This is a genomic window from Kitasatospora sp. NPDC058218 (genome assembly GCF_042882445.1).
Lineage (GTDB): Bacteria > Actinomycetota > Actinomycetes > Streptomycetales > Streptomycetaceae > Kitasatospora.
In genome coordinates, this window is the sequence record NZ_JBHVWC010000006.1 from 12,309 (window position 1) to 69,646 (window position 57,338).

Annotated in this window: 45 protein-coding genes, 4 pseudogenes and 3 riboswitches (1 of these 52 only partly in view); of the genes and pseudogenes, 19 read left to right on the forward strand and 30 right to left on the reverse strand. The window is 73.0% G+C overall.

Features of this window, described 5'->3' with window-relative positions:
• The first annotated feature begins 116 nt into the window (after positions 1–116).
• The 4 genes from ACFVYI_RS05090 (at position 117) to ACFVYI_RS05105 (ending at position 6,408) form a co-directional block, all read left to right on the forward strand.
• Positions 117–731 carry a GNAT family N-acetyltransferase gene (locus ACFVYI_RS05090; RefSeq protein ID WP_387881702.1) on the forward strand — a complete coding sequence of 205 codons (615 nt, stop codon included), beginning with the start codon at positions 117–119 and terminating at the stop codon, positions 729–731.
• Positions 732–801: 70 nt separating this feature from the next.
• A complete protein-coding gene (locus ACFVYI_RS05095) occupies positions 802–1,560 on the forward strand; it encodes an SOS response-associated peptidase (RefSeq protein WP_387881704.1) in 759 nt (252 codons plus the stop codon).
• 53 nt (positions 1,561–1,613) lie between these two features.
• Positions 1,614–2,309 (forward strand): phosphotransferase family protein, encoded by a 696-nt coding sequence (locus ACFVYI_RS05100; RefSeq protein WP_387881706.1) that lies wholly within the window; start codon positions 1,614–1,616, stop codon positions 2,307–2,309.
• 217 nt (positions 2,310–2,526) lie between these two features.
• Positions 2,527–6,408 carry an amino acid adenylation domain-containing protein gene (locus ACFVYI_RS05105; RefSeq protein ID WP_387881708.1) on the forward strand — a complete coding sequence of 1,294 codons (3,882 nt, stop codon included), beginning with the start codon at positions 2,527–2,529 and terminating at the stop codon, positions 6,406–6,408.
• Positions 6,409–6,417: 9 nt separating this feature from the next.
• Here the strand turns inward: ACFVYI_RS05105 and ACFVYI_RS05110 are convergent, their stop codons facing one another.
• Positions 6,418–7,182 (reverse strand): MBL fold metallo-hydrolase, encoded by a 765-nt coding sequence (locus tag ACFVYI_RS05110; protein WP_387881710.1) that lies wholly within the window; start codon positions 7,180–7,182, stop codon positions 6,418–6,420.
• 154 nt (positions 7,183–7,336) lie between these two features.
• On the opposite strand from ACFVYI_RS05110, the gene ACFVYI_RS05115 reads away from it, so the two are divergent.
• Together ACFVYI_RS05115 and ACFVYI_RS05120 are read left to right on the forward strand one after the other, a co-directional pair.
• On the forward strand, positions 7,337–8,209 hold the full coding sequence (locus tag ACFVYI_RS05115; protein WP_387881712.1) for a pirin family protein: 873 nt from the start codon (positions 7,337–7,339) through the stop codon (positions 8,207–8,209).
• A gap of 111 nt (positions 8,210–8,320) precedes the next feature.
• Complete coding sequence (locus tag ACFVYI_RS05120) at positions 8,321–9,001, forward strand: TetR/AcrR family transcriptional regulator (RefSeq protein ID WP_387881714.1); 681 nt, start codon at positions 8,321–8,323, stop codon at positions 8,999–9,001.
• 16 nt (positions 9,002–9,017) lie between these two features.
• Here the strand turns inward: ACFVYI_RS05120 and ACFVYI_RS05125 are convergent, their stop codons facing one another.
• The gene (locus ACFVYI_RS05125) at positions 9,018–10,274 is read right to left on the reverse strand and encodes a styrene monooxygenase/indole monooxygenase family protein (RefSeq protein WP_387881715.1); all 1,257 of its coding nucleotides are present in this window, start codon (positions 10,272–10,274) and stop codon (positions 9,018–9,020) included.
• A 139-nt stretch (positions 10,275–10,413) separates the two neighbouring features.
• Here ACFVYI_RS05125 and ACFVYI_RS05130 point away from each other — a divergent pair, with 139 nt between their 5' ends.
• Together ACFVYI_RS05130 and ACFVYI_RS05135 are read left to right on the forward strand one after the other, a co-directional pair.
• On the forward strand, positions 10,414–10,971 hold the full coding sequence (locus ACFVYI_RS05130; RefSeq protein WP_387881717.1) for a GNAT family N-acetyltransferase: 558 nt from the start codon (positions 10,414–10,416) through the stop codon (positions 10,969–10,971).
• A gap of 134 nt (positions 10,972–11,105) precedes the next feature.
• Complete coding sequence (locus tag ACFVYI_RS05135; protein WP_387881719.1) at positions 11,106–11,894, forward strand: SDR family oxidoreductase; 789 nt, start codon at positions 11,106–11,108, stop codon at positions 11,892–11,894.
• Positions 11,895–11,932: 38 nt separating this feature from the next.
• On the opposite strand, the gene ACFVYI_RS05140 is transcribed toward ACFVYI_RS05135, so the two are convergent.
• The 8 genes and pseudogenes from ACFVYI_RS05140 to ACFVYI_RS05175 form a co-directional block, all read right to left on the reverse strand.
• Positions 11,933–12,790: an ECF transporter S component gene (locus tag ACFVYI_RS05140; protein ID WP_387881721.1), complete on the reverse strand. Its 858-nt coding sequence runs from the start codon at positions 12,788–12,790 to the stop codon at positions 11,933–11,935.
• Positions 12,787–14,430: an ABC transporter ATP-binding protein gene (locus ACFVYI_RS05145; RefSeq protein WP_387881723.1), complete on the reverse strand. Its 1,644-nt coding sequence runs from the start codon at positions 14,428–14,430 to the stop codon at positions 12,787–12,789. The genes ACFVYI_RS05140 and ACFVYI_RS05145 overlap by 4 nt, the downstream gene beginning before the upstream one ends.
• Positions 14,427–15,659, reverse strand: a complete 1,233-nt coding sequence (locus ACFVYI_RS05150) for a CbiQ family ECF transporter T component (protein ID WP_387881892.1) — start codon at positions 15,657–15,659, stop codon at positions 14,427–14,429. The genes ACFVYI_RS05145 and ACFVYI_RS05150 overlap by 4 nt, the downstream gene beginning before the upstream one ends.
• A gap of 10 nt (positions 15,660–15,669) precedes the next feature.
• Positions 15,670–16,002: a hypothetical protein gene (locus tag ACFVYI_RS05155; protein WP_387881725.1), complete on the reverse strand. Its 333-nt coding sequence runs from the start codon at positions 16,000–16,002 to the stop codon at positions 15,670–15,672.
• A gap of 113 nt (positions 16,003–16,115) precedes the next feature.
• Positions 16,116–16,854, reverse strand: a pseudogene (locus tag ACFVYI_RS05160) (hypothetical protein); the annotation flags it as partial.
• 17 nt (positions 16,855–16,871) lie between these two features.
• A complete protein-coding gene (locus tag ACFVYI_RS05165; protein ID WP_387881727.1) occupies positions 16,872–18,989 on the reverse strand; it encodes a prenyltransferase/squalene oxidase repeat-containing protein in 2,118 nt (705 codons plus the stop codon).
• A 103-nt stretch (positions 18,990–19,092) separates the two neighbouring features.
• Positions 19,093–19,243: riboswitch (cobalamin riboswitch) on the reverse strand.
• Positions 19,244–19,373: 130 nt separating this feature from the next.
• Positions 19,374–21,683, reverse strand: a complete 2,310-nt coding sequence (gene metE, locus ACFVYI_RS05170) for a 5-methyltetrahydropteroyltriglutamate--homocysteine S-methyltransferase (protein ID WP_387881729.1) — start codon at positions 21,681–21,683, stop codon at positions 19,374–19,376.
• A gap of 137 nt (positions 21,684–21,820) precedes the next feature.
• Positions 21,821–22,043: riboswitch (cobalamin riboswitch) on the reverse strand.
• 106 nt (positions 22,044–22,149) lie between these two features.
• Complete coding sequence (locus ACFVYI_RS05175) at positions 22,150–23,568, reverse strand: short-chain fatty acyl-CoA regulator family protein (protein WP_387881730.1); 1,419 nt, start codon at positions 23,566–23,568, stop codon at positions 22,150–22,152.
• Positions 23,569–23,914: 346 nt separating this feature from the next.
• Here ACFVYI_RS05175 and aceA point away from each other — a divergent pair, with 346 nt between their 5' ends.
• The 3 genes from aceA (at position 23,915) to ACFVYI_RS05190 (ending at position 27,861) form a co-directional block, all read left to right on the forward strand.
• Positions 23,915–25,207: an isocitrate lyase gene (gene aceA, locus ACFVYI_RS05180; protein WP_387881732.1), complete on the forward strand. Its 1,293-nt coding sequence runs from the start codon at positions 23,915–23,917 to the stop codon at positions 25,205–25,207.
• Positions 25,208–25,354: 147 nt separating this feature from the next.
• Positions 25,355–26,965 carry a malate synthase A gene (gene aceB / locus ACFVYI_RS05185; protein ID WP_387881734.1) on the forward strand — a complete coding sequence of 537 codons (1,611 nt, stop codon included), beginning with the start codon at positions 25,355–25,357 and terminating at the stop codon, positions 26,963–26,965.
• 26 nt (positions 26,966–26,991) lie between these two features.
• Positions 26,992–27,861, forward strand: a complete 870-nt coding sequence (locus ACFVYI_RS05190) for a 3-hydroxybutyryl-CoA dehydrogenase (protein ID WP_387881737.1) — start codon at positions 26,992–26,994, stop codon at positions 27,859–27,861.
• Positions 27,862–27,979: 118 nt separating this feature from the next.
• Here the strand turns inward: ACFVYI_RS05190 and ACFVYI_RS05195 are convergent, their stop codons facing one another.
• Positions 27,980–28,459 carry a flagellar hook-length control protein FliK gene (locus ACFVYI_RS05195; protein WP_387881739.1) on the reverse strand — a complete coding sequence of 160 codons (480 nt, stop codon included), beginning with the start codon at positions 28,457–28,459 and terminating at the stop codon, positions 27,980–27,982.
• A 28-nt stretch (positions 28,460–28,487) separates the two neighbouring features.
• Complete coding sequence (locus ACFVYI_RS05200) at positions 28,488–29,573, reverse strand: prenyltransferase/squalene oxidase repeat-containing protein (RefSeq protein ID WP_387881741.1); 1,086 nt, start codon at positions 29,571–29,573, stop codon at positions 28,488–28,490.
• Between the two features lie 96 nt (positions 29,574–29,669).
• A riboswitch (cobalamin riboswitch) is annotated at positions 29,670–29,809 on the reverse strand.
• Positions 29,810–30,112: 303 nt separating this feature from the next.
• On the opposite strand from ACFVYI_RS05200, the gene cobF reads away from it, so the two are divergent.
• Entirely contained in the window at positions 30,113–30,871 is a 759-nt protein-coding gene (gene cobF / locus ACFVYI_RS05205) for a precorrin-6A synthase (deacetylating) (protein WP_387881743.1), read from the forward strand.
• 102 nt (positions 30,872–30,973) lie between these two features.
• On the opposite strand, the gene ACFVYI_RS05210 is transcribed toward cobF, so the two are convergent.
• The 7 genes from ACFVYI_RS05210 to ACFVYI_RS05240 form a co-directional block, all read right to left on the reverse strand.
• The gene (locus tag ACFVYI_RS05210) at positions 30,974–31,579 is read right to left on the reverse strand and encodes a MarR family winged helix-turn-helix transcriptional regulator (RefSeq protein ID WP_387881745.1); all 606 of its coding nucleotides are present in this window, start codon (positions 31,577–31,579) and stop codon (positions 30,974–30,976) included.
• Positions 31,580–31,841: 262 nt separating this feature from the next.
• Positions 31,842–32,786: a M56 family metallopeptidase gene (locus ACFVYI_RS05215; protein WP_387881747.1), complete on the reverse strand. Its 945-nt coding sequence runs from the start codon at positions 32,784–32,786 to the stop codon at positions 31,842–31,844.
• A complete protein-coding gene (locus tag ACFVYI_RS05220) occupies positions 32,783–33,223 on the reverse strand; it encodes a BlaI/MecI/CopY family transcriptional regulator (protein ID WP_387881749.1) in 441 nt (146 codons plus the stop codon). The genes ACFVYI_RS05215 and ACFVYI_RS05220 overlap by 4 nt, the downstream gene beginning before the upstream one ends.
• A 516-nt stretch (positions 33,224–33,739) precedes the next feature.
• Positions 33,740–35,314, reverse strand: a complete 1,575-nt coding sequence (locus ACFVYI_RS05225) for a carbohydrate binding domain-containing protein (protein ID WP_387881751.1) — start codon at positions 35,312–35,314, stop codon at positions 33,740–33,742.
• A 586-nt stretch (positions 35,315–35,900) separates the two neighbouring features.
• Positions 35,901–36,869 (reverse strand): Gfo/Idh/MocA family protein, encoded by a 969-nt coding sequence (locus tag ACFVYI_RS05230; protein ID WP_387881753.1) that lies wholly within the window; start codon positions 36,867–36,869, stop codon positions 35,901–35,903.
• Positions 36,870–36,921: 52 nt separating this feature from the next.
• Positions 36,922–39,558 (reverse strand): tetratricopeptide repeat protein, encoded by a 2,637-nt coding sequence (locus ACFVYI_RS05235; protein WP_387881755.1) that lies wholly within the window; start codon positions 39,556–39,558, stop codon positions 36,922–36,924.
• A 147-nt stretch (positions 39,559–39,705) separates the two neighbouring features.
• The gene (locus ACFVYI_RS05240) at positions 39,706–41,154 is read right to left on the reverse strand and encodes a DUF5710 domain-containing protein (RefSeq protein ID WP_387881757.1); all 1,449 of its coding nucleotides are present in this window, start codon (positions 41,152–41,154) and stop codon (positions 39,706–39,708) included.
• Between the two features lie 13 nt (positions 41,155–41,167).
• On the opposite strand from ACFVYI_RS05240, the pseudogene ACFVYI_RS05245 reads away from it, so the two are divergent.
• Positions 41,168–41,362: pseudogene (locus tag ACFVYI_RS05245) on the forward strand (transposase); the annotation flags it as partial.
• 440 nt (positions 41,363–41,802) lie between these two features.
• Here ACFVYI_RS05245 and ACFVYI_RS05250 read toward each other — a convergent pair.
• Together ACFVYI_RS05250 and ACFVYI_RS05255 are read right to left on the reverse strand one after the other, a co-directional pair.
• The gene (locus ACFVYI_RS05250) at positions 41,803–42,741 is read right to left on the reverse strand and encodes an NADP-dependent oxidoreductase (protein WP_387881759.1); all 939 of its coding nucleotides are present in this window, start codon (positions 42,739–42,741) and stop codon (positions 41,803–41,805) included.
• Positions 42,742–43,365: 624 nt separating this feature from the next.
• A pseudogene (locus ACFVYI_RS05255) lies at positions 43,366–43,530 on the reverse strand (pirin family protein); the annotation flags it as partial.
• A gap of 92 nt (positions 43,531–43,622) precedes the next feature.
• On the opposite strand from ACFVYI_RS05255, the gene ACFVYI_RS05260 reads away from it, so the two are divergent.
• A complete protein-coding gene (locus tag ACFVYI_RS05260) occupies positions 43,623–44,828 on the forward strand; it encodes a tyrosine-type recombinase/integrase (RefSeq protein WP_387881761.1) in 1,206 nt (401 codons plus the stop codon).
• 297 nt (positions 44,829–45,125) lie between these two features.
• Here ACFVYI_RS05260 and ACFVYI_RS05265 read toward each other — a convergent pair.
• Positions 45,126–45,286, reverse strand: a pseudogene (locus ACFVYI_RS05265) (transposase); the annotation flags it as partial.
• A gap of 158 nt (positions 45,287–45,444) precedes the next feature.
• Between ACFVYI_RS05265 and ACFVYI_RS05270 the strand changes: the two are divergent.
• The gene (locus tag ACFVYI_RS05270; RefSeq protein WP_387881763.1) at positions 45,445–45,990 is read left to right on the forward strand and encodes an IS5 family transposase; all 546 of its coding nucleotides are present in this window, start codon (positions 45,445–45,447) and stop codon (positions 45,988–45,990) included.
• Between the two features lie 107 nt (positions 45,991–46,097).
• Here ACFVYI_RS05270 and ACFVYI_RS05275 read toward each other — a convergent pair whose 3' ends face one another.
• From ACFVYI_RS05275 to ACFVYI_RS05285, 3 genes are read right to left on the reverse strand one after another with little or no spacing between them, the layout of a single operon-like run.
• Entirely contained in the window at positions 46,098–47,039 is a 942-nt protein-coding gene (locus ACFVYI_RS05275) for an MBL fold metallo-hydrolase (RefSeq protein ID WP_387881765.1), read from the reverse strand.
• The gene (locus tag ACFVYI_RS05280) at positions 47,036–47,593 is read right to left on the reverse strand and encodes a flavin reductase family protein (protein WP_387881768.1); all 558 of its coding nucleotides are present in this window, start codon (positions 47,591–47,593) and stop codon (positions 47,036–47,038) included. Before ACFVYI_RS05280 ends, ACFVYI_RS05275 begins: the two co-directional genes overlap by 4 nt.
• Positions 47,593–48,060: an SRPBCC family protein gene (locus ACFVYI_RS05285; RefSeq protein WP_387881770.1), complete on the reverse strand. Its 468-nt coding sequence runs from the start codon at positions 48,058–48,060 to the stop codon at positions 47,593–47,595. Before ACFVYI_RS05285 ends, ACFVYI_RS05280 begins: the two co-directional genes overlap by 1 nt.
• 221 nt (positions 48,061–48,281) lie before the next feature.
• On the opposite strand from ACFVYI_RS05285, the gene ACFVYI_RS05290 reads away from it, so the two are divergent.
• The 4 genes from ACFVYI_RS05290 to ACFVYI_RS05305 are packed head-to-tail and all read left to right on the forward strand — an operon-like array spanning position 48,282 to position 52,739.
• A complete protein-coding gene (locus tag ACFVYI_RS05290; protein ID WP_387881772.1) occupies positions 48,282–49,409 on the forward strand; it encodes an acyl-CoA dehydrogenase family protein in 1,128 nt (375 codons plus the stop codon).
• A gap of 2 nt (positions 49,410–49,411) precedes the next feature.
• Positions 49,412–50,260, forward strand: coding sequence for an LLM class flavin-dependent oxidoreductase (locus ACFVYI_RS05295; RefSeq protein WP_387881774.1), 849 nt, complete (start codon positions 49,412–49,414; stop codon positions 50,258–50,260).
• Positions 50,257–51,522, forward strand: a complete 1,266-nt coding sequence (locus ACFVYI_RS05300; RefSeq protein ID WP_387881776.1) for a beta-ketoacyl-[acyl-carrier-protein] synthase family protein — start codon at positions 50,257–50,259, stop codon at positions 51,520–51,522. The genes ACFVYI_RS05295 and ACFVYI_RS05300 overlap by 4 nt, the downstream gene beginning before the upstream one ends.
• Entirely contained in the window at positions 51,522–52,739 is a 1,218-nt protein-coding gene (locus ACFVYI_RS05305; protein WP_387881778.1) for a ketosynthase chain-length factor, read from the forward strand. Before ACFVYI_RS05300 ends, ACFVYI_RS05305 begins: the two co-directional genes overlap by 1 nt.
• Positions 52,740–53,070: 331 nt before the next feature.
• Here the strand turns inward: ACFVYI_RS05305 and ACFVYI_RS05310 are convergent, their stop codons facing one another.
• The 5 genes from ACFVYI_RS05310 to ACFVYI_RS05330 form a co-directional block, all read right to left on the reverse strand.
• Positions 53,071–53,811, reverse strand: coding sequence for a LuxR C-terminal-related transcriptional regulator (locus ACFVYI_RS05310; RefSeq protein ID WP_387881780.1), 741 nt, complete (start codon positions 53,809–53,811; stop codon positions 53,071–53,073).
• A gap of 431 nt (positions 53,812–54,242) precedes the next feature.
• Complete coding sequence (locus ACFVYI_RS05315; protein ID WP_387881782.1) at positions 54,243–55,400, reverse strand: acyl-CoA dehydrogenase family protein; 1,158 nt, start codon at positions 55,398–55,400, stop codon at positions 54,243–54,245.
• 34 nt (positions 55,401–55,434) lie between these two features.
• The gene (locus ACFVYI_RS05320; protein ID WP_387881784.1) at positions 55,435–56,622 is read right to left on the reverse strand and encodes a 3-hydroxyacyl-CoA dehydrogenase NAD-binding domain-containing protein; all 1,188 of its coding nucleotides are present in this window, start codon (positions 56,620–56,622) and stop codon (positions 55,435–55,437) included.
• A 24-nt stretch (positions 56,623–56,646) separates the two neighbouring features.
• The gene (locus ACFVYI_RS05325; RefSeq protein WP_387881786.1) at positions 56,647–56,904 is read right to left on the reverse strand and encodes an acyl carrier protein; all 258 of its coding nucleotides are present in this window, start codon (positions 56,902–56,904) and stop codon (positions 56,647–56,649) included.
• Between the two features lie 67 nt (positions 56,905–56,971).
• Positions 56,972–57,338: the final stretch of an aromatase/cyclase gene (locus ACFVYI_RS05330; protein WP_387881788.1), read on the reverse strand. 569 nt of this gene lie beyond the right edge of the window; only the last 367 of its 936 coding nucleotides appear in the window; its start codon lies beyond the right edge, outside the window; the stop codon is at positions 56,972–56,974.

A 57,338-nucleotide genomic window follows, 5' to 3' on the forward strand; every position in this document is an offset into this window, starting at 1 on the left:
GTCCCCCCGCACCGCGCGGGGGGACGGCGCCCGTCCGTGTCCCCTGTCCCGCCCCGCGCACCCGGCACCGTCGTACGCTGACGTTCACCCTCTCCCGGCCTTCCGAAGGTGGCGCAGTGAACCGATCGACCCCACCCGTGACCGTCCGCACCGCGACGTCCGCCGACGTCGACGCGATCGTCGCCACCCTGACGACCGCCTTCTTCGACGACCCGCTCTGGGGGCCGGCGTTCCCCGACCGCGAACGGCGGGCGGCCCAGGCCTCCGCGATGTGGCGCCTGTTCGCCACCTCGGCGCTGCGCTACCCCTGGACGCTGGTGACGGCGAACGTCGAGTCCGCCGCGCTCTGGATCCCGCCCGGCGGCACCGACCTCAGCCCCGAGGAGCAGGAGACCTTCGAGGAGTTCCTGCTCGGCATCACCGACCGGGCCACCGCCGACGGCCTGCTCGACATCCTCGCCATCCTCGAAGCGGCCCACCCGCGGACCGAACCGCACTTCTTCCTGAGCCTGCTCGCCACTCACGGCGACCATCGCGGCCACGGCTACGGCATGGGCCTGCTCGCCGAGAACCTCGCCCGGATCGACGCCCTCGGCGCCGCCGCCTACCTGGAGTCCTGCAACCCCGCCAACAACGAGCGCTACGAACGGGCGGGTTTCCGCGAGCTCGACCGGGTCACCGTCCCCTCCGGCCACGTCGTCTCGACCATGTGGCGCCCGGCCCGCCGCTGAGCGGCCCCCGGCACCGCCCGCCGGCCCGGGTCTGTGGCCCCACCGGCCCGGTGGTGGCAGAGTGGCGCCCATGTGCGGCCGCTTCGTCTCCACCACCACGCCCCAGGACCTGCTCGGCCTGCTCGGGGTGACCGGCTGGACCCCGGCCGAGACCCTCGCGCCGAGCTGGAACGTGGCCCCCACGGACCCGGTGTGGACGGTGCTGGAGCGGGTCGACCGCGAGACGGGCGAACTCGCCCGCCGGCTCCGCCCGGTGCGGTGGGGGCTCGTCCCCTCCTGGTCGAAGGACCCGGCCACCGGCGCGAAGCTGATCAACGCCCGGGCCGAGACGGTGCACGAGAAGCCCGCCTTCCGCTCCGCCTTCGCCAAGCGCCGCTGCGTCCTGCCCGCCGACGGCTACTACGAGTGGGTGCGGGTGGCCGCCGCCGAGGGCCGCAAGGCCTACAAGCAGCCGTACTACCTCCACCCCCGGGCCGGCGGCCCGCTGGTGATGGCCGGGCTGTACGAGTTCTGGCGCGACCGCTCGCTGCCCGAGGACGACCCGGCGGCCTGGCTCACCACCGCCACGATCATCACCACCGACGCCACCGACGCGGCCGGCCGGGTCCACGACCGGATGCCGCTCACCATCGGCCCGGACGACCTCGACGCCTGGCTCGACCCCGAACACACCGACCCGGCGGAACTGCGGCGGCTCCTGCACACCCCGGCCGGCGACGAACTCGCGGTCCGGCCGGTCTCCACCGCCGTCAACAGCGTCCGCAACAACGGCGCCGCCCTGCTGGAGCCCGTACCGGACCCGGTGGGCCACGGCGACGGACCGGGCTAGGAGCGAGCGAGCGCGGGCGCGGTCCGGAATCCGGGTGGCCGCAGCGCGGCGCCGTGACCGATGATCTCCGGATGCGCCCGTTGAAGCACGGCTACACCAACCGCACCGTCGGCGACGGGGCGGTGGTGGAGAAGACCTACCGGGGCCCCGACGCGGATCTCCGGCGTGCACGGGAGTACGCCTGGCTGACCCGGCTGCGGGGGACGCTGCCCGTGCCCCCGGTGCACGGCCTGGCCGACGGGACCCTCACCCTCGGGTTCGTGGCCGGCACGCACGGCCAGGAGCTGATGGCGTCGGGTCGTGCGGCGCAGGTCCTGGCGGCCTGCGGGACGCTGCTGCGCCGCCTCCAGGAGACCGCCCCGAGCCTGCTGGGAGCGGATGCGCAGGAGGGCGGCAAGGTGCTGTGCCACGGTGACTTCGGGCCCAACAACCTGCTCCTGGACCCGGAGACCTGCCAGGTCACCGCCCTGGTCGACTGGGAGTTCGCGCACCTCGGCGACCCGGTCGAGGACCTGGCCTGGTGCGAGTGGATCGTGCGGACGCACCACGCCGAGCACCGCGGCGAACTCGTCCACCTCTTCGAGGCCTACGGCCGGCCGGTGCCGGCGTGGCCGGTCCGCCGGGCCGCCATGGTGGCCCGGTGCGCCGCCCTCGAACGGTTCTGCCGCCGCCACGAGCCGGACGGCCCCGGGGTGAGGCAGTGGCAGGAGCGCGGCGCCGCGACCGCGGGCTGGCAGGAAGGCACCTGACGGGTGCGCGAACGGGAGCCCGGCCGCGCCGCCGGGACCAGCGGCCCGGCTCCGGGCGCGGCGCCCGGGACATGACCCGGGCGTCACCGGACCGCGACCGGGTGGAAGAGACGGCCCGTGCCCCAGGCGGCCGGGACAGCGGGCGGCGGAGCTTGGGTGACAGGCCCGGTACGCCGGGCGACGTCAGCCGCCTTCGCCACCCGATGGGGATCCCACCATGTCCGCACAGTCCGTGCAGCTCACCGTCCACGACACCCGCCGCGCCCGAAACCTGCCCGACCTGCTCGACCTGCAGGTCACCGCCCGGCCGGACGCCGTCGCCGTGACCGGCGGCGGCACACGGCTCAGCTACCGGGAACTCGCGGCCGCCGCCGCCGCACTGGGCGCCCGCCTGCACCACCTCGGAGTGGGGGCCGACGACTGCGTCGGCCTCTACGTCGACCCCTCGCCGGAGCTGATGGTGGGGGCCTGGGGAATCCTCCACGCCGGGGCCGCCTACCTGCCGCTCTCCCCGGAGTACCCGGAGGACCGGATCCGCTACATGATCGAGGACAGCCGGACCGGGGTGATCGTCACCCAGGAGCACCTGCGCAGCCGGCTGGCCGAGCTCGCGCCGCCGGGCACCCGGATCGTCACCTGCGCCGACCCGCACGACATCCACGAGGTGCACGAGGCCGGGGCCGACGGCGCCGCCCACCCGTTCCCGCACCAGAGCCAGGGCCCGGGCGACCCGCCGCCGAGCCCCCGGCCGGAGTCGCTCGCGTACGTCATCTACACCTCCGGCAGCACCGGCCGGCCCAAGGGCGTGATGATCGAGCACCACAGCATCGTGTCCCAGCTGCGCTGGCTGGTCGCCCGCGGGCACCTCGGGACGGACGCCACCGTGCTGCAGAAGACGCCGATGAGCTTCGACGCGGCGCAGTGGGAGATCCTGGCGCCCGCCGGCGGCGCGCACGTGATCATGGGCGCGCCGGGCGTCTACCGGGACCCGGAGGCCCTGATCGACACCGTCCGGGAGCACGGGGTGACCACGCTGCAGTGCGTGCCCACCCTGCTCCAGGCGCTGCTGGACACCGAACGCCTCGGCAGCTGCGACACGCTCCGGCGGCTGTACTCGGGCGGCGAGGCGCTCTCGCGCCGGCTCGCCCGCGCCCTGGCCGCCGAGCTGCCGCGGGCCACGCTGGTCAACCTGTACGGGCCGACCGAGTGCACGATCAACGCGACCGCCCACCTCGTCGACGCCGCCGCCGTGGGCGAGGACGCCGGGTCGGTGCCGATCGGGGTGCCGGTCGACCGCACCCACTGCTTCGTCCTCGACGGGGAGCTGGCACCGGTGGAGCCGGGCGCGACCGGCGAGCTCTACATCGGCGGCGTCCAACTCGCCCGCGGCTACCTGAACCGGCCCGATCTGACGGCGGAGCGCTTCGTCGCCTCGCCCCACCTCCCGGGCGAACGCCTGTACCGCACCGGGGACCTCGCCCACTGGAACCCGGACGGCACGCTCCAGTGCGCCGGCCGGGTGGACAACCAGGTCAAACTGCGGGGCTACCGGGTCGAGCTGGACGAGATCGCGCTCGCCATCGAGGAGCACACCTGGGTCCGCCGGGCGGCGGCGATCGTCACCGACGACCCGCGGACGGGCCACCGGAACCTGGTGGCGTGCGTCGAGCTGAACCCCAAGGAGGCGGCCCTGATGGACCAGGGGAACCACGGCGGCCACCACCAGTCCAAGGCGAGCCGGCTCCAGGTCCGGGCGCAGTTGTCCGACCCGGGCGTGCGGGACGCCGACGAGCTGGCCGGCCGGCCGGTGGTGGCGCTGCCCGGCAAGCGGGAGAGCGCGCGGCAGCGGCGCGAGACCTTCGCCCGCAAGACCTACCGCTTCTACGAGGGCGGACCGGTCACCCGGGACGACCTGCTGGCGCTGCTCGCCCCGCCCGCCGTGCCGGGCCCCGGCGCCCCGGGCCCCGCGCCAGGCCTCGCCGAACTGGGCGGGACACTGCGGTGGTTCGGGCAGTTCCACAGCGCCGAGCGGCTGCTGCCGAAGTACGCCTACGCCTCCCCCGGCGCGCTGTACGCCACCCAGCTGTACCTGGAGACGGGCGGCGGCGACGGGCTCGACGCCGGCGTGTACTACTACCACCCGGTCGAGCACACCCTGGTGCGGGTCGGCGACGGCGCCGGGGGCCCGGGCCTCACCGTCCACTTCCTCGGCAAGCGGCGTGCGATCGCGCCGGTGTACCGGAACAACATCCTGGAGGTGCTGGAGTTCGAGGCCGGCCACATGGTGGGCGTGTTCGAGGAGGTGCTGCCCGACCACGGGCTGGACATCCGGCCGCTCGGCATCCTGCCGTCCGTCCGGGCCGGGCTGGACGTGGCCGAGGAGGACCACTACCTCGGCTCCTTCGGGATCGGCCCCGCCGACGGCCGGCCGCGGCCGGACCGCACCGAGTTCTACGTCCAGGCCCACCCCGGGGGCGTCGAGGGCCTGCCCGCCGGCCAGTACCGCTACGCGGACGGCGCGTTGACGCGGATCTCGGACGAGCTCGTGCGGTCGAGGCACGTGATCGCGATCAACCAGCAGGTGTACGAGCGGGCCGGCTTCGGCATCACCGCCGTCAGCCGGGCCGACGAGCCGTGGCTGGAGTACCTCGGCCTGGGCACGGCCCTGCACCGGTTGCAGCGCCGCGGCGTCGACCTCGGCCTCGGGTTCATGTCCGCCGGCTACAGCTCGAAGTCCGGGCACCCGCTGCCGGCCGCGCGGCGGATCGACGCCGTGCTGGCCTCCTGCGGGATCGAGCCGGGCCCGTCGTACTTCTTCCTCGGCGGGAGGGTGAGCGGGGAGCAGATCCACAGCGAGGGCATGATCGAGGACGCCGTCCACATGAAGGGCCCGGCCGAGATCGTCCGGGACGAACTGGCCGCCGTCCTGCCCCACTACATGCTCCCCAACAAGGTCCTCGTCCTGGACGAGCTGCCGCTGACCGCCAACGGCAAGGTCGACGCGAAGGCCCTCGCCGCGAGCGCGGCGGTCCGCGGCACGGACGCGGGCGGCCCGCACGTCCCGCCGTCGACGCCGACCGAGCACCGGCTCGCCGCGGCCTGGGGCGGTGCGCTGCGGTACGAGGACGTCTCGGTGGAGGACGACTTCTTCTCCGCCGGCGGCAACTCGCTGATCGCCGTGGCGCTGATCAACCGGCTCAACCGGGAGTTCGGCACCCGGCTGCCGCTGCAGGTCCTCTTCGAGAGCCCGAAACTGGCCGACCTGGCCGCCCGGATCGACGACGACGCGGGCGAGCCCGGGTCGCGGCTGGTGCCGCTGCACCGCGGGGGCGCCGGCGGCCCGGTGTTCTGCTGGCCGGGGCTCGGCGGCTACCCGATGAACCTGCGCCTGCTCGGGCGCACCGTGGGCCGGCCGTTCTACGGCATCCAGGCGCACGGCATCAACGCCGGTGAGACGCCGTACCCGACGATCCGGGAGATGGCCGCGGCCGACCTCGCGGAGATCCGCCGGGTGCAGCCCGAGGGCACCTACACCCTGTGGGGCTACTCCTTCGGCGCCCGGGTCGCCTTCGAGACGGCCTGGCAGCTGGAGCAGGCCGGCGACCGGGTGGCGGACCTGCTGCTGATCTGCCCCGGCAACCCCGAGCTGCGCCGGGGCGACGGCGAGCGGCACGGGCGCGAGGCCTCGTACCGCAACCCCGCCTACGTGGCCATCCTCTACTCGGTCTTCGCCGGCTCGGTCGCCGGGCCCGACCTGGACGCGTGCCTGGCCGAGGCGCACGACGAGGACGGCTTCACGGCCTTCGTCCACCGGATCCTGCCGGAGCTCGGCGAGGAGTTGATCCGCCGGATCGCCCGGATCGTCGGGGAGACCTACGAGTTCGACTACAGCTTCGGCGAACTCGCGCGGCGGCGGCTGGACGCCCCGGTGACCATCGTCAAGGCCGCCGGCGACGACTACTCCTTCATCGAGGGGAGTTCCGGCTACTCGGCCGCGCCGCCGACCGTGCTCGAACTGGCCGGCGACCACTACGGCGTGTTGCGGGAGCGGGGCATCACCGAGTTGGTCACCGCGATCCTGTCCCGGCCGGTCGGCTGAGGCCGACGGTCAGAGCGCCTCGGGCGAGCCGGGTGGCAGCCTCCGCAGCCGCCCGGCCAGGTCGGGGGCGGCGAACGCCTCGGCGATGCGGTCCGGGTCCTCGACGAAGTGCTCCCAGGACTCGAAGTGCAGCGGGACCACCTGGCGGGCACCGAGCGTCCGGGCCAGTTCGGCGCCCTCGGCCGCACTGAGCGAGAAGGCGAGGTCCCCGGTGGCGGGGAAGTGCGCGTCACCGAGGTGCAGGAAGGCCGTGTCGACGGTGAAGCGCTCGCCGATCTCGTCCAGGGCGTCGTGGCGGGTGGTGTCGCCGGAGATGTAGAGCGTGCCGCCCTCGTACTCCACCACGAAGCCGGTGACCGGGCCGGTGACCGGCTCGGTGCCGGCCGGTCCGTGCCGCGCCGGGGTCGCGGTGACGGTGACGGTGGTCGCACCGGCGGTGCACCGCACGCTCTCCCAGGTGGCGAGGCCGGTCGCCGCGCCGCCCAGCCGCTCGGCGGCCTCGGGGGTGGTGAGCACCCTCCCGGCCCGGCCGAGCACCTCCCGGCCCGCGCGGTCGAGGTTGTCGGCGTGCTGGTCGTGGGAGAGCAGGACGAGGTCGATGGGCGGTAGGTCCTCGGCGCCGAGCGCGGCACCGGCGGTGCGGCGCAGCGGGCGGGCGGCCGGGTAGTCGGCGGGGGCCCGGTCCAGCGCGGGATCGGTGAGGACGGTCAGGTCGCCGATCCGCAGCAGGACGGTGGCGGTGCCGAGGTAGGTGGCGGTGACCGGGACGGCCATGTCGGACGCTCCTTCGACGGTGCTGGACGGGAGGGGAGGTGACGGCCGCTCGGTGAAGCGGCGCGACACCGAGAAACTAAACCGATCAGTTCATTGAGTCAACCAAACGGTTCAGTCTTGACAGTGAACTGAATCGTGTAGTTCATTTGAGCCCATGACCACCACCACCGCCACGCGGTCCACCGTCCGAGTCGCCCGCCCCGTCCACACCCACGAGGGCGCGGGCTTCCCGGTCCGCCGCCCCTTCCCCACCGCCGACCTGCCCTTCCTCGACCCGTTCCTGATGGTCGACCAGGTCGGCCCGGTGGAACTCGCACCGGGCGAGGCCAAGGGCGCCCCGCCGCACCCGCACCGCGGCTTCGAGACCATCCAGTACGTGATCGCCGGCGACATCGCGAACGCCGACTCGCGGGGCCACCACGCCGTCGTCCGCGCCGGCGGCGTGCAGTGGCTCACCGCCGGCTCCGGGATCGTCCACGAGGCCCTGCCCACCGAGGAGTTCCTCGCCGCGGGCGGGCTGCAGCACATGCTGCAGATCTGGGTCAACCTGCCGGCCCGCCTCAAGACGCTCCCGCCGCAGAGCCAGAACGCCGAGGCCGCCGACCTGCCCGTGGTGACCACCGACGACGGCGCCGAACTCACCGTCCTCGCCGGCAGCACCCACGGCGTCACCGGGCCGTTCGCGACCCAGACCCCGGTGCTCGTCGTGCACGCCCGCCTGCCGGCCGGCGGTCGGGCCGAGTTCACCGCCCCCGTCGGCCACAACGCCATGCTGTACGTCATGTCCGGCGAGGCCGCCACCCCCGACGCGCAGCTCCCGGACGGCCACCTCGCGGTGCTCGCCCGGGACGGCGAGCGCTTCGGCGTCGAGGCCCCGGGCGGGGCGGCCGAGGTCCTGGTGCTGGCCGGCGAGCCGATCGGGGAGCCGGTGGCCCGCAGCGGGCCCTTCGTGATGAACACCGTCGCCGAGCTGCACCAGGCCCAGCGGGACTTCGGCCTCGGCCTGATGGGGCGGCTCCCCCGGTGAACCCGGCCCGACCCCCCCGGTCGGCCGGCCCCGCCGCCTTTGCGTACCGAACCGTTCAGTTCATACACTGGGGCACCCCGCAGCCAGGACCAGAACCCCGAGGACACCGCCATGGGCGCCGACACAGCGGACGCGACGGACGAGTACGGCATCCCGATCATCCCGGACCCCACCGACGCCGCCCAGCGCAAGCGCCGCGCGATCATCGACGCGGCCCTCACCGAGTTCCTCGCCGAGGGCTACTCCGCCGCGTCCATGGACGTGATCACCAGCCGATCCGGCGTCTCCAAGGCGACCATCTACAAGCACTTCGGCAGCAAGGAGCGCCTGTTCCTGGCCGTCATCGGCGGTGTGCTGCCCACGACCTACGCCGGGCTCGAATCCTGCACCTCCACCCTCGTCCGGGCCCCCGACCTGCGGGCGGCCCTGATCGACCTCACCACCGCGTGGGCCCGCGTCCTGCTGCGACCCGACATCATGTCGCTGCGCCGGCTGGTCATCGGCGAGACGGAGCGCTTCCCGCAACTGGGCCGGCTCTGGTACCGGCTCAGCTACGACATGATCAACGGGCCGCTGACCGAGGCCTTCACCGAGCTGGACCGGCTCGGGAGGCTGACCGCCCCCGAGCCGGAACTCGCCGTCCAGCAGCTGGTGGCCGTCACCCTCGGCGTCCCCCAGCTGATGACGACCTTCGCCTCCGACACCGTGCTCGACGACGCGCACCTGGCCGCCCTGATCGACTCCGGCGTGGACCTCCTGCTCGCCCGGTACGCGGGGCGCGCCGAGGCCTGACCGGAGCGCGGCGAGGTCACCCGGGTCGGTCCTCGTCCCGGCCGACCGAGGCCAGGTAGGCCGCGGTCGACTCCGGGGTGGCGAGCCAGGCGGCGTAGTCGTCCGGCTCGGCATAGGTGTTGGCCAGCCGGCGGGCCACCGCCGGGTGCTCCGCGGCGGCGGCGAAGACGCCCTGCAGGTGGTCCGGCATCGCCAGCATCGTGGCCGTGAAGTCGACGGTGTGGCGGGCGTGCCGTCGCCAGAACCGCTCGAAGGTGTCGTGCATCCACTCGGGCGTGAACGGTGCCCCGCCGCGCTCGGTGATCGCCCGCAGATAGGCGTCCGCGGCCCGGGCGGCACTGTTCGCGCCCTGGCCGGTGATCGGATCGTTCAGCACCACCGCGTCGCCGATGCCGAGCACGTGGACGTCCCCGGCGCCCCCGTCCAGCCGCGCCACCGGCCGGCGGACCGTCGGGGTGAGCGCCCCGTACAGGCCGGCCCCCGCGTCGGTCGGCTCGGCGGCGCTCCACAACTCGGCCTCCCACGGCAGGTACGCGCCCAGCACCTCGCGGATCCGGGCCAACTGCGCGGCGGGGCCCGGGCGGTCGGGGAAGCAGTCCAGCGGTCCGCCGGGCACCGCCTCCCAGAGCAGGATCGCGCACGGCCCCGAGAGGGTCAGCGCCGGCTGCAGGTACAACTCCCCCAGGCCGGGCAGGGCGTGCATCCGCGCGCTCGGTTCCGTCGCCGGATCGGGCGAGCCGACCCCGTGGACGTAGAGGCAGGACAGCGCCCGCTGCGGGGCGTCGTGCGGCGAGCGCCGCGCGTCCCGCTCGAAGATCCCGGCGAGTTCGCCCCGGCCGGCGGCCACCACCGTCAGTTCGTGCCGCTCGGCGAGCTCCCGCAGGCCCGCGCGGTCCAGGGTGCGGCACTCGACCCGGCCGCCGCGCTCGGCGACCAGCTCCAGCCAGCGGGCCGTCTTCAGCCGCTGGTCCACCGACTGGGCCGGCTCGTCGAGCGTCATGGTGAACTCCAGCGCCCGCACCCCCGGCGGCGCCGCGAGCACCGAGCGGACGGACGAGACCGCGGGCGCCTCCCCGGCCCACTCGTCCAGCCCCGCCGCCCGCTCGATCCGCAGCGCCGGGCCGAACATCGCCTGGGTGGAGAGCACCGGACCGCCGCGCACCTGCGCCGCGGTCCGCGCCGCCACCAGCGTCACCCCGTACCCGCCCGCGAGCAGCCCGAGCGCCAACTGCAGGCCCGCCTGGCCCGCTCCGACAACGGCGATCCGACGCATGAGAACCCTCCGGGGAAGAAGGATCTGATGGTAGGTCAGTCGGGCGTCCCGGGCCCAGTGGGTCGCCGCCCCGGGGAGCGATCCGCACCGGCTCCCAATTCACTGGTGCGATCACCCGCGCCCCTGGTAGCAATGTGACATGCTACATAACGCCAAGATCGCTCTCCGGGCCAGACACGAGGCCGACATCCCCGTCCTGCAGGCCGAGCTGTACGACGACGTCGTCACCCGCTCCCGCGCCGACTCCCGCCCCTGGCAGCCCATTTCGCCGGGGGCGGCCGAGTCCCCGTACGCGGTCTCCGCCCCCTCGGAGGAGGCGGCCTGCTTCTCCGTCACCACCCTCCCCTCGGGCGAGCTGGCCGGCGAGGCCCTGCTGTGGGGCATCGACACCCACAACCGCACCGCCCACCTGGGCATCTCCCTGCGCCCGGCGTTCCGCGGCCGGGGCCTGGCCCGCGAGGTCGTCACCCTGCTGTGCCACTACGGCTTCACCGTCCGCGGACTGCACCGCCTCCAGGTCGACACCCTCGCCGAGAACCTGCCGATGATCGCCGCCGCGACCCGCGTCGGCTTCACCCTCGAAGGCACCCTGCGCCGCTCCGCCTGGACGTACGGCGCGTACAGCGACGAGGTCGTGCTCGGCCTCCTCGCCGAGGAGTGGACCACCCCGGGTGACCTGGCGGCCGGCCCGGCCTGACCGGCCCGCCCTCCCCGCCGGGCGCGGGGACCGGACGCCCGGATGCGACCCGGGGGCTTTGCTGCGAGGGTTCCAGCGTGGGCCCCGCCCGACCGGGCGGGGCGGGACCGGGCGGCGCGCTGGAGGAGTCGGTGATGGACCTGCACCTGTCGGGCAAGGCGGCCGTGGTCACCGGGGCGGGCAAGGGCATCGGCCTCGCCGTCACCCGGGCGCTCGCCGCCGAGGGCGTCAGCGTGCTGGCCGCCTCCCGCACCGTGACCGAGGACCTCGCCGGCCTCAGCCGCAGTTCCGACGTGCTGCCCCTGCAGGTGGACCTCACCGCCGTGGACGGTCCGGCCCGGGCGGTCGACGAGGCGGTCTCCCACTTCGGCGGGCTCGACCTGCTGGTGAACAACGTCGGCGCCGTCCGCCCGCGCCCAGACGGCTTCCTGTCCGTCACCGACGTCGACTGGGAGCAGGCGCTGGCGGTCAACTTCCTGACCGCCGTCCGCACCACCCGCGCCGCGCTGCCCCACCTCCTCGAACGGGGCAGCGCCGCCGTCGTGACCATCAGCTCGGTCAACGCCGCACTGCCCGACCCGGCGGTCATCGACTACAGCGCGGCGAAGGCGGCGCTGGCCAACTTCTGCAAGTCCCTCTCCAAGGAGGTCGCCGCCCGGGGCGTCCGGGTGAACACCATCAGCCCCGGCCCGGTCGAGACCGCCCTGTGGCTCGGCACCGAGGGCGTCGCCGCGACCGTCGCGAAGTCCGGTGGCGGCAGCGCCGAGGAGGTCGTCCGGCGGGCCGCGGCCGAGTCGGCCACCGGACGCTTCACCCGGCCGGAGGAGGTCGCCGACCTGGTCCTGTGGCTCGCCGGCGACCGCGCCGGCAATGTGACCGGCGCCGACTTCCGCATCGACGGCGGGTTGATCACCACCCTCTGACGGCCCCGACGCGGCGACGCGGGGTCGTGGGGTCGACGTCAGACCCGGCCCCCGGCGGCGGCACCGGGCAGGTCGCGAGCGGCGGCCCCGGAGTCGTCCGGGCCCTCGAAGCGCACCGTCGGCTCGAAGTTGGCCCGCCGGGCCGCGCGGCGGAAGACGGTGAGCACCGCGGGGCCGACGACGAGCACCGCGACGAAGGTGGTGACGGCGCGCCCGGTGTCCCAGCCGAGCGAGGTGGCCAGGTCGAAGAGCAGGTAGCGGTGCCACTGCTCGGTGAAGGGCAGCCCGGGCAGATAGGCGATCGAGCTGTTCGGGTCGGTCGAGAACGGCCAGAACGAGAGGTTCAGCAGGAAGCCGAAGAGGTACCCGGAGCCCGCGCCGTACACGGCCAGCATCGGCACCTCCCAGCGGCGCCGGAGCTTCGGCAGCAGCCCGGCGAGCATGCCGACGAAGGCGCAGCCGAACATCTGGTACGGCATCCAGGGGCCGACACCGCCGGTGAGGAGGGCGGAGGCGAACAGCGAGGTGCAACCCAGGGTGAAGCCGAAGCCGGGGCCGAAGACCCGCCCGGCGAGGACGAGGACGAAGAAGACCGTCTCCACCCCGGCCGTCCCGGCACCGAGCGGGCGCAGGCCCGCGTTGACGGCCGACAGCACGCCGAGCATCGCGAGGGCCTTGGCGTCGATGCCGCCGGCCGAGATCTCGGCGACGACCACACCGAGCACCAGGATCAGCAGGGCGCCGAAGATCAGCGGCGGAGCGTAGGAGGACCCGAACTTCCCGGGCGCGACGACGAACGGCCAGGTGAAGGCGACCAGCCCGATGAACGCGGCCAGCGCCACGACGATGCGGGCCCGGCCGGGGATCCGGACGGCGACGCGGGTGGTGGTCGTCACCGGACGGCCTCCGCCGGTGCGAGGGCCGCGGCGACCTGGCGGGTGGTCAGATAGGGCAGCGGGGCGAGGATCTTGGCGGTCTGCGGGGCGAAGGTGGGCGAGGCGACGATGACCTCGGCGGTCGGGCCGTCCGCGACAACCTCGCCCTCGGCCATCACCACCACCCGGTCGGCGGCGGAGGCGACGAACTCGACGTCGTGGGTGGAGACCACCACGGTGCGGCCCTCGGCGGCGAGCGCGTCGACGATGCCGGTCAGCGACTCCTTCGCCTGGTAGTCCAGACCGCGGGTGGGTTCGTCCAGCAGGACCACCCGGGGGGCGGCGGCCAGCTGGATCGCCAGGACCAGGGCCAGCTTCTGGCCCTCGGAGAGGTCACGGGGGTGGGTCTCGTCGGGGATGCCGGGGGCCAGCCGGTCCAGGATCCGCCGCGCGGACGGGCCGGTGCCGAGGTCGGCCTCCCGGTCGCTCTGCGCCAGCTCCTGGGCCACCGACTCCAGGTACAGCAGGTCGGTCGGGGTCTGCGGGACGAGGCCGACCAGGCGGCGGGCCTCGGCGGCCGAGGTCCGCTTGGGATCCCGGGCCGGTTCGCCGTCGGCGCGGGCGACCTTGACGGCGCCCCCCTGCCGGGGGCCGGAGCCCTGGAGGGCCCAGAGCAGGGACGACTTGCCGGAGCCGTTGCGGCCCATCAGCGCGGTGACCTGACCGGCCCGCAGCTCCAGGGAGACCTCCCGGACGGCGGTCACCGGCCCGTAGCGGACGACGATCCGCTCGGCGGTCAGCACCGCCTCCCCCGCGACGGGTGCGCGGCGCGGCGCCGGGGCGGGGCGGGCGGCCAGCCGCTCCCGGAGCGGGGCGGCGGCGCGGCGGGCGTCGCGCACGGACAGCGGCAGCGGGCGCCAGCCGGCCAGCCGGCCGAGGTCGACGACGGGCGGCGCGATCGCGGTGCCCCGGAAGACCTCGGCGGGCGGCCCGTGCACGACGGTGCCGTCGCCGGGCAGGTAGGCGACCTTGTCGGCGTACTGGACGACCCGCTCCAGGCGGTGCTCGGCGAGCAGCACGGTGACGCCCAGGTCGTGGACCAGTCGGGTGATCGCGGCGAGCACCTCCTCCGCGGCGGTCGGGTCCAGTGCGGAGGTCGGCTCGTCCAGGACCAGGACGCGGGGGTGGGCGGTCAGCACGGAACCGATGGCGACGCGCTGCTGTTGGCCGCCGGAGAGCTCGTACAGCGCGCGGTGGCGCAGATCGGCGAGGCCCAGCAGGTCGAGGGTCTCCTCGACGCGCTTGCGCATGACGTCCGGCGGTACGGCCAACTGCTCCATCGCGTAGGCGAGCTCCTCCTCCACCGTGTCGGTGACGAAGCCGGCCAGCGGGTCCTGCCCCACCACGCCCACCACGTCGGCCAGTTCGCGCGGCGGGTGGTGCGCGGTGTCCCGGCCGTCGACGCTCACCCGGCCGCGCAGGGTGCCGCCGGTGAAGTGCGGCACATGGCCGTTGACGGCGCCGAGCAGCGTCGACTTGCCGACACCGGTGCGGCCCACCACCAGGCAGAGTTCGCCCTCCGGGATGTGCAGGTCGACATCGCGCAGCACGGGGGTGGTCCGGCCGTCGTACACCACGGCGACCTGGTCGAATCGGATCACTTGGTCACCTCGGTGTGCGGGCGGTCGGTGTCGGTGCCGCGGGTCTCCCGTGCGGGAGCGGCCGGGCGCTGCCCGGGGAGCACCACGGGTCCGGGCGAGCGGCCGGGCGGCGGCGCGATGGCCCCGGCGGCGCCGGCCAGCAGCAGCGCGAGCACCGGGACGATCGGCAGGCTCGGCCAACTCAGCGGATAGAGGGAGGGGTTGAGGTCTGTGGCGGCGTAGCCGACCGTCCCGAACAGCAGGACGGCGGCGGCCACGCCGCAGCCGGCGACGCCCCACTCGGCGGCCCGCCAGCGGTCCGGCCGGTAGGTGGTGCGCCGTACCCGACGGCCACCGAGCGCCAGGCCCGCGATGCACAGCAGGGCGCCCGCGAGCAGCGCGGGGAGCCCCAGGGCGGCGGGGGCGGTGCCGTCCAGGAGTCCGTACACCCCGGCGCAGAGGCCGCACATGCCGAGCAGCATCAGGGCGCCGGTCATCCGCCGGGAGCGGCGGGTCGCGGTGCCCGAGCGTCCGTAGCCGCGCGAGTCCATCGCGGCGGCCAGGTGCAGCGAACGCTCCAGCGCGTCCTCCAGCACGGGGACGACGATGCTGCGCAGCGCGCGGACGCCCCTGCTCCGACCGGCGCGCAACCGCCGTGCCCGGGCCACCCGTTGGACGCTCTGCACCAGCTGCGGGGCGACGCTGAGCGACACCGTCACGGCGACGCCGAGCTCGTACAGGGCGCCGGGCAGGACGCGCAGGGCCCGCTTGGGGTTGGCCAGGGTGTTGGCGGCGCCGATGCAGCAGATCAGACAGGCCAGGCGCAGCCCGTCGAAGGCCGCGGACAGGGTCGCCTCCAGGGAGACCGGTCCGCCGAGCTGGATGCCCGCGTACCAGGCGGGCGTGGGGATGTGCGGCAGCGAGAAGAGCAGGTGGTCGTGCGGGGTGATGCCGGTGGCGAAGACGCACCGGAAGACCACCCGGATCGCCACCACGGTCAGGGCCACCCACAGGTAGTAGGTGAACCCGCGTGCCCACGGGGCCTCGGTACGGCGGGCGGTGACCACATAACCGAGCACGGCGAGGACGAGGAGGAGCAGCAGCGGGTTGGTGGTGCGGCTGGCCGCGGTCGCCAGTGCGAGCGCCCAGGTCCACCAGGCCAACGGGTGGAGGTTGCGCGGGCTCCGCCGGCCCCCCGCGGCCCGCCCGGGGGCGGGGGTCGGGGAGCCGGCGGAGCGCTTGTCGAGCATGGTCACCGGATCACTCGGCCTGTCGTCGGCGCCGGCGCGCGGTGACCACGGTGGCCACGCCGAGCGCCACCACCAGGGCGGTCCCGACCACGGCGGGGACCATCGATCCGGCGTCGTGCGGGGCGTCGGCGGCCGGGGCCGCGTTCACCACCACGGGGCCGCCGGCGAGCACGGAGGGGGCGGGGCTCCCGGTGACCGTCGGCGCCGCACCGGTGGTGTCGGTGGCCGGCGGGGTCTCCGACGGCTGGGTGTCCGAGGGCTGGGCGGAGGGCGTCTCGTCGGACGTGGCGGGGGTCTCGGGCTCGGGGGTGGCCGGTGCGGGCACGTCGGCCGGCGGGCTCACCGGTGGGGTGCGGCCACCCGTACCGCCGGACGAACCGCTCGTCCCGGCGGCCGCGGGCGGTCGCTTCGTCCCCCCGGTGGTTGCGCCCGAACTGCCGCCGGTGCCACCGGTCATGGAGCCGGAGCCGGTGCCACTGGCTCCGGCACCGCCCGCGGTGCCGGAGCCGCCGCTCGTACCACCGGCGCTCGTACCACCCGCACCCGTGCCACCGCTGGTCGTACCACCCGCACCCGTGCCACCGGTACCGCCGGTGGACCCCGACCCGCTGCCGCCCGCCGTACCGCCGCCGGCCGGCGGCGGGGTGACGGCCGAGCCGCCGCCCGGCGTGGTGTTGTGCGCCCGCACGGTGTCGGGCGAGAAGGTGGGGCGCCCCTCGGTGCCCTCGATGTTGGTGCCACCGAAGATCCACAGGTCGACGCTGCCGGGTTTCGGCTGGAAGCTCATCGCGCCGAGCTGGCTGTAGGACCAGCTGTTCTCCCCCGGGTCGGCGTGCCAGTACGACCAGTAGGCCGCGGCCGGGGGCGTGAGGACGCACTTCTCCTGGTCCGGGGTGGGGTACTGCTTGCCGCCCTGGAAGCCGCTGTAGCCGATGCGGCAGATGAAGGCCGGGCCGTCGTGCCCCGTCCCGGTGGTCTTCCAACCGCCCTGGTTGAGCAGGGTGTGGCCGGTGGTCGGGGTGGTGCCGCAGGAGCGCAACAGCGGGCCGCCCCACTTGCCGAAGTCCACCGCGAGCACCACGCCGGAGGTGGTGGTGCACTGTTCGATCGGCAGCGGGGTCGCGGCCGCCGGGGCGGCGCCCGCCCCGACCCCGCCGAGGGCCAGGGCGAACGTCACGCCGGCGGCTCCGAGCAGCCGGCCGATCCGCCGGATCACCGGTGCCGCCCCGGGCCGGCGGCCGAGCGGCGGCGGGTGGCGAGGACGGCTGCGGCGCCGGCGGCGGTCAGCATTCCGGCGGCCAGGGCCAGGCCCAGGGCGTCGGTGCCGGTCCGGGCGAGGCTGTCGCCGTCCGCGCGGACCACGGGGGCCGCGACGCCGGCACCCGCGTCCCGCACGGGCGCGCCGTTGCCGCCGGGGGCGTGGGCAGCGGGCACCCGGGCCGCGGGGTTGCCCCCCGCCGCGTCGCCGGTGGGCGCCGGGACGACCGTGGACGTACCGGCGGGCACGGGGGTACCGGTGCCCGTCGGGGACGCGGTCGGGGTGGGCGAGCCGGTACCCGTCGGCGTTCCGGTCGCGGTGGTGGTGGGCGTGGGCGTCGCCGTGGCGGTGGCCGTGGCCGTGGCCGTGGGCGTCGCCGTGGCCGTGGCCGTGGGCGTCGGTGTGCCGGTGGCGGTGGCCGTCGCAGTCGCGGTAGGCGTCGGCGTCGGCGTGCCGCCGAGGTCCCGGTGCAGCGTGCCGAAGGAGATCCCGGTGGTGCCGCCGAGCGCCTGGGTGGAGGCGCGGACGTCCGAGCCCTGCTGGCCGGCGGAGGCGACGTTGAAACCGCCGTCGCCGTTCTGCCGGCCCGCCAGGAAGTCGCGCGCCTTGGCGATCTGCCCGCTGTAGGCGGACTGCCGCAGGGTCATGCCCTGGACGGCGAGGGCCGCCGAGTTGGTCGAGTCACCGGCCGCGCCGGGGAAGCCCCCGTCGGCCAGCTGCCGGCCGGCCAGCCAGGCCAGCCCCTTGTCGACCGCCTGCGCGGCCTCGTCCCCGGGGACGAGCGCGAACGCCATCACGGCCATCGCGGTGCTGTCCACGTCGGAGTCGCCGGTGGCGGGGATCAGGCTCGGCCAGGAGCCGTCGGCGTGCTGGAGGCTCTTCAGGTAGCCGATCGGAGCGGCGGCGTTCGCGGTGTCGCCGGCCCGCAACTGGGCCATGATGCCGAGCGACTGGGAGAACACCGAGGTGGCCCAGGTGTAGTTGCCGGCCGCCTCGCAGCCGGTGTCCGGGGCGGGCCGGGCGCAGACCGCCAGGGCCAGGGCGGCGATCAGGTCGTGGCCGCCGAAGGCCCGCGGATCGCGGCCGACGGCCTCGGCGAGCAGCGCCTCCTTGCCGATCGAGCCGCCACCGGCGTACTCGGTGCCGATGCCGGTCCAGTCGTTGACGGTGCGGTCACCCGCGTCCTTGCCCTGCTGGTCCAGGAAGTCGACGATCCTGCGCAGGGCGGCGTCGTCGGTGCCGGTCGCGGCGAGGGCGTAGGCGCCGTCGATGGTGAGGCCGAAGTCGGCGAAGCTCGGGAAGGCCTCGTAGTAGTCGCCGTCGATCAGGTGCGCCGGGTCGGTCAGGTAGGCGCTGCCCCTGGCCAGGTCGGGGGTCTTCCCGGCGGGCGGGGTCGGCGTCGTGGTGGCGGGGTCGCCGGTGGCGGGCGGCGGGCCGGTCCGGCTCGGGAAGGGCGAGGACGGCGAGCGGGACGCGGACGGCGAGGCGGACGGCGAAGGGCCGCTGTTCTTGGCGCGGACGGAGTCCGGGGTGAAGGTCGGTGCCCCGCTGGTGCCGCCGACGTCGGTGCCGCCGTAGACCCACGCCTCGACCTCGCCGGGCTCGGGCTTCTGCGAGCCGGCCCCGAACCGGCTGTAGGACCAGGACTGTTGGCCGGCCTCGGCGATCCAGTACGACCAGTACGCGGTGGCCTGCGGGGTGTTGACGCAGGTCTCCTCGGCGGCGGTCGGGTACTGGGTGCCGCTGTCGAAGGTCCCGTTGCCGAGCCGGCAGATGAAGGCCGGGCCGTCGTGCTCGGTGCCGGTGGTGGTGAATCCCGCGGCGTGCAGCAGGTTCATCCCGGTGGTGGGGTGGGCGTCGCAGCCGCGCACGACGCCGCCGCCCCAGTGGCCGAAGTCGACGGCGACGATCGCGCCGGTCGTCGCGGTGCACTCCTCGATCGGGTCGGCTGCGGCGCTCCCGGGGTGCCCGAGCAGCACGGCGCCACCCGCGGCGACCGCGACGGCCCCGGTGACCAGCAGGGACGCGAGGTCCCGGCCTCTGTGACGTGTGCGACTGCTGCTGACCCTCACCGGCGGCTCCCTGGTCGGTCGACGCGGGAACGACGGCGCAGCCGGCGGCCCCCGCCGTGGGGGGCTGCCCGGACCGCGTCGTAGTCCGCGACGACGCATGTGTTGCTGACGAACTCCACGGCGCAGGCATTCCGGCTCATCCACCCCGGAGGGCGGATCTACGGTTGCGGGTCAGCGCCGGAGTTGGACCGGCTTCCCCTGACTGCCGAGGATGAAAAACGGTTCATCAGACCACGCAGGCGGAAGCACCGTCAACGAGTCGTCATGTCGCCTTCGCCACTTGAAGAGCACGGGCGCGACCTACCTGAAGTTCCTCCCGGCGGCCGGTGCCGGGACGGGTGCGGCCGCAGCGGTCGCCCCCGTCCCGGCGCACTGATCGGCCGGTCAGCCCGCCAGCTCGGCGCGGACCACCCGGGCGGCCTCCACCAGGTGCTCCAGCGAGGCGCGGGTCTCCGTCCAACCGCGGGTCTTCAGACCGCAGTCGGGGTTGACCCAGAGCCGCTCCGCCCCAATCGCGGCCAGCCCGGCCCGGAGCAGCGAGGCCGCCTCCTCGGTGCTCGGCACCCGGGGCGAGTGGATGTCGTAGACGCCCGGACCGACCTCACGCGGATAGCCGGCCTCGGCGAGCTCGTGGGCGACCTCCATGTGCGAGCGGGCCGCCTCCAGGGAGATCACGTCCGCGTCGAGCTCGTCGATGGCGGTCATGATCGCGCCGAACTCGGCGTAGCACATGTGGGTGTGGACCTGGGTGTCGGCGCGGACGCCGGAGGTGGAGAGCCGGAACGACTCGGTGGCCCACTCCAGGTAGCCGGGGCGGTCGGCCGCCCGCAGCGGCAGGGTCTCGCGCAGCGCCGGCTCGTCGACCTGGATGACGGACGCGCCGGCCGCCTCCAGGTCGGTCACCTCGTCCCGCAGGGCCAGGGCGACCTGCCGGGCGGTGTCGCCGACCGGCTGGTCGTCCCGGACGAAGGACCAGGCGAGCATGGTGACCGGGCCGGTGAGCATGCCCTTGACCGGACGGTCCGTCAGATCGGCGGCGTAGCGGTACCAGTCGACGGTCATCGGGTGCGGGCGGGAGATGTCGCCGGCCAGCACCGGCGGGCGGACGTAGCGGGTGCCGTAGGACTGCACCCAGCCCTGCTGGGTCGCCAGGTAGCCGGTCAGCTGCTCGGCGAAGTACTGCACCATGTCGTTGCGTTCCGGCTCGCCGTGCACCAGGACGTCGATGCCCGCCTTCTCCTGGTAGGCGATCACCTCGCGGACCTCGGCCCGCATCCGGTCCTGGTAGGTGCCGTCGTCGATGCGCCCGGCCCTCAGGTCCGCCCGGGCGACGCGCAGCTCGGCGGTCTGCGGGAAGGAGCCGATGGTGGTGGTCGGCAGCAGCGGCAGGTTCAGCCGGGCCCGCTGCGCCACGGCGCGCTCCGGGTAGGCCTGGGCGCGGCGGGCGTCCTCGGGGGTGGTGGCGGCGACCCGGGCCCGGACGGCCGGGTCGTGGGTCAGCGCGGACGCGGCGCGGGAGGCCAGGTCCGCGCGGTTGGCGGCCAGTTGGGCCGCGATGGTGTCCACTCCCTCGCGCAGGCCGCGGGCGAGGACGGTGATCTCCTCGGTCTTCTGGCGGGCGAAGGCGAGCCAGCGGGCGACCTGCGGGTCGAGGTCGCGCTCGGCGTCGGCGTCGAGCGGCACGTGCAGGAGCGAGCTGGACGGCGCGACGTCCACCCGGCCGGCCAGGCCGAGCAGCGTGCCCAGGGTGGCGAGGGACTTCTCCAGGTTGTTGATCCAGATGTTGCGGCCGTCCACCACGCCCGCGACCAGGCGCTTGCCGGGCAGGCCGCCGACGGCGGCGAGGTCGTCCAGGTTGGCGGCGCCCGGGCCGGTGAAGTCCAGGCCGACGCCCTCGATCGGGGCCTTGGCCAGGACGGGGAGGGCCTCGCCGAGGCGGTCGAAGTAGGTCGCGACCAGGATGCTCGGCCGGTCGGTGAGCGCCCCCAGCTCGCGGTAGACGCGGGCGGCGGCGTTCAGCTCGGCCGGGGTGCGGTCCTGGACCAGGGCCGGCTCGTCGAGCTGGACCCACTCGGCGCCCGCGGCGCGCAGGTCGGCGAGGAGTTCGGCGTAGACGGGCAGCAGCCGGTCCAGCAGGGTGACCGGCTCGAAGTCGGCGGCCACGCCGGGGGCGGGCTTGGCGAGCAGCAGGTAGGTCAGCGGCCCGACCAGCACCGGCCGGCCGCGGTGGCCCTGTTCGAGGGCCTCGCGCAGTTCGGCGACCGGCTTGGCGGAGTTGGCCGCGAACACCGTGCCCGGGCCCAACTCGGGCACCAGGTAGTGGTAGTTGGTGTCGAACCACTTGGTCATCTCCAGCGGCGCGACGTCCTGGGTGCCGCGGGCCATGGCGAAGTACCCGTCCAGCGGGTCGGCCTCGACGGCGGCGCGGTGGCGGGCCGGGATCGCGCCGACCGCGACCGTGGTGTCCAGCACGTGGTCGTAGAGCGAGAAGTCGCCGGTGGGGACTTCGGTGACGCCCGCCTCGGTCAGCCGGCGCCAGTTCTCACGGCGCAGTCCGGCGGCGGTGGCGTGCAGGGCGGCGGCGGTGACGCGGCCGGCCCAGTACCCCTCGACGGCCTTCTTCAGCTCCCGGTTGGCACCCTGCCTCGGGTAGCCGTACACGGTGGCCTGGGGGGTGGTGGAACTCGGTGACACGGAACTCTCCTTCGCGAGTCGCGCTGCGATCCCGGGAGAGCACGACGGCGTGGAGGTACGACAGTGGGGGCACGGCACCAGGATGGGCCCGCCCGCTCCGCCGACCCGCCCTCGAGGTCACCGAGATCACCGCGTGCGGGGTGCACGCGGGCAGTGGCAGGTCTTCGGACTCGCGGGCACGTCCACCTCTGATCGAGGCGGACACCTACTGGCCGTCGCTTCCCGGGCCCGTCTGGGCCCAGTGCATGTGACGGCGGTCGTTCCCACTCACCGCTGCGGGGCAGTCCCGGATTCCCACCGGGTTCCCTCTTGCGACGCCATGGCTGGAGGACATGGCGAACCGACTGCACCGCCCACCCTAGGCCCATCGACGGCGCCGCGTCAGCGATTGTCCGGATCGCGGATGGTGGCGTGGGCAGCGCCCGGACCGCACCGTCGGAGCGGCCCGGACGGCCCCCGGCCCCGCTCAGTCGCCCGGCCGGGCCGCCGGTTCGACCCGGACGGGGTAGGGCACGAAGGTGCTGGTGTGCTCGTCGACCGCCAGCGGGAGGCCGACCGCGGGCGCGGCCCGCTGCGGGCAGGCCGGGCGTTCGCACACCTTGCAGCCGAGACCGATCGGGGTCGCGGCCGCCTCGTCCCCGAGGTCGAGACCGGCGGAGTACACCAGCCGCCCGGCGTGCCGCAGTTCGCAGCCCAGGCCGATGGCGAAGGTCTTGCCCGGCCGCCCCCAGCCACCCGGTGAGCGGGACACCGCCCGGGCGGTCCAGAGGTAGCGCCGCCCGTCGGGCATCGCGGCGACCTGGACGTGCACCCGGCCGGGGGCGGCGAAGGCCTCGTAGACGTTCCAGAGCGGGCAGGTGCCGCCGGTGCGGGAGAAGTGGAAGTCGGTCGCGGACTGGCGCTTGGAGACGTTGCCGGCCCGGTCGACCCGGACGAAGGAGAACGGCACCCCGCGCAGCCGGGGCCGCTGGAGCGTGCTGAGCCGGTGGCAGACCGTCTCGTAGCCGAGTCCGAAGTGGTCGGCGAGGTGCTCGATGTCGTAGCGCGCCGCCTCCGCCTCGGCGTGGAAGACCCGGTAGGGCAGGACGAGCGCGGCGGCGAAGTAGTTGGCCAGGCCGATCCGGGTCAGTGACCACGCGGTCGACCCCGGTGCGCTGTCCTGGGCAGCGAGTTCACCGAGCAGGGCGTCGTGTTCCAGGTAGGCCAGCTGGGTGGCCATCCGGAACGCCTGCTGGCCGGGGCGCAGCCGGTCGGAGAGCCGCAGCACCCGGCCGGCCGGGTCGTACGTGTGCAGGCTCTCTCCCCCGGTGGCCAGCCGGACGTGGTGCGCGGCCGCGAGCCGCTCGGCGAGGACCGTCCTGACCCCGCCCCGCCTCAGCCCGATCCCTTCGGCCAACTCCTCTGCGGCGATGTCGAGTTCATGGACGTAGTTGCGGCGGCGGTAGAAGAACTCGCGGACCAGCTCGTGCGGTGTGCGGGCCGTGTCGGCGACCGGGCCGCGGTCCCCGGTGAGGACGGCGAGCTGCTCGGCGGCGGCCCGGCGGCCGCGGCCCAGGTCCATCAGTACCCGGGCCACGGCGGGCAGTCGGGCGGCGAGGTCGTCCAGGTCGCCCGGGGTGAGGCGGCCGGCGGTGAGCTCCTCGCCGAGCGAGTCGCGCAGCTCGGCGGTGAGCCGGGCGGTGTCCGGCGGCGCGAAGTACCCGGCGTCGACGCCGAAGGCCTCGGTGAGGCGCAGCAGCACCGGGACGGTGAGCGGGCGGGCGTCGTGCTCCAGCTGGTTGAGGTAGCTGGGGGACAGTTCGAGCAGCCGGGCGAGCGCGGCCTGGCTGAGCCCGCGGTCCTCGCGCAGCCGGCGCAGCCGCGCGCCGGCGAAGGTCCTTCCCATCCGGTCGTCTCCCCTTGCCCTCGACCCGTCCGGTGCCCGGCAGCATAGCCGCACGTCCGACCCCGGGACCCTTCGCAGGCTTCGCAGATTCGCAGGATTCGCTTCGCAGAAGTTGGCCGCCGTCCAGCGGTGACGGCACGAACCGGGGGTGCCAGAGTCGGTGCTGCGGCCGGAAGGCGCACCACGAACCACCCTCTTCGCCGGGCACTTGGGGCCCGGCGGCGGGGGCCCTGGGGGCAACCACGTCCCGGCGGCGCAGGCCGCCCGCCCGGCGCCCCGGCCGCACCTCCACCCGCGCGGTGAAGACCCTCACACCCTTCGCAACGAGCATTCCCGGGAGCGGATCATGACGCAGTCGGTTCGGCAGCAGCAGGAGCAGCAGGCGGCGGAGCTGGCCGCCCGGTGGGCGTCCGACCCCCGCTGGGCGGGTGTCGAGCGCAGCTACCCGGCGGCCGACGTGGTCCGGCTGTCCGGGACGGTGCGCGAGGAGCACACGCTGGCCCGGCGCGGCGCCGAGCGGCTCTGGAAGCAGCTGCACGAGCAGGACTACGTCCACGCGCTCGGCGCGCTGACCGGTGGTCAGGCCGTGCAGATGGTGAAGGCCGGGCTCCAGGCGATCTACCTGTCCGGCTGGCAGGTCGCCGCGGACGCCAACCAGGCCGGCCAGACCTACCCGGACCAGAGCCTCTACCCGGCCAACTCGGTGCCCCAGGTGGTGCGGCGGATCAACAACGCGCTGCTGCGGGCCGACGAGATCGACGCCGCCGAGGGCAACGACGGCCCGGACTGGCTGGTGCCGATCGTCGCCGACGCCGAGGCCGGCTTCGGCGGCCCGCTGAACGCCTTCGAGCTCACCAAGGGCATGATCGCGGCCGGCGCCGCCGGTATCCACTACGAGGACCAGCTCGCCTCCGAGAAGAAGTGCGGCCACCTCGGCGGCAAGGTGCTCGTCCCCACCGCCCAGCACGTCCGCACCCTCAACGCGGCCCGGCTGGCCGCCGACCTGGCCGACGTGCCGACCGTGATCGTGGCCCGCACCGACGCGCTCGCCGCCAACCTGCTGACCACGGACGTGGACGAGCGCGACGCCCGGTTCTGCACCGGCGAGCGCACCGCCGAGGGCTTCTACCGGGTCGAGCCGGGCATGGCGCCGGTGATCTCGCGCGGCCTGGCCTTCGCCCCGTACGCGGACCTGCTCTGGGTGGAGACCGGCACCCCGGACCTCGCCCAGGCGCGCGAGTTCGCCGAGGCCGTCAAGGCGCAGTACCCGGACAAGATGCTCGCCTACAACTGCTCGCCGTCGTTCAACTGGAAGGCCGCCCTGGACGACGACCGGATCGCCAAGTTCCAGCGCGAGCTGGGCGCGATGGGCTACCGCTTCCAGTTCATCACGCTGGCCGGCTTCCACGCGCTGAACCACTCGATGTTCCAGCTCGCCAAGGGCTACGCGGAGCACGGCATGACCGCCTACGTCGACCTCCAGGAGGCCGAGTTCGCCGCCGTCGCGGACGGCTACACCGCGGTGAAGCACCAGCGCGAGGTCGGCACCGGCTACTTCGACGCGATCAGCACCGCGCTCAACCCGAACGCCGAGACGCTCGCCCTGACCGGCTCCACCGAGGCCGAGCAGTTCCACTGAGCCGACCCGGCGGCCGGCCCCCACGACGGGACCCCGGCCGCCCGTGACCCTCGCCCGGGGTCCCGTTGAGGGACGGGACCTTGTGGCCGCCCCCGCCCGGGGCCGCGTCGGGGACGCGGCCCCGGGCCCACCTTCCTGGAGAGCCGGATGACCCTGACCAGCCGTATCGCGATCCTCGGCGAGCACGAGGAGCGGTTCGAGGAGATCCTCACCCCCGAGGCCCTGCAGTTCCTGGTCCGCCTGCACGACGCCTTCGCCGGGCGCCGCGCCGACCTCCTCGCGGAGCGCGGCCGCCGCGCCGCCGCCCTCGCCGCCACCGGCACCCTCGACTTCCTCCCGCAGACCCGCGCCGTCCGCGAGGACCGCGACTGGCGGGTCGCGCCGACCGCGCCCGGCCTGGCCGACCGCCGGGTGGAGATCACCGGCCCGCCCGAACGCCGGATGACCGTCAACGCGCTCAACTCCGGTGCGAAGGTGTGGCTGGCGGACTTCGAGGACGCCACCTCCCCCACCTGGCACAACCTCGTCTCCGGGCAGCTCAACCTGCTCGACGCGGTCGAGCGCCGGATCGACGACAGCACCCCGGACGGGAGGCGCCACCGGATCGGCGACACGCCCGCCACCATCGTGGTCCGCCCGCGCGGCTGGCACCTCGACGAGGCCCACCTGCTGGTCGACGGCCGGCCCGTCGCCGGCGCCCTGGTCGACTTCGGCCTCTACCTCTTCCACTGCGGCAGGCGGCAGATCGACCGCGGCAGCGGCCCCTACTTCTACCTCCCCAAGCTGGAGAACCACCTCGAAGCCCGGCTCTGGAACGACGTCTTCACCTTCGCCCAGGCCGAACTCGGCATCCCGCACGGCACCGTCCGGGCCACCGTGCTGATCGAGACGATCACCGCCGCCTTCGAGATGGACGAGATCCTGTACGAGCTGCGGGAGCACGCCGCCGGGCTCAACGCCGGCCGCTGGGACTACCTGTTCAGCCTGATCAAGAACTTCGCCGACCGGGGCCCCCGCTTCGTGCTGCCCGACCGCGCCCAGGTCACCATGACCCAGCCCTTCCTGCGCGCCTACACCGACCTGCTGGTCCGCACCTGCCACCGGCGCGGCGCCCACGCCATCGGCGGCATGGCCGCCGCCATCCCCAGCAGGGACCCGGCCGCCAACGAGGCCGCGCTCGCCAAGGTCCGGCTGGACAAGGAGCGCGAGGCCGGCGACGGCTTCGACGGCTCCTGGGTCGCCCACCCCGGCCTGGTCGCCACCTGCCGGGAGGTCTTCGACGGCGTGCTGGGCGAGCGGCCGAACCAACTCGACCGCGGCCGCGAGGACGTCGAGGTCACCGCCGTCGACCTGCTCGCCGTCCAGCGCCTGTCCGTCGGCCTGCCGACCGAACAGGGCGTGCGCGCCAACGTGGCGGTGGCCCTGCGCTACCTGACCGCCTGGCTCGGCGGCGCGGGCGCCGTCGCCGTCTTCGGCCTGATGGAGGACGTGGCCACCGCCGAGATCGCCCGCTGCCAGCTGTGGCAGTGGCAGCACCACTGCACCCGGCTCGCCGGCGGCTCGCTCGCCACCCCGGACCTGGTGCGCCGGCTGATCGACGCCGAACGGGCCGCGCTGCTCGCCGAGGGCGCCGACCCGGTCCTGGTCGACGACGCGGTGCGGATCCTGGAGGAGACCGCCCTCGGCGCCGACCTCCCCGCCTTCCTCACCACCGAGGCCTACGCCCGCCACCTGGTCCGCGTCCGCACCGCGGCCTGAGCCGCCCCCAGCGAGGAGACAGCACCGTGAACGAGATCCGACGGGTCGCCGTGGTCGGCGCCGGCCAGATGGGCTCCGGCATCGCCGAGGTCTTCGCCCGGGCCGGTCTGGACACCGTGGTGTGCGAGCGGGGGCCGGACGCGCTGCGCGCGGCCCGCGCCCGGATCGACCGCTCCCTGCACCGCGCGGTCGACCGCGGCCGGCTCAGCCCGGCCGGGCGCGAGGACGCCTGGGCCCACCTGCTGTTCGCCGACGACCCGGAGGCCCTGGCCGACCGTCAGCTGGTCGTCGAGGCCGTGGTGGAGGACGAGGCGGTGAAGACGCAGGTCCTCGCGACCCTGGACAAGGTGCTCGCCGACGAGCAGGCCGTCCTCGCCACCAACACCTCCGCCATCCCCGTCACCCGCCTCGGCATCGCCACCGGCCGCGCCTCGCACGTCCTGGGCCTGCACTTCTTCAACCCCGCGCCGGTCATGCCGCTGATCGAGGTGGTCTCCTCGCTGCACACCGACCCGACCGTCCTCAACCGGGTGGCGGGCTTCGCCGAGGACGTCCTCGGCAAGCACGTGGTGCGCTCCCGGGACCGGGCCGGCTTCGTCGTCAACGCCCTGCTCGTGCCGTACCTGCTGTCCGCGATCCGGATGGCCGAGGCCGGCCACGCCACCGCCCGGGACATCGACGCCGGCATGGTCCACGGCTGCGCCCACCCGATGGGCCCGCTCGAACTCGCCGACCTGATCGGGCTGGACACCGTCCAGGCCATCGCGCAGTCGCTGTACGACGAGTACAAGGAGCCGCTGTACGCGCCGCCGCCGCTGCTCGCCCGGATGGTCGAGGCCGGCCTGCTCGGCCGCAAGGCGGGCCGCGGCTTCTACCCGCACCGGGCGGCGGCCTGAGCACGCCGGTGCCCCGGTCTCCGTCGCGGAGGACCGGGGCACCGGTGTACGTCCGGGCGTCGGGGCGCCTGCTCTCAGGGTTCTGTTGTCAGGGCTCCTGCTCCCAGGGCTACTGCTCTCAGGGCGCGGTGATGCCCGGCTGGGCGCCCGCGCCGAAGGACCAGCCCTCGACCTCCCCCGGCGCCGGGTCGTAGCTGCCCGCGCCCAGGTTGCTGTACGACCACGGGCCGCCGTGCTGGGCGTGCCAGTACGACCAGTAGGCGCTGCCGGTCGGGTTGGTGCAGGTCGACGGCAGGGCGTTGATCTTGCAGACGAAGCCGGGGAACCGCGGGTGGAAGGCGTACGAGAACCCGGCGCCGGTCAGCGCGGCGAGCCCGCTGGCCGGGTCGCCGGGGGCGCAGCCGGTCTGGATGCCGCCGCCGACGGCGGTGAAGTCGACGACGACGGTGACGCCGGTGGTGCCGCTGCAGGCGGCCGCCTGCGCCTGCGGGGCCTGGACGGCGGAGGCGCCGAGCAGGCCGGCGGTGAGGGCCGCGGCGGCGGCGATCGAGCCGAGGGTGCGGCGGGCCGGTCGGGCCGGGGTGAGGGTGTCGGTCATCGGAGTGTTCCTCTCGGGGTCAGGGCGTTCAGTGCGCGGCCGGTGCCGGGCAGGCCGCGGTGGGCGCGGCCGGACGCGCGCCGGCGGCGGAGAGGGTGGCCAGCGGCGTGCCGGCCAGGCCGAGGACGGCCTGCGCGGTGGCCCGGGCACCGTTGCCCGGGTTGAAGCCGGACGCGTCGTAGGCGACCGCCCCGCGCACGTCCGGGGCGGCGGCGCAGCCCTGCTGGAGCTTGACCAGGCTGCTCCAGCCCTTGAGACCGGCGACGAGGCGTCCGCCGGAGAACAGCGCCTGGGTGGCGAGGCCGGTGGTGTTGGCGTTGGACGCCGTCGCCCCGGCGGCCGCGAAGCCGCCGTCGGCGTTCTGGTGGGCCGTCAGCCATCCGAGGCCCGCGTTCGCCTTGGCGGCGCGGCCGGTGGCGGCCAGGGCCTGGGCGGCGAGCGCGGTGGCGTCCGGGTCGCTGGTGCAGGTGGCCTGGCCGAAGGAGACCGGGAAGCCGCCGTCCGCGCACTGGCTGCCGGCCAGGAAGTCGACGGCGGCGGCCGGGGCGCCGCCGGGGGCGCGGTGGAGGGCGATCAGGGCCAGCGACTGCCCGAACGCGTTGCTGTAGTCCCCCCACTGCGACCGGTCGGAGAAGCGGCCGCTCGGGCTCTGCAGCGAGCGGAGCCGGGCCGGCAGGTCGACACCGCCGAAGGCGGCCGGGTTCCCGCCGCGGACCTCGACGGCGAGCAGCAGCTTGGCCGTCGCCCCGGCGTACGCCTCGGTCGTGCCGTCACCGAGGTAGCCGCCGATGACCTCGGGCTTCGCCAGCCAGGCGGTGGCCCGCGCGGCCGCCTGGTCGGAGCCGCGGGAGGCGGCGAAGGCCAGCACGGCGTCGATGGTCAGCCCCTGGTCGGGGTAGGCGGTGCCGTCGAAGACGGACTCGAAGTGGTCCCCGTCGACGAGCTGCCGGGCCAGCCAGCCGGCCGCGGCGGCGTCCGGGCGGTGGGTGCCGGCGTCCTGCGCGGCGACGGTCGGGGCCGGGGCGGCCTGGGCGGCGGCGGCCGCGGGGAGCACGGTGGCGAGGGCGAGCGCGGGTATCGCGAGCAGGCCGAGGGAGCGGCGGAGCACGGGCACGAGAGGCCTTTCCGGGCCTGGACGCAGGGGCCCGGAGAGCGTCGGCACCACGCCGGACAGCCCTCGGAGCTCCGGCCCGCAGACCACGACGGGAGGAGTGGACACCTCTCCGCCGCCGGGTACTCGGGCTCGCCGCCGACAGCCGTCGGCGGCCTACCGTTGCGGGTCAGCGCCGGATTCGGACCGGACTTCCCCCGACGGCGGAGTCAGAACATGACGGCTCATCATGGCGACGGCCAAAAGGCCGGGTCAAGGGCCCGTGCGTGACGACTCCCGCGTCCCGGTCGTGGCGGACGCCCCGGACACGCCGGTGGCCCGCACGGGCGGCCGTCCGAACCCGGACCTCGCCCACCGGCCGACGGGCCTCGACGCCCCCGCCGCCACCCCCGCCGCCACACCCGTCCTCGGGCCGGGCCGCATCACCGGCCGGACCGCCCGCATCACCGTGATCCGCCCCTCGGCGCCCGCACCGGGCCCGGGCGGCGGGCCGTACCGGCCGCCCGAGCGCGGACACGGCGGCGCGCGGCACAATCACTGCCATGCAGCACATCTTCCTCATCGGCATCGGCGCGGGCGATCCCGACCACCTCACCCTGCAGGCGGCCAAGGCACTCGCCCGCACCGACGTCTTCTTCATCCTCGACAAGAACGAGGAACGGCAGGACCTGATCCGGCTGCGCCGACAGATGCTCACCGAGCACGGCCGGCCCGGCCACCGCGTGGTCGAGGTCCCGGACGCGGAGCGGGACCGCACCACCCCGGCGTACGGCGCGGCCGTGGACGACTGGCGCAGCCGCCGGGCCGACCTGGTCGAGCGACTGGTCACCGAGCACCTCGGCCCGGACGAGACCGGCGCGTTCCTGGTCTGGGGCGACCCGAGCCTGTACGACAGCGTCATCGCCGTCGTCGACGAGGTGCTGGCCCGCGGCGTCGTCACCTTCGGGTACGAGGTGATCCCGGGCATCAGCAGCGTCTCGGCGCTCGCCGCCCGGCACCGCACCACCCTGACCCGGGTCGGCCGCCCGGTGCAGATCACCACCGGCCGCCGCCTCGCCGAGGGCTTCCCCGAGGGCGTGGACGACGTGGTGGTGATGCTGGACGGGCGGGCCGCGTTCACCGAGATCGACCCCGAGGGCCTGGAGATCTTCTACGGCGCCTACCTCGGCACCCCGGACGAGATCCTCGCCGCCGGCCCCCTCGCGCAGACCGCCCCACGGATCCGCGAACTGCGCGAGCGGGCCCGCGAACGCAAGGGCTGGATCATGGACACCTACCTGCTCCGCCGCTCGGAGAGCTGACGCCCCCGGTGCGCCCCCACCCGGCCCGGGGGCGCACCACGGGCCGCCCGGCCCGGGTCGGGCCCGGTGCATCCGGCCGTGTTCGCGGCCCGGGCGGGCCGGCTACGAACCGGCCGAGGCTCCCCCGACGTCCCCGGCGTCGCCGACGTCGCCGTCCTCGTCCCCGACCGTGACATCCTCGCGCTCGACGGCCCAGTCCCTGCGGCGCTCGCGGTTCAGGACCCAGTCGGAAGCCGGGCGGGGAGCCGGGCGCGCCGCGTCACCACGGGACGCGGTCGCGCACACCCGCCGCAGCAGGGAGTTCAGCTGGGTGCGCTCCCCCCGCGTCAGGGACGCCAGCAGGCCGTCCTGCACCGCCGACGCGTCGCTGTGCAGGATCTCCAGCGCGACCTGCCCGGCGGAGGTGAGCGTCAGCACCTCGTGGCGGCCGCCGACCTGGACGAACAGGGACTGCACCAGGCCCGCCGACAGGAGTTCGTCGAGCGAACGCGCGGTTTCGGCGGCAGCGCCCGGGACCTGGGCGAGAAGATCGGGGCGGGCATGCGGCCCCAGCCGGGCCAGCATGGAGAGGACGGAAAGGTGGGCCTGGCTCATCCCACGGAACTCCAGGCGCTCCGCGAGCAGGGAGTCGGCCGCCCGGCCGGCCTCCGACAGGAGGTGGACGGTCTGCTCGAAGGGGCTCGACGACCCCTTTCTCCTGTCGTACACGTCGCATCCAATCGCTGGGGAGGGCCGCACCACCTCCGGCGGGGGTCACGGGAACCACCGACGCCATGCCACGCTGCCGAACGCCGGTCACAGGAGGACCGCAGGACCTGCCCGCACGCCGCGTCGGGCACGGCACCGCACTCCAAGGTGAACCGAGGCTAACCATAGCGGCGCCGGGGCGATCGGTCTACATCGATGTCGTCCGTCGAGCCCCCACCGGAGCCCGCGCCGTGCCGTGCGGCGCCGAGCCGCGCCGCGCCCGTCAGCGTCCCCGCACGGCCTCCGCGGCGTACTCCACGTACTCGTGCAGCCCGTACGCCAGCCCCAGGCTCAGCAGGGACACCGCCGTCACCGCCACCAGGCACACCACGCCCACCCGCAGCGCGCGCCCGTGCGGCCGGACCGGCACCGACCCCAGCAGCGCCTCGACCCGCTGCGGCACCGGCCCCGCGCCCACCGACAGCAGCGGGTTCCGGCTCCCGCCCGCCCGGACGGCGGCGGAGCCGGCCAGCGCCGCCCGCGCGATCGCCGTCGCCGCCAGCCGGCGGTCCCCCACCGACCCGGCCGCGGCTTCGTCCGCCCACCGCTCCAGGTGGAATCCCAACGCCTCCCGCAGGCCGCGCAGCGCCGGGTGCACCGCGGCCGCGAGGTCGGCGACGGCGGACAGCAGGTGGTGGCGGCCCGCCAGGTGGGCCCGCTCGTGCGCGAGCAGCACCTCGCGCTCCGCCGGCCCGAGCGCCCGCACCATGCCCGCGGTCACGACGACCCGTCCGGGACGCCCGCGAAAGGCCGGCAGGGCGAACGCCTCCGCGTCGCCCCCCGGCACCACCAGCACATCGCCGTCGGCCACCCCGTCACCGGTCGACGCCCAGGCCCGCGCCAGCAGCGCGCGGTGCTCGTACCAGCGGCGCACCAGCAGCACGGCCTGGACCGCCAGCACCGCCCCGGCGAGGCCGGACACCGGTACGACGGCCGGCCACTCGGCCACCACGCGGGACAGCGGGAGCCGCTCCAGGGAGGCGAGGAACGGCACGTGGAACAGCGCGACCAGCGCCGCCACGGTGCCCCCGGCCAGCAGCACGGCCGCGCCCGTCAGCGCCAGGCAGGCCTCGCGGGGCGGCAGGAGTGCGGCCAGCCGGCGGGCCGCCGCGGTCGCACCCCACGGCCCCGCCAGCGCCAGGGCGACCAGGGCCAGGAAGACGGTCATTCTCGATCCTCGGATTCCATCAGAAGGCGCCGCAGCACCTCCTCGTCCCCCTCGGACAATGACGACACGAACCGCTTCAGCACCAGTTCGCGGCGCGGATCGCTCTCCAGCTCCCGGCGCATCCTCCCGGCCACCAGACCGGCGGCGTCGGCGACCGGCGCATAGGCGAAGCCCCGCCCGGACCGGCTCCGCTCCAGCGTCCCGTTCTCGTGGAGCCGCCCCAGGACCGTCGCCACGGTCGTCCGGGCCAGCCCCCTGTCGAGCGCCTCGTTGACCTCCTGCGCCGTCAACGGCCGGCCGGCCGCCCACAGTACGGCCAGCACGTCCGCCACCAGTTCGCCGTGCGGGCGCCTGGCGTCCCGACTGTCCTCCACCGTCTCTCCCGTCCCCTGCCACGCCGCCGGACCGGCGTGCAGCGAACCCGGCGATGTCTGCACCCCCGCCACCGTCGACTACATGGACGTAGACGATCCGGTCGGATATTTGTAAGGTATGCCTCAGCTAACTGTACGGGCAGCCACACGGTCCACCGGCGCACACCCAGGGGCGAGCCAGTGGCAGACCTCGTGCCGCCGCTCGGTCAGGACAGTCGTGGCCGCCGACGGCTCGGACAGGTCGGTGGTGGTCATCTGCCAGCCCCCGGGGTGCACGTACGGTCGGCGCGGCGCCAAGCCTGCGAGAGGGGCGACGGCGCCCTCAGGCGGGCCACGCAGCTGCGCCCGGCCCGTTGCACCCGATCAGCCGACCGACCGGTTCTCCGCCGACACCGCTTCGACCGCCGGCCGGTGGCTCCCCCGGCCCACACCGCCGTGGACGACCCGGGCCCGCTCGGGGGCCCGGGTCGTCCACAGGGGTCGTTCCGATCGGTGATCGGCTCCGGCGCGAAACGCCGCACCGGGCGCGCGGGAATCAGCCGAGCGTCACCGGGACCTCAGCGGGACCTCGCCGGGGCGTCAACGCCCCTGGAGGGACTTGACGTTGTCGCCGAAGGTCCAGCCCTTCGAGCCGTCCCAGTTGGCCGACCAGGTCATGAGCCCCTTCAGCGCGCCGCCGAAGGCGTTCCACGACTGGCTGACCAGGCTCGGCGCCATGTAGCCGCCGCCCGCGCCGGGCTGGGCCGGCAGGCCGGGCACCTGCTTGTCGTACGGCACCTTGATCGTGGTGCCCTGGACGACCAGGCCGTTGTTCAGGCACGTGGTCTGCGCGGTGAAGCCCTGGACGGTACCGGCCTGGTAGGAGTCGCCGGAGCAGCCGTACATGCTGCCGTTGTAGTACTGCATGTTCAGCCACCAGAGGCGGCCGTTGTCCACGTACTTCTTGATGATCGGCAGGTAGGAGCCCCAGATCGACCCGTAGGTGACGCTACCGCCGGTGACGTACGCGGTTTCGGGGGCCATCGTCAGGCCGAAGCCCGCGGGCATCTGGGCCAGTACGCCGTCGATGATGCGGATCAGGTTGGACTGGGAGGCGGACAGCGTGTTGATGTTGCCGCTTCCGGACAGGCCGGTCTCGATGTCGATGTCGATGCCGTCGAAGTTGTACTTCTTGAGGATCGGGACGACCGTCGCCACGAACTTGTCGGCGACGGTGCTGGAGCTCAGGTCGATGCCCGCGGCGGCGCCGCCGATCGACATCAGGAGCGTCGCTCCGGCCGCCTTGGCCTGGCACATCTCGGCGGGGGTCGAGACCTTGACGCCGGCGTCCATGCCGTCCTGCCACAGCACGGTGCCGTCCGAGAGGATCACCGGGAAGGCGGCGTTGATGACGTTGTAGCCGTGCGCGGCGATCCGGCTGTCCGTGATGGGGACCCAGCCCATGCCGGGGTGGACACCGTTCGCGGCGCCGTCCCAGTTCTCCCAGTAGCCCTGCAGGACCTTGCCCGACGGCTTGGGCTTCGTGGGGCAGGTGTCGCCCGGCGGCGTGGTGGTCGGCGGAGTCGTGGTGGTCGGCGGAGTCGTGGTGGGCGGCGCGGTGGTGGGCGGCGCGGTGGTGGGCGGAGTCGTGGTCGGCGGGGCAGTCGTCGGCGTGGTGGCGGTCGGCGAGGGACTGCTGCCGCCGGGGCCGACCAGCGACACGTCGTCCGCGTAGAACGCGGGCTGCCCGTACCACCCGTGCAGGTAGACGGTCACCGAGGTGGTGTTCGCCCCGGTGGAGAAGCCGACGCTGAGCTGGCCGTACGACGCGCTGCTCGGCGTCCAGGTGGACGGGGTACCGGTGATGCCGGTGCCGGTGGCCCCCAGGTAGACGTAGCTGCCCTGGACGTAGGCGCTCAGCGTGTACTGGGAGTTGGGCTGCACGCTGATGGTCTGGGTGCACTGGGCGGTGTCCTGGCCGGTCGGCGCGGCCTTGAGCGCGGAGGCACCGGAGTGGACCGGACTGCCGACGGCCGCACCGGAGCCGCCGGAACAGGTCCAGTCGGCGAGGCCGTTCTCGAAGCCGGAGTTGGCCACCAGGTTGGTGGTGACGGCCCCGGCCGAGACGGTGCCGGCCACGGCAATGCCGGCACCGATGACGGCGGCGGCGCTCACCCCGGCGAGGGAACGGCTCAGGACGGATGGTCCGCGCTTGGCGCGGCCGGTCCGGCTCACCTGCGACGCGCGCTCCAGGGGCGCCCGTCCGGGCCGCGGAGTGCGGAGCGACTCACTCCCGCCCTGGTCGCCTTCGAGGCGGCCGGGGTCCGGAGCAGGGCGGAAGCCGCCCGACAGACGTGGAGTACGTGACCTCCGACGGAACATGCTGTGCTCCCTTCCCGCCGAGCGTCGGGGACATGACGACGCGTGGGGGCGTGACGCCCGGCTCTGGGTGAGGTGGGGGGACATGTGGGGCTGTGCCGGACCGGATCGTAGGTGGGCCACCAGGGCGCGTCAATAGGTCTGGACCAATTGCGAGAATGCGGCCCGGTCGAGCGAGGGCGGTTCACCGGAATTTCGGACACGCATCGACTGGCACGCCCCTTGTGCGCGCCTGGATCGGAGTCCGGTGCGGCGATCAACCGTCAGGAAGGCCGGCAACAGGTCGACACCGGTCCGAGCAACCCTGCACCAGGCGCCCCGGCCCGAGAGACCACGGGCCGCAGGACCGGAGAAAACGCACCGTTCGCCGACGGCCCTCCGACTACCGCGGTTCAGGTGCCGCGCGATGGATCGCAGTGACCCTCGCTGCGGCATCGAAGCCGAGGACCGGGTCGGGCCGACCGGAGAACAGGCTGGCGTAGAGCGGGCGGTAGTGGGCGATCTTTCGCGCGGTCCGACCGTCGTTGCCGAAGACTGCCAGCAACTCTCCTTCCCGGGCGGCGAATCCGGTCATGGCCGTGTGGTCGATCCAGACCTCCACTCCGGATCGGGCGAGCACCAGACTGCTCTCCTTGCTGCTGGAGCCGGTCAACCAGCTACTGCGCAGCCGGGCCGTGCCCGCCTCACCCCGGGAGCGAAACCCCACGGTGCACCAGGCGCTCGCGCCGCCGTCCGCCTGCTGGAAGGAGGTGAGTTCGGTGAGGTCGACGAAGCGGGTGAGCATGCTGAGCTGGTTCACCCCGGAGTCCATCCAGCTGGAGACGTACGAAGCGAAGGCCGCCTCGCCTCGAAGGACGTAGGGGTCGTAGAAGGCCGAGGTGATGGCCGTGACGGGCCCCCAGCCCGGGTTCGCGGCGATCAGCGCTGCCGCCCAGTCGACCTCGGGCGAGAACGCGAAGTGGTGTGCGGTGAACAGCCTGCCCCGCACGTCGGCCTTCCCGTCCAACTCACGCAATGCCGCGAGCGAGGCGAGATCGTGGACGAGGGGCTTCTCCACCAACACTCTGGCGCCGGAACGGAGGAGGGCCTGGACCGCCAGCTCGGCATGCGTCTCCGTCGGGGTGGCCAGCACCACCAGGTCCGGCCGATGTGCGTCGAGTGCTCGGGGGAGGTCGCCGTAGTGGGGTGGGGTGGCCCCCCGGAAGTCGACGGGTTCGACCGGCCGCGAGTCGACCGTGAACTCCAACGCCACGTCCTCTCGTTCGGCCAGGACAGCGAGGTGGGTCTCGGCGATGATGCCGACCCCGACCAGGCCGACACGGACCGGTTCGACGCGTACCGAGTCGGTCATCCGATCTGTTCCCCTCGTCCGCTGCGACCCCGTACGCCGGAGTCGTGGTGTCTCATCCTCGCGCGACCACCTCGGCCCACCGACCCAGCGACACGGCCGGCCCGTCGACCCACTCGATCCGCGGGTCGTGCTCCACGGCCTTCGGGACGCCCTCCATCCAGCTGGTCACGATCGGGACCCAGTAGGTGTTGCCGCCCGACCTGCGCGTGCGCGCATCGAGCTCGGCCCGGGTGCGGCGGGCGCCATCGTGGTCGCCACCGAACACTCGGAGCAGGATCTGGGCCACGTCGGCCAGGTTGTGGCCGCCGCGGTAGCCGATGCCGTCCGCCAGCTGCCGGGTACCCCCGACCGCCTCCGTGGCAGCCCGGGCATCACCGGCCACCGCGTGCGCGACCGCCTCGGCGGAGCGGAGCTTGACCAGTTCGACCGGATTGGGCACCAGGTCGAGCAGCTCCCGCGCCCGGGTGGTCGCGGCCCGCACCGCACCCGTGTCGCCGGACCAGCAAACGGTCTGCGCCAGGTTGGCCAAGGCCTTCGCCTCCGCGGCGGCCAGGTCCTCCCGCCGGGCCAGGTCGATCGCCTCGGTGTACGCGGCGGTCGCCTCGTCGAAACGGGCGTTCACCCGCCAGATGTGCCCGATCAGTCGCAGCTGTTCGCCCTCGTCCTCCGGCCCACGGCTGCGCTGCTCCCGCAGCGCGCCCAGCGCCGTGCCGAACCGTCCGTTGAGGTAGTCGAAGTCGCAGAGCCAGTACCGGGCCGCGGCGTCGAAGTCGCCACCCAGCAGAGCGCGGTAGATCTCCGCAGCCTCGGTGTAGTCGCCGTGATTGCGCAGTGCGTGGGCAAGGTGGATCCGCACCAACTGCTCCGTGGGACTGCCCGACCGTACGCCTTCCCCCGCGCCGACGAGCAGCGTGACCGCGTCCGCGGCGTGGCCGGTACGACGCAGCTGGACGCCACGTATCGCAGCGAGAACCGCCCGGTACTCCGGCGTCGCAACTGGTTCGGCGGTGAGCCCGGCGCCCAGATCCGACCACTGTCCGGCCTCGACGAGACGCTGCGTGGCGCGGGCCATCCAGTCTTCGAAGGCTCCGTGCGCGGCCGAGAGCTTGAGGCCGGATTCGAGGGCCTGGGCGATGGCGACCCGTCCGGAGGACGGCCCGAGACGCTCGCCCAACCAGGCGAGGAGCCGAGCCGCGACCTCGCTGCGGTCCTGGTCGGACCAGCCGTCCGGGAGTGTCCGGTCCGCCTCCACGATGGCGTGGCGCAGCGCCGCGTGCAGGGCGTACGGCAGGGTGTAGGCGTCGTCGTGCGTGAGGAACGGCCGACGCAGGAACCGAGCCACGCTTCCGTCCGGGACGTTGGGCTGTCCCGCCCGCAGCAGATCGGCACCCACCCGGTCGGTGAGCGCCGCGGTACGGACGAGGTCCCGTTCCTCCCGTGGCAGGTCCCGGATGGACCGGGTCGCCACCGCCGTGAACGAGCCGCCGAAGTCCGCCGGTGACGGTCGCCCGCCGCGGGCGAGGAGTGCGACGAAATGGGACACCGACAGGTCCAGATACAGGGGAAGACCCTGCCCGCCGGCGATGATGCGCCGACGGACCTCAGCGGGCATGGCGGGCTCGCCGTCCCGGGTGAGCGCCTCACTGAGGTAGCTGTCGGCATCCGAGTCCGACAGGTAGCCGACGAGATGCTGGCGCGGTTCGACAGTGTCGTTGCTGAAGTGCAGGTTGGGCCAGTGCTGGGGGCCCGCGAAGTCCAGCTCACCGCCCGCACCGGCGTCGGCCCAGTCGATGCGGTTGCGGCCGGTGATCACGAACAGCACATTGGGCATCAGGTAGACACACCTCTGGATCAGGCGTTCCACCGTACGGTCGGCACGGCCGTTGACCATTTCGAAGGTGTCGAGGAACACGCACACCGTGGGCCTCCGGGCCGGCCGGCCTCGCTGAGGCAGGTGGTCCAGGTCCCAGGCCAGCAGGTACGGGAAGTACGAGAGCGTCTCGTAGTCGGCGTCGGCCTCGACCAGTTCGGCGAACAGCTCGCAGTCGGCCAGCAGACGTCCCTCGCGTACGCGGTCCCGGACGGCGCGGTAGGTCGCCAGGGCCGCGCGGTGCGCCAGCCCGGTCAGGCCGCCGAGCCCGGCGGGGTCGACGTCCCGCACGGTCTCCGCGATCTGGTCGCCGAGGCCGATGCTGCGGGAGGCGCGGCGCAGCGCCGGGGAGGAGTCCAGGAACTCCTGAAGCGTCTCACCCGGGTGCGCGCGGGCCCAGTAGGAGGCGAGCGCCAGGTCGAAGGCCGGCCAGTGGCTGCCCAGCTGCCCAAGGCCGGCGCGCAGGCGCAGCAACAGGCTCTCGATGTCGCAGGCGCCGTCCTCGGAGAGGTCGACCCGTACGGCCACGACGTCGTCGCGATCCCCGGCCGTCGCGTCGGCGAGCAGCCGGCGCTCCAACTCGTGGGAGAGCGTCGTCTTTCCTATGCCGCCCACCCCGTAGAGCGTCAGGACGTTGCGACGCCCCTGCGCCCGGTCCACGACCGGTGAGACCTCGGCCTCGTCCAGGGTACGGCGCAGGCCCTCCACCGACCGGTTGAAGGCCGCCACCTCGTCGACCCGGTTGGTGAAGACCTGTTGTGCCGTGACGGTGGACGACAGTCCGCTCATGAACGCGGCCCGCAGGTTCACCCGTGCCATCCCGCCTCCTTTCCGCACCGCCATGGTGGTGCCCGGCTCGCGTCGCGCGATGAGTCTTGGAACTGAAAGCCTGTCAGTTGCTTCTGGGATACCACAAGGAGTCCTCCCGGCGGGATGGGAGGACGGCCGGATACCCGCTGCGCGCCCTCACGGAAGCCAGCGGGCGGCCTGCTCCCGCGTCACCCGCGCCGCGTCGACGTACCAAAGCTCGTTCGGCTTGTCCCATCGGGCCTTGAGGAGCGCTTTGGCCTCGTCCTTCTCCCCGTACGGGACACACAGATAGAGCCGCCCGTCGACGACGTCCCCAGGGCGGATCGTCGCCGATCCGGCTGCGCCGGCAGCGGCCGGTCCGGGCGCCCCGGGCGCCCCGGGCGCGCTCGTGGCAGTACCCCCTGCCACCCGCGGGTTCCAAGCAGCCCGCTCCTTGCGGGCCCGGTCGATGACCCGGCTGACACGTTCACAGGACGCCGGGTCGGTGAAGCGCATCATCAGATCCGTCGGCCCACTGCTCGCCAACAGGTTGAGCGAGCCGTGCCAGAGCACGGTGTTGTCGACGATGAGCACCTTCTCGTGCATCCGCTCACGAAAGCTCACCTCGCAGCCGGCTGCTTCGAGGATCTCGATCTGCTTCTGGTGACGGGCCGCCCCGGTCGCCTCTCGCTGCTCCTCGGGTGACCGGGTGTGAACGACGACCCGCACGCCGTCGGCCACCCGCGCACCGAGCAGCGCCGACCAGCGGCGGACCGGCTGCGGGTCGAGGAAGGCGCAGTAGACCTCAATACTGGTCCTGGCCCTGGCGATGTCCCACGCCACGGCCTTCTGCACCTCGTCGGCTGGGAAGAAGGCCGGTCGTGCCAGCTCCTCCTCGGACAGAACCGACAACTGTGCCGCGTCACGCGTCGGAATCAGCTGGTCGGCGGAGATCACCTGGGCGTGGCCCTCCAGGTGGTCGAGCATGACCCGGGCCTCGCTGTGCGAGCCGAGGTGCTTGCGCAGATGCTCGACGTCGGCGACGACGATCAGGTGGTCCTGGGCCCGGCTCAGCGCGACGTTCAGCAGACGGCAGGTCTGGGAGGAGAGGCCGGTACCGGCGTAGAAGATGCCCGGGTCCTTTCCGGCTCCGACGGCGGTGTCGAAGATGACGATCGGACGTTGGCTGCCCTGGAACCGGTGGATGGTGTCGACCAGGCCTTCGTAGTCCTCCCCGAACCGGTACTTCAGGCTTCCCTTCAACGCCTTGACCTGTGCGCGATAGGGCGCGATGACCGCCAACCGGTCCGTCGCCCGCTCCCCCGCTCCAATGTCGGCGCCGTCGAACTTGCGCCCGGGCAGCACCCCCTCGTACTGAAGGCCGCGAACGAGCTCGTGGACGACGGCCTGCGACCGCTCGTCGGCGATAGTCTGCTCCAACCGCATGCGCTCATCCGCAGGAAGCCTCTGCGGTGCCCGGGCCTCGGCCCGGGCCAGGGTCGCGTTCCGGCACTCCATCGACGTTCGGGCGCGGTGTTCACCGATCCCGTTGATGTGGACCTTGCCGCCACTGGTCCGGTGCATCCACACCACCGTCCCGCCATGACCGTTGGGCGCCTTCGCCATAGCTGATGCGGGTGAAGTCAGCGGCCGTGCAGATACCTTGCGCGGCCAGGTGCGGGCGAGGCTCACGTGGCGGATGCACGAGGCGATCGACCCCACCGTGTTGGTCGTGGACGACACCGGGTTCCTCAAGGACGGTGACGCCTCCGCGTGCGTGTCGCGGCAATACACCGGCACCGCGGGAAAGGTCACCAACTGCCAGGTGGGCGTGTCGGTGCACCTGGCCCACGACCACGCCTCCGCGCCGGTCAAAGCGCGCTCCCGCTGTCGCCGGACGCCGACCCGGAGAATGTGGCGCGGCAGGTCACCAGGCTCCTCGTTCGGTAGAGCCAGTGCGGCGACGTCGGTTGCAGTTCTGGTTGCGTCCATCCCCGTCCAGCCCCGTCCGCAGCTCCACCAACAGGCCGCTCCGCCGCAGGGCAGCACGTACACGGAGCCGCCGTGCGGACGGACGAAGAGTTCACGCCTGCATCGAGGGCTTCGATGACACCGTGCCTGCGCGCGGCCCGACCCGGACGGCATCGGCCCCGACCAGATGCGGCTGGTCGGGGCCGACGCCGTGGAGAAGCGAAGACCGGGCGCCGGGCCCGGCGAGTTCAGCCGGAGCCGGGGCAGCCACCTTCTCGACCTGATGGATCCAGGACGTCGGGGCTACGGTACGAGGACGATCTTGCCCTGTACCCGGCCGGTTTCACTGAGCTCGTGGGCCTTCGCGGCCTCGGCGAGCGGGAGGGTCTCCGAGATCGTGGGGCGTACGCCGTGGGTGTCGACGAGTTCGGCGAAGGCGGTGAGCACGGCGGGGGTGGGTTCCAGGAAGAACTCCACGAAACGGATGCCGAGTTCCGCGGCGCGGGCCGTCACCTCGGTGCGGTCCACGCCGACGCCGACGACGTCGACCAGGATGCCGCCCGGCTTGAGGGTGAGCAGGGAACGCGGGCCGTAGTCGTTGCTGATGGTGTCCAGCACCGCGTCGATGCCGCGCAGGGCCGAGAAGTCCTCCACCCTGTAGTCGATCAGCTCGTCGGCGCCGAGTCCGCGCAGATAGTCGTGCTTGGCGGCGCTGGCCGTGCCGATGACGTACGCACCCCGGGCCTTGGCGATCTGCACGGCGAGGTGGCCGACGCCGCCGGCCGCGCCGTGGATCAGCACCCGCTGGCCGGGCTGGACATCGGAGAGAGTGATCAGGGCCTGGTAGGCGGTGAAGCCGGAGATCGGCAGCGCCGCGGAGCCGACGTGGTCGAGGGTGCGCGGCTTGGGCGCGATCCGGTCTTCGGTCACCACCACGTGGTCGGCGTGGCTGCCCTGCGGCGGGACGGTCCAGCCGTAGACCTCCTCGCCCACCGCGAAGCGGGTCGCGCCCTCGCCGGTACCCTCGACCGTTCCGCTGAACTCGTGGCCCAGCACGAACGGCGGTGGGCCGAAGAAGTCCACCTTGCCGATGCGGACCTTCCAGTCCGCAGGGTTCATGCCGGTGGCCCGTACGCGCACAAGGACCTCGCCGGGGCCCGGCGAGGGAAGGGGTATCTCGGCGAGTTCCAGCACGTCGGAACCCCCGATGGCCTGCTGTGTGATTACCCGTGTCATCGTCATGCAGACCATTCTGCGCTTGATGATCATGAGAGAGAAGCAGTTTCGCACCCGACCCGCCACAAGAGACACCGCCCGGTGCGGCGATGTCTTCGCACTACCGCCACCGACCAACGCCTGGCCCTCCCCGGCCCCCGGTGCCACCAGCGGCCTGATCCACGACACCAACACCGGCATGTCCCTGGAAAACGACAACTCCGGCAAGGACAACGGCACCCCCGCCCGGCCACGGACCTGCGGCACCGTCCTCCCACCCTGGCTTTGTCGCCGAGAGCCAGGAGCTACCTGAGATGCGGATATCTCGATCCGGGCGCACAGCTCTTCGGGCAGCAGCCCGGCGGAGGGGTACGTGACCACCTGCTCCGGGTGCAGCACGCACAGCCGGAGAGAGGCACTCGAACCCAGAGTAGAAATGACGACTAGTCAGGAAGGTCGGCAAAATGTCAGCATCGGTCCGATCAGAGGCTGTCGTACCAGCCCAGACATGCGACTCGACAGAGCATCGCGCAGGGCACATTCACCCGACCCGAGTGCCCCGCATCTGTCTCAGTCCGACCCGCCGCACTATTCGGATCCACCCTCTGAAGAGGATCAGACAGGCATGCCTACCCGACGCATTTCACCAGGTCAGCGAACCCGGCCCCGGGGCTTCAGCGGGAGTGCCGGGAGCTCCGGGGCGCGCAGGCGGGTGCCGTCGTAGCCGTGGACGTCGCCGAAGCGGGCGGTGGTCATCCAGTCCTCGCGGGCCTGGCTGATCTCCTCGCCGGAGCGGCCGATGAAGTTCCACCACATACCACGCGTTTCACAGTTCTTCCCAGGTCAGGGGCCTGATCGACCATCCGGGGTCAGCAAAAGGTCAGCAAGACGCCCGGGAGTCGACAATCATGGCCACCATCAACCTCGTCCGCGGCATGGGCAGCTTCTTCAAGGAGTGCGAGCACCCCGAGAGCCGGTGGCCTCGGTGCCCGCACGAGTACAAGATCCGCTACCGCAACGCGGCCGGCAGCCAGACCGAAGAGTCCGGCTTCACCACCCAGGACAAGGCCAAGGCCCGACTCGCCGAGGTCTACCAGGCACGGAAGAACAACCCGCAGAGCCAGCGCAAGGCGGAACGCATCCAGAAGTACGGCCCGATGCAGTTCGAGCCGTACGTGACCGGGTGGAGGGCCGGCCAGCGCGACCTGAGCCCCAGCTCGATGCGGCACCTCGACTCACTCCTGGAGCACCACCTTTTCCCGGCGTTCCGCAGCCGCCGGATGGGCACCTTCGACCACAAGGTCGTCGAGACGTTCATCCAGCCAATGGAGCGCAACGGCGTCGACCTGGCCACCCAGTCGAACGTCTTCGACAAGCTGAAGTCGATCCTCCTGGACGCCCACCGGCTCGGGCTCTACGACGACAACCCACTCGATGGGGTCAAGCCGCCGCAGTACGACCCCAAGCGCGCCGTCATCCCCTCCCCTGCCCAGCTCCAGGAGATACGCACCGCCGGCGACGACATGTTCCGCCTCACCGCTGACCTGATGAGCGGCTGCGGCATGCGCAACGGCGAGGCCCTGGCCGTCAATATCAACAACATCGTCGCCGACGACGTGTACCGGATCAGCGAGCAGGTCAACCAGACCACGAAGGACTACGCACCGCTTAAGCACCGCAAGGCCAGCGACTACCGCGATGTACCGCTCCCGGCCGGGGTCAAACTGTCCATTGAGTGGTACGCGGACAAGTACGGCACCGTCGACGGCTACCTACTCCGGCATCCTCGTGATCTGACCAAGCCCTTGCCGTACTACTTCATGCACAACCAGTGGCGGCGGATCAAGAGCGACGGACTCGTCGAGATCCCCGAAGGCATGGTCATCTACGGCTTCCGCCACTTCTTCGCGTCCAACTGCCTCACCCACAACATCCCGATCACCGACGTCGCGGAATGGATGGGCCACCGCAGCCTCGATATCACCTTCAAGATCTACCGTCACCTGATGCCCGGCTCCATCGGCCGCGCTGCACAGGTCCTCGACCTCGGCCTCCGCACGCCGTTCCTATGGACTCAGCCGCCGGACAACCGCTGCTGCTTTACCCACGTCTGAACCTCAGACACCTTGAACTGAAGCTTCGCATTCCGCCCATGCCCGAACCTGAAGGGAATGAGGCCCCCACGAGAGGCCTCGCGATAGATCCACGGGACGGACCATGTTCAGATACTCTGCGGTCTCTTTGACGCTCATGAACTGCTGAGTCATGGCGCTCCTCCTCTGCGAAAGCTGACCGCAGTGGAGAGGCTTACACGCGAACGGCTGTTTGGCCGAGCCGAAGTCCTATGATAGGTGCCTGCAGGCGACCGTTCCGGCAGAGGCTGCTTGGCCACCATCGTCGACTCTGTCCCCCTTCACCCCCAGTTTCGTGAACAGCTCACGGAGCCGGGGCTCGTTGTTGGGCAATGACCTGTCGAGACCTTCTTGCCGGCCGGCGTGAGCGCGGGCGCGTGATTTTCACCCTTGCCGACGTCCAGGCCGAGATAGAGATCTATGCCGTCGGTGCTGGTCAACTGCCCCTCCCCAGGTCTCGTTACCCGGCCCTGCGGTACCGGCGTGCCGGCATCCACGTTACGGAGAGCCTGCCTCACCCGGTGCGGGATCCGGCGCTCAAGCCCCTCATCAGCGGTCTGCCAACGCCTCCGAGCTCGGTGACACCACCTTTTCGATCATGATCGACTGGGGGTTCAAGTCATGCCGGGCCGGGAGGCCGGGAACTCCGTTGCGGGGCCACGAAGAAGGCAACGGGGAATCACACACCGGTCCGAGCCCCGTCGACCGAGGCAAGCCCGGCTCCAAGGTGCACGTCCTGTCCGACCGCAGCGGGCTGCCCCTGGTCGTCGCCATGTCAGTCGGCAACGTCCACGACCAGCATGGTCTGATCCCGCTGGTCCAGGCCCTCCAAATGAAACACGACCCGGAACGAGGCCTGCACTACCGTCCCCGCAAGGTCCACGCAGACAAGGCCTACGACAGTCCCGAGCTGCGGAGATGGCTCCGTCGGCAGCAGATCCTGCCCCGGATCGCCCGCAAGGGCGTCGAGTCGAGCCAGACCCTGGGCCGCCACCGGTGGGTCATCGAGCGGACCATGGCCTGGCTCATCGGCTACCGTCGCATTGCCCGCCGCTACGAGCGCGACCACCTGCTCTACCTGGCCTTTTGCGACCTTGCCGCCGCCATCACATGCCACAAGCGACTGACGAAGATCACCATGTAGGACAAGGTCTAAGCCGAACCGCCTTCATTGGACGACGGCGGCCCGGCCCGGCCCGGAACGCCGGGGCGGCGCGGGCGGTCCTTCCACCGGTGACGGGCGGGGCGCGGTCAGGCGTGGCATTGCGGCAACCCGCCGTGGAACTCGACCATCTCGCGGAAGGACCCGGCCACGTCGATCCGGGCGCCGGGGGCGAGGCCCTGGAGTTCGGCGTAGGCCCGGTGGAGGTTGCCGACCAGGCGCTCGGAGTCGACCAGACCGGCGAACTCGCCGAGGTCCGCGGCGCGGGCCGCCTCCAGCGCCGACAGCCCTGCCGCCAGGCCACTCTCGGCGTTCTGGGCGAGCCATCGCACATAGGCCTCGGTGACGTCCAGCACCTCGGGGCCGCCCACCGGACCGTGCCCCGGAACGACGACCAGGGGCTCCAGGGCGCGCAGCCGCGCCAGGGTCCGTAGCGAGCCCTCGATCGACCCCATCAGGACGTACGGGGTGACGCCCGACCAGGCCACGTCGCCGGTGAACAGCACCCGGCGCTCGGGGACCCAGGCCACCACGTCGGCGGCGGTGTGGGCCGGCCCGACCTGGAGAAGCTCCACGGTCAGGTCGCCGGTGCGCAGCGTCAGCGACTCCCGAAAGGTCAGGTCCGGCAGCCGCAGCCCGATGTCGCCCCACTCCACGGAGGGCCAGAGGCCGCGCAGAGCGAGGCCGGCCTCCGCGATTTCGGAGCGGGTCTGCTCGTGGGAGACGATCGTGGTGCCCGGCCCGAACACGGCGTTGCCGAAGACGTGGTCGCCGTGGAAGTGGGTGTTGACGATCATCTCCGGGCCGCCGGGGGCGACCTTCTCGACCTCGGCCTTCAGCCGCCGGGCGCGGGCCTCGGTGGCCGCCGTGTCGATCAGCACTGACCGGCCGCCGCCGGTGACCAGCCCGGCGTTGTTCAGGCACCAACCGCCCGGCGCCTGCTCGAACGCGTACACGCCGTCGGCGACCTCCCGCAGAACGGGCTCGGCGGCGGGACCGGACTCGATCCGCGGGTGGGCGGGCACGGTCATGGGAGCTCCTCGGTATGAGCGAGGCGGGTGAAGCCGCCCCGGTGGAAGACCAGCGGCGGGGTGCCCGGGTCGCCGGTGTGGATCGTGGCGACCCGACCGATCAGCAGGACGTGGTCGCCGGCCTCGACCTCGGCGTGCAGCAGGCACTCCAGCGCGGCGGTCGCCGAGGGCATCACCGCGTTCCCGGTGCCCCCCGCGACCGCGGCGAGCCGGGCCATGGCTGCGGCGCCCACCGGGCGGTCGGGCCGGGCGAAGTCGAGGGCGAGGTCCTGGTGGTGCTGCCCCAGCAGGTTGACGGCGAAGGAGCCGGCCCGGACGATCCGCGGCCGGATCCGTCCCTTGCCCTTGACGGAGACCAGGACCAGCAGCGGATCGAGGGAGACTGACACCAGGCTGTTGAGGGTCATGGCCGTGGTGGCGTCCCCGCTGCCTTGGGTCAGCATTGTCACCCCGGTGGGGAAGCGGCCCATCGCGGCGCGGAACGCGGCTGCGTCGGGGACGTCGAGCCCGGCGGGGACGGCGTCGCCGGGTCGGTGATGCGAGGCGACGGGCATCAGAGCACCCGGGCGTAACGCTCCAGGGTCTCGCCCGGGCTCGGTCCGTCGAGCGCGGCGAAGATCCGTCGGGCATCCTCGCCGTGCTTGTGCAGCTTGACATGGGCGAGCTCGACCCGGGTGCCGGACTCGACCGGGGTGAACTCGACCTCGATCTCGCTGGCCTTCTCGTCATCGGGGATCGACTGCCAGCGGCCGTCCACCCGCCAGGTCATGACCAGGCGGTGCGGCGGCTCCCAGACCAGGATGCGGCCCCAGTCCACCTCGTTGTCCTCGACGTCCCACTCGTAGTAGCGGCCGCCGACGCCCGGCTCGAAGGCCAGGCCGACCCGCTCCTTCTTCAGCAGGACGTGCGACGGCGGCCACCACTCGCTCAGCCGCTCGGTGAACGCCCGGAACGCCTGCTCCGGGGTGGCGGCCACGGTGACCGACTTGCGGACGTCGGGGATCGGCTGCTGTTCGGCCATGGGCTCTCCTCGTGGAGTACTGCCTGCGGTCTCTGTGAACGGCACCCTCCCAACCGCCGTTCGACGCCCGCTAAAGGGCCGTTGGAGGCGGGACGGCGGCCGGTGCACGCCTCGGCCGGGTTCCGACACGCCTGGATCGGATGTCGAGGGGCTGCGGACACCCTGCCCGTACCAGACCTCCCGTGCATGCCCGGCGCAGCGCGGAGTTAGGAAGCCGAAACGTGACAGACCCCCTGACCGAAGACCTGATGTCCCGCGCCGCCCGGGTCGCTGAGACGGCCCACCGCTACGCGGAGGAGGCGGACCGGACCGGTGCCCTCGACCCCGAGACCGTCAAAGCGCTGACGGCGGCCGGTTATCCCCGCCACTTCGTCCCGGTCCGCTGGGGCGGCACCGACGGGACGTTCACCGAGCTGGCCGAGGCGATGGCGCTGATCGGCAAAACCTGTGCGTCCACCGCCTGGTGCAGCTCGATGTTCGCCTACAGCGCGCGCTTCGCCACCCATCTGTCGCTGCGGGCCCAGAAGGAGTTCTGGGGCGAGAGCCCGAACGTCCTGTGGGTTTCCGGGTTGGTGCCGAGCGGCGCGACCGAGCCCGTCGACGACGGCTTCCGCCTCGACGGCCGCTGGTCGTACGTCAGCGGTGCCACCTTCAGCGACTGGGCGATCCTGGCCGGCCCGCGCCAGGGTCCCGGGGCGCAACCGCCCCGCTTCTTCGCTGTTCCCCGGGCCGACTACACGGTCGAGGAGACCTGGGACAACGTCGGCATGCGGGCGACCGGCAGCCACACGGTGGTGCTGCGGGACGTCTTCGTCCCCGAACACCGGACGGTCCTGCTGGCCGAGGTGGTGGCCGGGATCAACAAGGTCTCCCACAGCCCGCAGCACAACGTGCCGCTGATGGCGGTGGGCGGCCTGACCTGCGTGGCCCCGGTGATCGGCGCGGTGGGCGGCATGGTGGACGCGTACGCCGCCCTGGTGGCCGCCCGCCGCTCGGCGCCGGGCGGCGGTGTGACGCCGGTGAACGACCTGGTGCTGGCCCGGGCCGCCGCGGACCTTGACTCGGCCGCCCTGCTGGCCGGCCGGGCAGCGGCGCTGCTCGACGCCGGTGAGGCCCGCCGGTTCGCCGTCCGCAACGCCCGTGACGCGGCTTACCTCGGCCGACTCCTGGCGGACACGGCCCACGAACTGATCCGGACGGCCGGTACCTCGGTGCAGGGCGCCGCGCACCCGCTGCAGCGCCTCTGGCGGGACATCACGGCAGCCACCTCGCACGCGGCGCTGCGCTTCGACCGGGCCGCCACCGCGTACGCCGACACTCTCCTGGCGAGCGAACGAGCAGGGGAGTGACCATGGAGATCGGTGTCGGCCTGCCGACAATGGCCGGTGAGTTGACGGCCAACGTGCTGCGGGACTGGGCCCGTGGCGCGGAGCGGCACGGCTTCTGCACCCTCGCGGTGCTTGACCGGCTGGTGTGCGACGGCGCGGAGCCGCTGATGTCGCTCGCCGCCGCCGCGGCGGTGACCGAGCGGATCAGGCTGGCCACCCAGGTCCTGATCCCGGCGTACCGCGGCAACACCGCGCTGCTCGCGAAACAGGTGATGACCCTGCAGCAGCTCTCCGAGGGCAGGCTGGTACTCGGAGTTGCGGCCGGTATACGCCCGGACGACTTCGAGGCTTCGGGCATGGAGTTCCGCGGCCGCGGCCGTCAGCTCGACCGGATCCTGGAGGAGCTGAACGGGATCTGGGACGACGGCGCGGTCGGTCCCCGGCCGAAGCACGGCCGGCCGCAGCTGCTGGTCGGCGGGCGCAGTGAGGCCGCCCTGGTCCGGATGGCCCGTTACGGGGCCGGGACCGTGGTGGTCGCCTTGCCAGAGCAGTTCGCGCAGCGCGCCGTCGAGGCGCGGCAGACCTGGACCGAGCAGGGTCGCGAGGGCCGGCCGCGACTGGTCGCACAGGCGTACTACGCACTCGGGCCGGAGGGCCCCGAGGCGGCGCGGCACCACCTCGGCGCGTACTACGCGTTCGCCGGGCCGGTCGCCCAACTGATCGCCGCGAGCGCGCTGACCACTCCGGAGGCCGTCCGCGAAGCGGTGGCCGGTTACCGACAGGCAGGCTGCGACGAGCTCGTCCTCATCCCCTGCTCCACCGAGTTGCGGCAGCTCGATCTACTCGCCGCCGTAGTGAAGGAGAACGCATGACCCGCAGAGCAGTCATCACCGGCATCGGCGTCACGGCGCCGGGTGGTGTCGGGACGAAGGCCTTCTGGGATCTGATCAGCAGCGGTACCACCGCGACCAGGACCATCACCCACTTCGACGCGTCGAAGCACCGCTGCCAGGTCGCCGCCGAGTGTGACTTCGACCCGCTCGTGCTCGGACTGACGCAGCAGCAGGTGCGCCGCACCGACCGGGTGTCGCAACTGGCCATGGTGTCGGCCCTGGAGGCCATGGCCGACGCGGGGCTGGACCTGGACGGGCGGACGGCCGAGCGCACGGGTGTGGCGATCGGCAGCGCCGTCGGCGGCACCACGACGATGGAGCAGGAGTACGCCGTCCTCAGCAACTCGGGCACGGACTGGCTGGTCGATCCGTCCTTCGTGGTGCCGCACCTGTACGACTACTTTCTGCCCAGCTCGATCGCCGCGGAGGTCGCGCTAACGACCGGAGCGCTTGGGCCAGCGACCGTGGTTTCGACGGGCTGCACCTCCGGCATCGACTCAGTGGGGTACGCCGCGGAGCTGATCCGGGACGGCGAGGCGGACGTCATGGTCACCGGCGCGACCGATGCGCCGATCTCGCCGATCACCCTGACCTGCTTCGACGTCATCAAGGCGACGTCGACCCGCAACGACGACCCGGCGAGTGCCTGCCGGCCGTTCGACCGCACCCGCAACGGGCTGATACTCGGCGAGGGCGCGACCGTCCTGGTGCTGGAGGAGTACGAGCACGCCCGCCGCCGCGGTGCTCGGATCTATGCCGAGGTCGGCGGCTACGCGAGCCGTTGCAACGCCTTCCACATGACCGGGCTGAAGCCCGACGGCCGGGAGATGTCCGAGGCGATCAACGAGGCGATGACCCACGCCCGGGTCGTGGCCCAGGATATCGACTACGTCAACGCTCATGGCTCGGGCACCAAGCAGAACGACCTGCACGAGACGGCGGCAGTCAAGCGCAGCCTGGGCGAGCATGCGTACCGGACTCCGATGAGCGGCATCAAGTCGATGGTGGGGCACTCGCTGGGGGCGATCGGCTCGATCGAGATCGCGGCCTGCGCGCTCGCGATGCGCCACGGCCTCGTCCCGCCGACCGCCAACCTGCACGAGCCGGATCCGGCCTGTGACCTGGACTACGTCCCGCTGGTGGCCCGGGAGAAGCGGCTCGACGCAGTGCTGACTGTCGGCAGCGGGTTCGGCGGGTTCCAGAGTGCGATGGTTCTGACCGATGTGGAGCGTGACCGGTGATGAAGCACGAGGTCGTGGTGACCGGGATCGGCGTGGTCGCGCCGAACGGAGTCGGCTCGGACGACTACTGGAAGGCGGTCCAGGCCGGGGAGTCGGGCATCCGCCCGATCAGCCGCTTCGATGCCTCCGGCTATCCGATCCGGCTGGCTGGTGAGGTCCCTGATTTCCCTGCGGAGACGGAGTTCACCAGGAGGCTGATGCCACAGACCGACCGCCTGACCCGGCTGGCGCTGTTCGCCGCCGAGTTCGCGCTGGAGGACGCGGCGGTGCGGCCGGAGGAACTGCCGGAGTACTCGATGGGCGTCGCCGTCTCCAGCTCGACCGGCGGCCTGGAGTTCGGCCAGCGGGAGCTGCAGGCCTTGTGGGGCAGCGGCTGGGAGTCCGTCAGCGCCTACATGTCCTTTGCCTGGTACTACGCAGTGCACACCGGCCAGATCTCGATCCGGAACGGGATGCGCGGCCCCGGCGGCGTGGTCGTCTCCGAGCAGGCCGGCGGCCTGGACGCGATCGCCTTCGCCCGGCGCCGGGTGCGCAAGGGCACCGCGCTGATGACGGCAGGCGGCCTGGACGGGCTGATCTGCCCGTACGGCGTGGCGATCCAGTCGGCCACCGGCGAGGTGACGGGCGGTCTGGACGCGCAGAGCGCGTACCTGCCGTTCGACCGGGAGGCCGCCGGCCACGCGATCGGCGAGGGCGGCGCGGTCCTGGTGCTGGAGAGCCGGGAGGCCGCCGAGGAACGGCGGGCGCCGCGGATCTACGGGGCGATCGCGGGCTACGGATCCGCCTTCGACCCGGACCCGGAGGCCTCGGGCGGGGACGGCTTGCTCCGGGCCGCCCGGACCGCTCTGGCCGATGCGGGACTGGCCGCCGAGGACGTCGACGTGGTCTTCGCGGACGCCGCCGGCTCCGTGGCGCTCGACAGGGCCGAGGCAGACGCCCTGGCGGCGTTGTTCGGTGAGCGGGGCGTGCCGGTGAGCGTCCCGAAGACGATGACCGGGCGGCTGCTGTCCGGGGGCGCGCCGCTGGACGTGGCGACCGCGCTGCTGGCCATCCGGGACGGTGTGGTCCCGGCCACCGCCAACGTCCGCCGGGAGGCCGTTGACCCGCGGATCGATCTGGTGACGGGCACGGCGCGGCAGCAGGGCGTCCGGGCGGCGCTGGTGCTCGCCCGCGGCCGTGGCGGGTTCGCTTCGGCGATGGTGCTGACCGGGGCGTGACACAGCGTGGGGCCCGTGGGCCGGCAGCCTTTCGGACGGTTGCCGGCCCACGGGCCCCTACGGCAGCGGCGCTCACGGTCAACGCTCGGTGAGCAGGTAGGCGTCCGGGACGACGGAGGGCCGGGCTGGAACGGCCTGCTGCGGCAGTACTCCCCCAGGGCACCTGCCTGTCAGTCCACAATCCCAACGCCGAACACCTGACCGCCGTCGCCGACCAGCTCAACCGCCGCCCATGCAAAACGCTCGGCCGGGAAACCCCGGTCGAGTGCGGGCATAAACTGCTCGCGGTCTAGACAACCCACCACCTGTTGCAACGATTCCTGGAAACCGCCTACGGGCCGCGACCCTCGGCGGAGGTGCCGGTGCGGGCGTTCCGCTGCGGCACCAGCAGTCGGGCGTCGCAGGCCTTGTTGACCGCGTCCAGGCGGGATACGGCACCGAGGCGTCGGAAGATATTGCGGAGATGCCGCTTCACGACCGCTTCGCTCATGGACAGGCGGTGGGCGATTTGACCGTTGGTCATGGCTGTCGCCACCATGCCAAGAATCTGGATCTCCAGCTGAGATAGTTGAGATTTCTCCGAACTGGAGATGCGGCGAAATTCGTCCCTCGAAAGGGAAATCACGACGCGGTCGGAATCCCGTGCGACGGAGCGGATCGCCGCCTTCAGCTCGGCGTGCGAGGCGCGGGCCGGCAGGTAGGCGGAAATGCCGAGGCGGACCAGTTCGAGGACGCGGGGAGAGGCGTCCTTGGTTCCGACGAACACCGTCCGGGCCCAGCACTCGGCCTTGCGCAGCATGTCGGGGATGGTCGCCGGAGCGGGGTCGTCGATGTTCCCGCAGACCAGCACGACGTCGGGGTTGTGGGTGGTGGCGGCGCGCATCGCAAGCTCCGCCGTACTCGCCACCGCGACGACCCGCATGTCCTCCTCGTCCTCCAGGAGGCGACTAAGGCCGTCCAGGAAGAGCGTCTGGCGGCCAGCCAGCAGGATGGTGGTGGGCCTGGACGTGTCGCAGTTCTCTCCCGCGCCGTCGGCCGTCTTCGTTCGAAGTGGACTGGATTGGTCGAACACGTTCTGTCCCCCCGTGGAACATCCGCCCCGTTTTTGGGCCGTTGTGCGATCCGTTTCGCGGTAGCGGTGTCTTGATCGCACGACACAAATTATGTTGGTGTCGTGGCAGGCCGGAACAAGAGTCATTTAGAGCCAAATCGCGATGCCCGTTACGTGCGGGTTTCGGCCACCGGTCGGCGTGCGCGAATCGCCCTGCGGCCGCGTCGTCGGGGATTTTCCCCTTGCATCGTAACGGCAGCCCGTCCGCTTTTGTGGACCCGGACGGGTTCGGGCTTGCAGGTATCGAAGGCCCCCGTGCTGTCCGTAATCGGACCTTGTGCTTCCGGTACTGGATGGACGGTGAAGGCCGGTCGAAGGTGGGCAGCCGTGGCTCCTGCGGACCGGACCGGCGGCGGTCCGCAGGAGCGGACCGCCGCCGGGCCGGTGGCCGATCAGAGCCGCCTGGCCATCGGGATGACGTAGCGGGTGTACAGCAGATCACGGATGACGTCGTCGCCGCCCTCGACCAGGCCGACGTAGCGCAGGTCCCGGACCAGCTTGCCGATCAGGTGGTCGTGGGTGTAACCGAGTCCGCCGAACATCTCGGACCCGGTCGTCGCCACCGCCCAGCCGGCCTGCCCGCAGAACATCTTCGCGGCCAGCGCCGAACGGATCGTCCCGGTGCGGTAGAAGGTCCCGGCCGGGTCGTTGGAGGCCATCACGGCGTCGAACTCGGCGGCCGCAGAGCGGCACTGGTTGCGCATCACGTCGATGTGCATCTCAATCTGCCCGAGCTTGCCCGCGAACACCGCGTTGCTGCTCAGCGCAGCGCCCTTGACCTGCTTGCCTGCGGCGTACTCCATCGAGATGTCCCGGACGCGGCGGGCGATGCCGATCGCGGTCGAGGCGATCAGGATGCGGCTGGCGTTCAGGCCGGCCTCCAGGTTGCGCAGGCCGTTGCCGCGCAGCAGGTTCGCCGCAGGTACGGTGCAATCCGTCAGCCGGACCTGGTAGGTGGCCGAACCGCGCATCCCGATCATGTCCCATCGCTTAGCGATCTCGATGCCGGGGGTGTCCCGGGGGAGCAGGACCATGCCGAAGTTCGACTCGTCCTCGGCCGAGCGGGCGAGCACCAGGAGGAAGTCCGCCGCATCGGTGTTGGTCGAGAAGTACTTGTCGCCGTTGAGCACTAGATCGCCACCGACCGTGGCGTAGCTGGTCGTGATCCGGCCGAGTTCGCTGCCGGCCTCCTCCTCGCTTGCGAGGATCCCGCAGAAGCCGCCGCCCCGGGCCATGCGGGACAGGTGCTCGGTGGCGAGTACCGGCTCGGCGAAGAGCCGCAGCATCGTGGTGCCGAGGACGGAGAGGAACGAGGAGAAAGCGAATCCGGCGTCCGCGTACGACAGCGCGGAGACGACGTCGACGCTCTCGGTCAGCGAGGCGCCGGCCGTTCCGTACTCGGCCGGAAGCCACCAGTTGGCCAGACCGGCCGCGTGGAGGGTGGACGAGGCTGGAACCGGCGTCTCAGGCCTGCTGTCGAACCAGTTCTCCTTGGACAGGAGCTCCGTCTCGGCGAACCTTCGGACTCGATTGATCAGTTCGGAAGTCATCGATCCTCCATGGGGTGCGCTGCTCCGCCCGGCCTCAGGCGGTGCGGAAGCCCCGTCGGTTCTTGCGGCCGAGGCAGCCCTCGGCCAGGTACCGGCGCAGCAACTGCGGCGGTTCGAAGTCGGGCTCCCGGAACGACCCGTGCAGCCGTTCGAGGATGGCCAGGGAGACGTCCAGCCCGATCGTGTCCAGCAGGGCGAAGGGCCCCATCGGGAAGCCGTGGCCGTCGACGATCGCGGTGTCGAGCGCCTCGGGCCCGATGCCGGTCCGTTCGGCCAGCCGCAGGGCGCGTGCCAGGTACGGGAAGAGCAGGTAGTTGACGATGAACCCGGACCGGTCCGGCGACTGGACCACCGTTTTGCCCAGCTGTACGCACAGCGAGCGGGCAGTGGCCGTGGCGACGACCCCGGTTTCCGGAAGGGGGACGAACTCGACCAGCCGCATCAGCGGGGCCGGATTGAAGAAGTGCAGCCCGACCAGCCGCTCGGGGCGGCCGGCTGGCTCGGTGCAGCGGGCGACCGACAGGCTGGAGGTGGTCGTCGCCAGTACCGTCCCGGGGCGGCAGAGCGCGCCGAGGCGGGCGAAGACCTCGCGCTTGACCGCCTCGTCCTCGGCAACTGCCTCAACCACCAGGTCGCAGTCGCCGAGCAATGCGGGGTCGGCCTCGAAGCGCAGCCGGGCCATCGCCTCGGCCGCACCCCGCTGAGTGGCACGGCCGCGCCGCACCGCGCGGTCCAGGGAGCTGTCGACGCCGACCCGCGCCCGCCGGGCGGAGTCGGCGCCGCGCGCCACCACCAGGGTCGGCAGCCCGGCCAGGGCCGCAGCCTCGGCGATGCCCCGGGCCATAGTGCCCGCCCCGAGGATCCCGAGCCGGCCGACTGGCGGCACCTCCGGCCCGGGCTCCGGGACCACCGGGGACCCGTGGACCGACGACCGGCCGATCCCCGGCCGCAGCAGGGCGGCGGCCGGGGCGAAGGCAATGTCGCCGGTCTCCTTCCACAGCTCCGTCAGCGCCCGGTGCACCTGCGGCACCCCGAGCCGGGCGACGGTCTCGAACGGTCCCTCCGGCAGGCCGCAACCGAGCCGCATGGCCGTGTCGATGTCCGTCCGGGGGACGGCGACTTCCTCGGACAGTGCCACCGCGCGGTTGACGTACGCGAGGACCAGGGCCGTGGCTGCTTCCCGGTACGTCGCCGGGGCCTGTGCGGCAAGGTGTGATGACATCGATTTGTCCCTTCCGGACCGGGATCAGGCTGCGACCGTGATCGCGCGGTTCACCACGTCCAGAAAGTCACGCGGGGTCTCGATGTCGGAGGCCTCGGACTCGGGTAGCTTGATGCCGAAGTGCCGCTCCACCTTGTTGGTGGTGTCGATGATGGCGAGCGAGTCGAAGCCCAGTTCGGTCAGGCCGGTGTCGAGGATGTCGCCGGACAGGTCGAGGGAGTCGTCCTCGCCCATCGCCTGGAGCAGGAAGCCCTTGAGTTCGTCGAGGGTCATCTCGGCCATGTCGGTCACCTTCGCTTTCGTGAGTGGGGTCGTACGGGGCCGTGCGGGGTGGGGTCCGTCGCGCGGATCAGCACTGCTCGGCGTACCGACGCGCGATGGCGATGGTGGCGCGGCTGTTGCCGCCCAGGGCGTTGCGCACCGCCACCCGGGCCTCGGCCAGCGAGGCCGGCGGCTTCGGCAGCGCGGCGATCGCCTCGACGTCGAGAATCACCCGGTGCCGGGAGGTGACCCGGACGGAGCCCTCGCCGTCCGGCTCGAAGGTCCACTCGCCGGTGTGCGCGAGCAGGACGCCGGCCACCCTGGTCTGCTTGTAGGCGATCAGTCCGGGCCGGACGCAGACCCGCCCCGACTGGGTGGTGTGCACCGAACCGTCCGGCGACTTGGTGTCCATCTCCATGTACTGGAGGCCGGGAATGTCCTCGCGGACCTCCATC

Bases quoted from the DNA above. Each gene is read 5' to 3' on its own strand.
- ACFVYI_RS05240 (WP_387881757.1), bottom strand. From the start codon at position 41,154: ATGGCGAAGGCGCCCAACGGTCATGGCGGGACGGTGGTGTGGATGCAC.
- ACFVYI_RS05230 (WP_387881753.1), bottom strand. From the start codon at position 36,869: ATGACCGACTCGGTACGCGTCGAACCGGTCCGTGTCGGCCTGGTCGGG.
- ACFVYI_RS05315 (WP_387881782.1), bottom strand. From the start codon at position 55,400: ATGACTTCCGAACTGATCAATCGAGTCCGAAGGTTCGCCGAGACGGAG.
- ACFVYI_RS05300 (WP_387881776.1), top strand. From the start codon at position 50,257: ATGACCCGCAGAGCAGTCATCACCGGCATCGGCGTCACGGCGCCGGGT.
- ACFVYI_RS05150 (WP_387881892.1), bottom strand. From the start codon at position 15,659: ATGCTCGACAAGCGCTCCGCCGGCTCCCCGACCCCCGCCCCCGGGCGG.
- ACFVYI_RS05105 (WP_387881708.1), top strand. From the start codon at position 2,527: ATGTCCGCACAGTCCGTGCAGCTCACCGTCCACGACACCCGCCGCGCC.
- ACFVYI_RS05095 (WP_387881704.1), top strand. From the start codon at position 802: ATGTGCGGCCGCTTCGTCTCCACCACCACGCCCCAGGACCTGCTCGGC.
- ACFVYI_RS05320 (WP_387881784.1), bottom strand. From the start codon at position 56,622: ATGTCATCACACCTTGCCGCACAGGCCCCGGCGACGTACCGGGAAGCA.
- ACFVYI_RS05285 (WP_387881770.1), bottom strand. From the start codon at position 48,060: ATGGCCGAACAGCAGCCGATCCCCGACGTCCGCAAGTCGGTCACCGTG.
- ACFVYI_RS05270 (WP_387881763.1), top strand. From the start codon at position 45,445: ATGATCGACTGGGGGTTCAAGTCATGCCGGGCCGGGAGGCCGGGAACT.
- cobF (WP_387881743.1), top strand. From the start codon at position 30,113: ATGCAGCACATCTTCCTCATCGGCATCGGCGCGGGCGATCCCGACCAC.
- ACFVYI_RS05195 (WP_387881739.1), bottom strand. From the start codon at position 28,459: ATGACCGACACCCTCACCCCGGCCCGACCGGCCCGCCGCACCCTCGGC.
- ACFVYI_RS05215 (WP_387881747.1), bottom strand. From the start codon at position 32,786: ATGACCGTCTTCCTGGCCCTGGTCGCCCTGGCGCTGGCGGGGCCGTGG.
- ACFVYI_RS05325 (WP_387881786.1), bottom strand. From the start codon at position 56,904: ATGGCCGAGATGACCCTCGACGAACTCAAGGGCTTCCTGCTCCAGGCG.
- ACFVYI_RS05305 (WP_387881778.1), top strand. From the start codon at position 51,522: ATGAAGCACGAGGTCGTGGTGACCGGGATCGGCGTGGTCGCGCCGAAC.
- ACFVYI_RS05125 (WP_387881715.1), bottom strand. From the start codon at position 10,274: ATGCGTCGGATCGCCGTTGTCGGAGCGGGCCAGGCGGGCCTGCAGTTG.
- aceB (WP_387881734.1), top strand. From the start codon at position 25,355: ATGACCCTGACCAGCCGTATCGCGATCCTCGGCGAGCACGAGGAGCGG.
- ACFVYI_RS05110 (WP_387881710.1), bottom strand. From the start codon at position 7,182: ATGGCCGTCCCGGTCACCGCCACCTACCTCGGCACCGCCACCGTCCTG.
- ACFVYI_RS05135 (WP_387881719.1), top strand. From the start codon at position 11,106: ATGGACCTGCACCTGTCGGGCAAGGCGGCCGTGGTCACCGGGGCGGGC.
- ACFVYI_RS05295 (WP_387881774.1), top strand. From the start codon at position 49,412: ATGGAGATCGGTGTCGGCCTGCCGACAATGGCCGGTGAGTTGACGGCC.
- ACFVYI_RS05260 (WP_387881761.1), top strand. From the start codon at position 43,623: ATGGCCACCATCAACCTCGTCCGCGGCATGGGCAGCTTCTTCAAGGAG.
- ACFVYI_RS05130 (WP_387881717.1), top strand. From the start codon at position 10,414: ATGCTACATAACGCCAAGATCGCTCTCCGGGCCAGACACGAGGCCGAC.
- ACFVYI_RS05250 (WP_387881759.1), bottom strand. From the start codon at position 42,741: ATGACGATGACACGGGTAATCACACAGCAGGCCATCGGGGGTTCCGAC.
- ACFVYI_RS05235 (WP_387881755.1), bottom strand. From the start codon at position 39,558: ATGGCACGGGTGAACCTGCGGGCCGCGTTCATGAGCGGACTGTCGTCC.
- ACFVYI_RS05175 (WP_387881730.1), bottom strand. From the start codon at position 23,568: ATGGGAAGGACCTTCGCCGGCGCGCGGCTGCGCCGGCTGCGCGAGGAC.
- aceA (WP_387881732.1), top strand. From the start codon at position 23,915: ATGACGCAGTCGGTTCGGCAGCAGCAGGAGCAGCAGGCGGCGGAGCTG.
- ACFVYI_RS05115 (WP_387881712.1), top strand. From the start codon at position 7,337: ATGACCACCACCACCGCCACGCGGTCCACCGTCCGAGTCGCCCGCCCC.
- ACFVYI_RS05280 (WP_387881768.1), bottom strand. From the start codon at position 47,593: ATGCCCGTCGCCTCGCATCACCGACCCGGCGACGCCGTCCCCGCCGGG.
- ACFVYI_RS05120 (WP_387881714.1), top strand. From the start codon at position 8,321: ATGGGCGCCGACACAGCGGACGCGACGGACGAGTACGGCATCCCGATC.
- ACFVYI_RS05275 (WP_387881765.1), bottom strand. From the start codon at position 47,039: ATGACCGTGCCCGCCCACCCGCGGATCGAGTCCGGTCCCGCCGCCGAG.